This is a genomic window from Paenibacillus sp. 23TSA30-6 (assembly GCF_014858585.1).
In the GTDB taxonomy this organism is placed as follows: Bacteria; Bacillota; Bacilli; order Paenibacillales; family Paenibacillaceae; genus Paenibacillus.
The window spans coordinates 1-51,144 of the sequence record NZ_SLTL01000035.1; the positions used below are offsets into that span (position 1 = coordinate 1).

Genomic DNA, 51,144 nt, shown 5'->3' on the forward strand with positions numbered 1-51,144 from the left:
GACTGCATTCCAGACCCAGCATACAGGAGGCGCTTTTTTGTTTCAAACCTCAAATTAATTCATTACAGGAATGGCTCCTAAAATAAAATTATGTCGTTCAGAGAGGTTCCTCAAACCCATTCGTCGTTAAAACTCCTCACAGAATCGCTCAGACACGTTCTTAAACAACATCTATTTCCAACTATATATATTTTAACAACTTAGATAGTCAAAATGGCTTAAAACGCAAATTAGAGGTTTTAAAAAGTATCTGACTTGTATCGCCAGCGATAACTGGTCTGTCTAAAAGTATCTAACTACATGTCATCTATAGCTACATATCATAAATCCTATTTTTAATTTTCAACTTTGCAACAGAACCCACAAATATTTATAAAGCATTAGAAACAACAGATAAAAAAACAACAAAACAAAACAATTGCCCCATTTAATCAAGATAAGAAAAAACACGCTCAAACCCCTGTAATGTTGTAAGTCCCCACAAACAACAAAAGGAATAAACTGATGCAGACTAAATATATCAATGAAATGCTCGACTTACCAGAGCTACAGGTTCACCAAATTTTGTCCATTGATACCAAAGAACTTCACATTAGAGGCGTACCGATAGGGTATAAACAGCGCTGCGCCATTTGTAAGTCCAATCAAAACGTCATTCGCAAAGGAAGTAGTACTGGTATTAGGTGTTGATGACTTTGCATAAAGAAAGGTCATACGTACAACACGGGCATTCACAATCTCAAAGGCGAAGCGATGCTAGACCTGCTACCGGGCCAAAAGTTGGAAGACTTGCGGACGTATGCGAGCAACCATTCAGACTTTCTTCTGTTGAAGCCCAAAGCGGTGGTCATGGATTTAGCTAAGGCGTACCATACTTGGATCAGTGAATGCCTTCCGAGTGCGATTCGTATTGCCGATCGGTTTCATGTGCACAGTTATGTGATTGAAAGCGTGCAGGAAGTTCGAAAAACCGTCCAGAACACGTTAACTCCACGGGCGAAGACCTATTTGAAAACCCATCATCGCTTGCTAAATCCGCCTATGGAATCGTTGGATGAAGAAAGTAGAAAACGGCTGGAACTGCTGCTGAACTACTCTGTGCTGCTCCGCAGCGTATGGGCGTGGAAAGAAGCGTTCACGACTTGGTATGACTGCTCACCGAGCTTTGTCGTTGCCAAACTGGGATTTGAGCGTTGGTGTGAGCGCGAGGCGATCAACTTGACCATGCTGCTGTCCGAAGTGTGCTTAAGACGATGCGTAATTGGAAAGTGGAAATCGTGAACTATCATCAATGCCGATGGACCAATGGGACCGTAGAAGGTCGCCATAATCGTATTAAAGCCTTTCAACGTCGCCATTACTTCACACGAAATTGCAGCCGCTATAAAGCAGGCATTCTCATCGAATGTAACCGTTATCGGATGCTCGGGTAGCTGTCAAGCACTGATTATAAGGTTGAGCCGCTTTTCCAATTCCACTTTTTTCATTACATCAAATTCGTTGAGTTGTTTTTTACGCTCACGGAAAGGAAACCCGAAAAATCAGGTATATAAAAAGGATGAATTCATGGAACATTCATCCTTTGATTTCTACATATAGTCTGGCTTTATGTTATTTAAGAAATTCATTCTTCGTCATGAAGTTTTTGCTTTCTTAAGGTCTTTATCTTTGATTTTATCTTTGACCGGGACGATGATTTTCTTCTTTTCATTGGCAAGTTGCCAATACCTTAACACTTTCCGATACATAGACTTATCTTTTAATTGGTTAAAAATATACGGGTCCGGCTTCGTATTCACCTCAATAATCCACGGGGTAAAGCCGCGATCCAGCCCGATGTCCACTCCAATTTGCCGGAAATTTGGATATGTTTTTTGTAGATGTGTCGCAATGGTGATGCCCAGTTCATTCAATTTTTTTACCAGTTCAGCCTGCTTGCTTTTGGTTAAATGGGATTCCAGCAGTTGCTCCAGTGCCATCGGCTTGCCGCCGCTATGATAGTTGGTTACAATTTTGCGGGGATGACCGAGCCGACCAATAATTCCGGTAGATTCCCATGGCCCTTTTGCATTGCGCTGCACCATGACCCGGATATCAAAATAACGCTTCTGATGCCGCAGTAAATGGATGCCTTTTTGAATGAGATAGCTTTGCTTGCCCGTTTTCTTCGACAGACTGGTAAACAGGCCCTCCAAACTTTTGAACTCCAGACGCTTTTCCTCATACTGATAGGCAAAACGTTGTCCTTCCTCCTGCTCTACTCTCATCACACCTTTGCCAAACGTGCCTCGCTCAGGTTTTACATAAACCATGCCGTATTGCTCCAGCATCGACTTCAGATTTGCTTTGTTGTATTTTTGAGTATTCGGTATAAAAGGCTTGATGCCGCGATGCTGGAGCAGCAATTTGGTTTTGTGCCACTTGCTGCGCAAGGCCTGCGCTTGTGAAAATTTCACTTGCCCCTCTCCTCTCTGCTGTCAGGGTAGAACGCTCCTGTATGAAAAGAACAATCCATCGTATGCACCAAATCCCCATCCGAAAGCGCCATCAGCCCTATTCCGCATATAAATGGACGACTGGCCTTGCCCGGTCGAAAGCGCCTGTCCGTACATACAATAATATAAGACGCCGAACGCGTACATTTTGCATAAATAGGGAGTGAATAACATGTCAGCGCAATCGGATGGGCAACGGAAAGGTTCCCTAACGATAGATGTTCTGATTCCTGCAATTGATAAGGATATCGCCACGCTTCCACTGGTGATTGACAGCCTGCGCCGTCACGTGCAGCACCGGATTGGAACCATTTATATCATTTCACCGCAAAGTGCCGGACTCCGCCGTCTGTGCGCACACAAGAAGTGTACGTTTGTAGACGAAAAGACCGTTCTGCCCATCACGAAAAAGGATATTCGCTACGGAACAACGCGTTGGGATCGCTCAGGCTGGCTGTATCAGCAATTGCTTAAAATGAACGGTGACAAAATCAGCAAAGCCTCTTTTTTTCTGGTCATTGACGCAGATACCGTCCTGATTCGTCCACATGTGTTCCGCAAAGACGGCAAGACAATATTTTACTATCGCACCTGGAGCCAGCCGGAGTATTTCCGCACCTACCACAAGCTGATGGGCGTTAAGGCCCCTTCACCAAAGTCCTTTGTTACCCACTATATGCTGTTTGAAAAAGCACGGCTCACCCGGCTCAAGCAAGTCATTGAAGCCCGCCACGGGATTCCCTGGTACAAAGCGATTATCCGCAGTATAGACCGGACGAAGCAGTTTGGATTTTCTGAATATGAAACATATGCCAACCACCTCTACAGCAGTGATCCCTCCCGAATGATTTTACGCAAGTCACTCAATAAAGGGCTTCATAGTCGAGCGGACTCCCTGTCACAAAAACAACTGGATACATGCGCTAAAAGCCACCGTTCCTTATCTTTTCATCAACGCAAGGTGTATCAGCTGGCAGCTAAAAGGAAAACGGAAGCATCTGTGAAAACGAAAGCGCTCAACATGGTTTCAACTCATGATCCAAAATAGATCTGAAATCGAAGGAGGAAGCGCCTGTGCGCATTGTTCTGTTATGCGGCGGTGCTGGAAAACGGCTGTGGCCGTTGTCCAACGATATCCGCTCGAAGCTGTTTCTCCGGCTCTTGCCTGCCCCGGACGGGCAGAAAGAATCCATGCTTGGCCGGGTGTATCGTCAGCTTACTGTGGCCGGACTGGATGCCTCTGCCCTGCTGCTGGCTCACCGGAATCAGGTAAATCTAGCCTTTCGCCATACGGAAAGTCGTCTGCCTGTTCTGGGTGAGCCTGCCAAGCGGGGCACCTTCACCGCTGCTGCGCTCGCGGCTGCTTATTTGCACACCAGAGGTACAGGATTGAACGAAATCCTCTGTATCGCTCCGGCCGATATGTTTGCAGGAGAGGATTTCTTTCACAGTGTGGCAGCGCTCCCCGACCTGCTGCTCGATAGTGGAGCTGATCTGGCCATGCTTGGGACAAGGCCCAGCCATCCCTCTGACCAATACGGCTATATCGTGCCGGATCAGGAGATAACACGGGCGCATAAGGCTTCTTATGCGTTGGTTGCCCGCTTCACAGAGAAGCCGGCTCGCATCGGGGCACAGCAGCTCATTAGCCAAGGTGCATTGTGGAACTGCGGCATCTACGCTTTTACGCTGAGATATATGCTGTCCTGTATGAAGCGCTGCGATTTGCCGCTGAATGATAAGGAGCTGTGCGCAATGTATGACGACCTCCCTGTTCGCAGCTTCGACGAGGAGGTCGCGGGGCGTGCCAAACATGCCGTTGTCCTGCCTTACGATGGTGAATGGTGTGATATCGGAAGTTGGCAGGCGTTAACGGAACAGCTCGGCAGCCGGGTGATCGGGCGCGGACAGATCTGCGGTCCCGCTCAAGGAACGCATATCGTCAATGAACTGCCCTATCCGCTTCATGTCATTGGCGTCGAGAATATTATCGCTGCTGCCAGTCCTGACGGCATCCTCATTGCCGCCAAGAGCTATGCCCATGCGATCAAGGAGCAGCTAGGGGCGCTTCCGCTATATCCTATGCATGGTGAAACCGCTTGGGGCAGCTATCGTGTGCTGGACGAGTTCGATCACCGTAGCCTGAACGATATCCTGGCTATACGCTTGACGGTACTGCCAGATCAACGCCTGAATGGCCGTATCCACGGCAGCGGGCTTAAAGTGTGGACGATTGTTTCCGGCCGGGGAGAGGTCATGCTGAATGGGGAACGGTTTTCGGCGGCAAGCGGCTCCGTGTTCAGCATCCCAACGGATACGTATCATACCATCAAGGCCAGTCTGGATACGTCGCTGGAACTGATCGAGGTACGTTTGGGCAACAGTTTGGTGAGTGCCTTCTATAAATCTGACTCCTGACGACATTACAGTAGGACTTACTAACGTAACTACTCCTTCATGAAACCACCAAACAAATAATCGCTTCTGTAGTCAGGGGAATAAACTTCCCTTGCTTCAGGAGCGATTTTGCGTTGTAATGTTTTGCCTGGCTAGGTTACACCTACACCTCTGACCTGAGCGGATAAATATACTCCGTTAGTCTTCATCATCCCTGCTTCTCTCAAAAAATGCTGTACGATCTGCATATGATAATTTATGCGCACTTTCTTGGGCAGACTCCAGCCTGTTTCCACGGTAACCGAGCGCGCTCCTAAAATACGGGCTGCCGCCGTTCGAGAGGAACCTGGAAGCTCGCGCAGCCGAATGTTGAAATATTGGTCTTTCACCTTGATGGAACAATTCATTCGCTTTATAATCCGGTGCACCGTAGGGACCGCCGGATTGCCGCTATTGGTAATCAACGTCTGACCAAGCACCTTGGCATCCTTTTGAGATAATCCGTTGGCTTCGTGCAGATCCAGGTACCATTCGGGTCGATGCTTTCGTGCCAGTTCGAACACAGCCGCTGCCAACGGTTGCGTGGCCGCTTTCTTTTTCGTACGCGGAAAGGTCCTGTTCAGATCAGGCACACCTCTGATCCGCTTGCGGTAGGCCACCTGGTTCACAATGGGTATGATCATGAGCTTGCCTTGGCTGAGCCGCAGCTTCTGTTGATTCAACAGCTCCACCAGCTTCTCAGCGGCCCGAATGCTTGCCATTTCCTTGCCGTGTATGCCCGCAACCACCATCACATGCGGCCCTCCCTGTCCCTCAGTCGCTATATAATAAGGAGTAGCCCAGGGGGAACCCTTCCCAAGCATATGCTTTTTGACCCTCATTCCCTCCACCTCCGTTTAGGCTCTCGATGCCCCGTTCCTCTTTCCTTCCCGGCGAATGATTTCACGGTACAGCTTCAAATATTTATCGGTCATCTGCTTGTTGGTAAATCTTTGCATGACATACAAGCGAAGCTTGGCTGGAGACGGATAGTTTTTTTGCCGCACCTTTAGTACCATCTGGCCAACCGACTTGCAAATCAGCTGCGGAAAGCCTGCCAGCACCTCGGGAACCGAACCGTTTTTCAAAGCCAGCACAGGTGTCCCGCAAGCCATCGCCTCCACCATCACAAGTCCAAACGGCTCTTCCCACAATGTCGGAAACAACAGACACTCCGCGTGCTTGAGTAGCTTTTGCTTCTGTTGGCCCCCCACTGCTCCTATATAACGGATATTGGGATTGCGCTGAATCCGTTTTTGAATCTCCTGGCGAAAAAAAACCGGAGCTTTGATCGGTCCGGCAATCAGCAGCCTTTTTCCTGTTTGTTCTGCAACCTGAATGGCCTGCAAAACGCCTTTATTCCGTATTATTCTGCCCATGAACAGTAAATAGCCGTGCTTTTTGTCGCTAAACTCGTAATCATGTGTGTTGATGCCGTTATATACATAATAGCCTTTTCCCTCGCCCATCAACTGCCGTGCCCGCTTGCTAACATATACCGGATTGTTGCCATGCTTCTTCACAGGAAGATGAACCGTGGATACTGCCGGACAAGGAAGCTTTCTGTTTCCCATAGCCGAACGAAAGGTATGATCATGAATCATTTGCGTTCCGGGAGGCATATGCTTTAATACGAATTGGGGGATTTGACCATGCTTCAAGCCCTTGGGATAGGTAATCAACCGGGCGCTGCTCTTACTCCCACGGGCGGCAAAAAGAGATACATGATGCCCCCGTTTTACCAGTTCCTCTGTTAATTCATACACAATCTTTTCCGTTCCGCCCTTAATGGAGGGCACCGGCTGTGCATTTGGAAAGTTAGAAATGACCTGAACAATGGTCAGACGTTGGCTTTTGATCGTTTTATCCTGCTTTGGAGCCATGTGAATTCCCCTTCCTGACCGGAAATACAGTGTGACTATTACAATAAGACGGGAGCTTGAGCCTACTCCCGTACAAGTTATAAATGTAGTATATAGGTATGTATATTTTGCATCATTGCTTGTGCGAATCGTCTTCAAGTCGGTTTTTGTCATACAGGCCCAGTGATAAGGGGAAGCTGTACATTTTGTCAATCCAGAATTAAGGAGAAAATTCTCATCGTTTTCTAATAAATCAGGGCAAAGCGTTGGGGTAACAGGATTGTAACCTTGAGTGGTAAATTCCGGATATTTTATTTATGTTATTGTCATTTCAGGACATCAACAAAATACGAGATAACGGAGGAACATCATGAAAAAACATACTACTAAAAAATTATGGATGGGCATTTGCGTTACGATGACATTGGCTTTCAGTGCAGGCAGCTTCGTTGTAGGACCAGATACCATTCATGCGGCTTCCGCGAACAAAGCTAATCGGGTTATTGCTACGGGTTCCGAGTTCATGGGCGTACGTTATCAGCATGGAGCGCCGGCAGGCAACACAAATTCTTTTGATTGCTCTTCTTTCACTCAATATGTTTTTGGACAAAATGGCATCAAGCTTCCACGCTCGTCCAGACAACAATCGACCGTTGGTACCTTTGTGCCACGCAGCCAGCTTCAAAAAGGCGATCTGGTCTTTTTCTATTCACCAATTCACCATGTAGCGATTTATATGGGAAATGGCAAGCTGCTGCACACGTTTGGTAAAGGCGGCGTAACGATTACCGATCTGAACTCAGGATGGTGGAATTCCCATTACACTACAGCACGCCGTGTTCTTTAGGACAAGCACCCGAGGGGCTGTTCAACCATTCACTCACACTATACTGGAATCAACAAAAGGGCTGTTCCGCGAGTAGATATGTCTACTGGAGGGACAGCCTTTCCTGTTGATTCTGCGGCAGTATTACGATGACCTCGCTTCCTTTTCCCTCCACACTCTCCATCCGGATCGTCCCCTGATGGGCATCTGTAATAGCCTTGGCAATGGGCAACCCCAGCCCGGTTCCTCCCGTTTTACGGTGTCGGGAGCTGTCTACCCGGTAAAATCGTTCGAACACTCGCTTGACCTCTCCCTCAGGTATCCCGATTCCAGCATCCTTGACTCGAATTTGGACATGCTTTGCCTCTGTGGACAAAATGATTTCAATCTCATCCGAGCTGTATTTTAGAGCATTGTCGAGCAAGATAACCAGTAACTGCTTCATTTTGGCCAGATTGGCATCCAACCAGATTTCTGGTTCATCCCTAAAAATAGTAATTTGCCGATCATGTACTGTCTTGAGATGAGCCACTACCTGCTGACAGCAGCCAACTAGCTCCATTCGTTCATGTGGTTCGGGATTTCCCTGCTGTGAGGAAGCCAAGGCCAGCAATTGCTGTGTCATGGTGCGCATCCGCTGTGTTTCTTCATAGATGGATTGAATGGATTCTTTATAAATGTCCTCGTCACGCGTGCCCCACCGCCGCAGCATGTTGGCATAGCCCTCGATAATCATAAGTGTCGTATTCAGCTCATGCGAGGCATCCGAGACGAATTGTTGCTGGCTTTGGAAGCTTTCCTCCAGCCTGCCCATCATTCGGTTGAAGGTGGCTGTCATTTGGGACAATTCGTCATGATTATGACTGCCAACGGGGATCTTTTTAAACTTCAGACTTCTTTCAATCTCCTGCATCGTCTCGATGCTGCTCGAAATAGGCAGCAATATGACGTTCGCCAAAATCGTGCTGCCTACCAGACTAAGTAACATTGCCCCTACGGTTGATGTGATTAGGATTGTATTCAGAATATCGAGATTGGTTTCGAGCGCATCCCATTTTTCCACGATTTCCAGCGTTCCCTCCTGATTGCCCTCCGGGGAGAGAACCGGGAGATGGATGACCAAAATTTTATGTCCTTGTACATCCGTCAGCTCCGAGCTTTGAGAAGGGTTAAAACGTATATTACCCAGCTTGAAGCGGGGCTGGCGGCTGACTTCATACAATAAGCGGGATTTCTGATCAAAAACTCTCAGGATCGTATCCCCTGAAAGCTCGTCCTTTAGCTTGGGGCTCCACGCATTTTTCAGGATCATGGTCGGACCGGCCTCGGCAATGATTTCAGTCCATTTATTTTGCAGCACTTCTCTTTCATTCCGGGTCGCAATTTTGACAAACAGTAAATGCACCGTTACGTCTACAAACAGGAGAATGGAGAGGACTAAAATAGAAGCAAGCAAAGTAATTTTCGTCCGCAGCTTCAATACTCTTCCTCCCTGATGCAATATCCTACACCGCGTACGGTTTTGATCAGCTTCTTTTTGTAGCCATGGTCGATTTTTTTGCGGACATAGCGGATATACACATCAACGACATTCGTATCGCCGACAAAATCAAATCCCCATACATCCTGAATAATCTGATCCCGCTGCAAAACCTGATTTTGATGCTCCATGAGGTAGAGAAGCAGGTCAAATTCTTTGGGTGTTAACTCCATATGCTTCCCTTCACGCACCACAGACCGTGTCTTGCGGTCTAACACCAAACCATCGACCTGAAGCCGGGACGAGGGCTTGCTCTCTTCATGTGGAGGGATCGTCGCAGACTCCGGTTGATGTCTCATGCTCGCCCGCATCCGTGCCAACAGCTCCTCAATTTCAAAGGGCTTCGTAATATAATCATTTGCTCCCTCGTCCAAACCGGAAACCTTATCAGTTGTTGTGTTACGCGCGGTCACCATAATGACAGGTGTAAGTCTGTCGATTTTCCGTATCTCCCTTAACACCTCAACCCCGTTCATCTCAGGCAGCATTACATCCAGAATAATAATGTCCCAAGTGCGCGTCAAAGCCTTATCCAGTCCTTCTCTGCCGTTTTGGGCGATTTCGACCATATAGCCTTCATGGGATAGCTCCAATTGAAGCAGTCTGGAAATTTTCTCTTCATCATCGATCACCAGCACCGACTTCTTCACCACAAAATCACCTTTTTTCATAGAAAAAATAAATGATAAATGGAAATGACATTCATTTTTTATTTAATTTTAAGCTTTTAGTTGTCCGATCCCTATATAATATAACTTTGTAATTCAATTTTTTGATATTAAGGAGTATTTTATTCATGCTAATTAATGTAGACTATGCCTTGTTTCACTGGATCAATGGGTTGGCTGAACACCTTGCCTTTTTGAATGGATTGATGCGTTTTATGGCGCAATATGCACCGTATTTGTTTGGAGTGGCATTACTTGTATACTGGTTCAGCTTTAAAATGCCGGGTGATAGTGTTAGAAGCTGTTGTAACTGTATGTATCAGCTTTATGATCAGTTGGGGAGGCGCACTCATTGGAGCAGGCTGCGCCATCGGCGTGCATACATTCATTCGAAGCCGTAAGCTTCCTGCTATCTTCATACAGGCGGCTATTATTTTTTATGAGAATTGGGAGCATAAACTGGGGCTCAAACCTGCCAAGCAGGTCAAAGGCTGATCGTTCTCAAACATATTTCTCGACTACAAAACAGACGCTGTTCGCGTCTGTTTTTCTCTTTTTAGAGTTTGATTCAAGCATTTTTTGAAGTAACTTCATTCTTGTTCAACCCGTTTGTTTTTTATTCCTGTTCGTACGCTTGCCCTTTCCAGCTATGCTGTCGATTTGGAGCGGAGAGGTGGCATACGTTCTTCATAACGCTGATAAAACCAGATACAAGCCGTCATCCAGCTTCCGCTCATAAAATAACCCCCCAGTACGTCGCTCGGGTAGTGCACTCCCAGATAAATACGACTTGTCCCAATGGTTACAATCAGTATCGCGCTGACCGCAACAAGCAGGATACGGCCCAGCCTGGATGGGACATGCTTCCATATGAGAAAAGTGAGCGCTACGTACATCGTAAAGGCAGTCATGGAGTGTCCGCTGGGAAAGCTGTAGCCATTGGCTTCAATAATACGATTAATCTCGGGGCGTTCGCGCCGAAATAACATTTTTAGTACCATATTCAGCAGCACCGAGCCCAACACAGTAATGGCTAAAAATAGCAGCTCTCTACGATGCCCCAATACTCTGTACAACACAAACATGGCGATCAGCAGAATGATAAAAACCGGAACCTCACTCCCTATGGTGGTGAAAAATTCCATGAAGCGAGTCATAGCAGGCGATTCCAGCTGTTGCACAACCGTAATAATTCTAAGGTCAAAATACCGCACTTGTTGATCGCTGACCCACAATGCGATTAAACCGAAAACGAGCGCACATACTGCGCAGGTAAGTAATGCCAAGGAAACAGGCAACTTCGTTTGCGTTTGCTTCATGATGTTATTTGTCCTCTCCGTAATATTCGTTTCGTGGTAAAACGGGTGTATTTCGTGCTGCTTCGCTTGTACAGTACCATTCCGCCTACACCGTTTTAAATGTGCATTTTCAGCTTATATAGTGTTTTATTTACTGTATCCATATTTCGTTTATCCCTATCATGAAGGGGATTATGTTTTAGAGTAAAGTAATTTCAGCTTTTTAGCAAAAGAGCGTGGAGTCAGCCTGTGATACGAAATCAGTTCTCCGTTAAAAATTACATGGAATACACCGTAAGGTGTCGGAGACAGTTCCATCAGTTGTGGACGGTTATCCATAAGAATGATTTGAGGCTGTATTCCCAAAAGTTCGGCCGCTTCGATCACATTCTGTGTGGCAATCTCGAGATACGGGCATTGACGGGTTCGCAAGATGGTCAATCCTTGAGCAAAACGCTCCAAGCGTTGGGTCCAGTTATCAGGAAAATACGGATCAACGAATGTTGGATCAAGCTTGTACGTATATAACTGAAAAGAATGAGGTGCTTTGTCTGCAAGCTGAAATCCATTTTTAAGAAAAACATCAGGACTTGGCGCCCACGATGTATCCGAGTTGGTTACAACAGCCACTCCTTTTTTGCCCAGTTTCACTGCGTCCTCAATACAACGCTGAATGAGCTGAGAGCCTATACCCGCTCCCGTCACGCCAGCCCATAAGCAATGAATCACAAGGTAGCCATCCGCATGTACAGCTCTCCACGCCTGTTCTCCCGGCGTATATTCGACAAACCCTACCGACTTGTTATCTTTTCTTAGTTGTATGTAAGTCAGACCACGACTGAGTTCCTGTTCTGTCCAATTCAACTTTTGAATATATCCTGGTGCTTTTTGCATACTTCTCATGCAGTAGCAGCCGCTCTCTCTAATTTGGTTCTCCTGCCATTCAAGGGTTGAAATGTTCATATAACCTCTCCCGACTTTAAAAATCTATACTATAAAAAACGGATGATTGTTATATAAGCTGAACTTAGAAGTTACTTTTCAGCTTATATACCATATAACCCCCTAATTTCCCAGGTGGCCTGACTCAAGGGAGATGGAACTGATTAGTTCAAAAAGAAGAGGACCGAAAATGAATAAATGCCTCCAACCTTAACGGTTCAAGAGGCATCTATTCATGATGTGACTAAATACGTGTAGGCTAAAGCCACTATACTCGTTCTAAGTTGTTGGGGTTACTTCGCCGAGCTTGACCTTATCCTCTGCTTCCTCCGTTGGATAGCGTCTACGGAACCATAGCGACTGGAGCAGCAAAAAGGTACCACTTACCGTCCAGTATAACGGCATGGCAGCAGGCGCGTTAAAAGAAAAAACAGCCATCATGATGGGCGAAAGATATCCCATGATCGCAAACTGCTTGCGTTGCTCAGCCGTCATTTGAAGCTGGGATAGCTTGGCCTGTGCCAAGTAAACGACTGCGACGAAGATTGCCAAAATCCAGTCCGGCTGCCCGAGTCGGAACCATAGGAACGAATGAGACGCCAATTCCGGGGTAAGCCGGATGGCAGTGTACATACCGCTCAATATGGGTAGCTGAATGAGAATAGGCAGACAGCCGATATTCAGCGGATTAAATTGATGCTCTTTGTAAAGTGACATCATTTCCTGCTGCATACTCTGCTGACTGGCAGCATCCTTCTTATTTTCGTACTTCTTCTTAACTCGGTCTAAGTCGGGCTGCATAGCGCTCATTTTGCGCTTCATCCCCTGTTGAGCACGTGTTTGGCGCATCATAAGCGGCAGTAACGCCAGACGGACGATTAACGTCAATGACATGATCGCCAGTCCAAAGCTTCCGCCAAACCATTGCGCTAGTTGCTGAATGAGCCAGGATAGTGGGAACACCACATAATGATTAAAAAATCCGGGTGTATGTGCATTAATCTCCGCAGCATTCGCGCCGCAGCCGGAAAGCAGCATAACCACCGCCAGCGCTACCATAATTCCGAATATCCGTTCTTTTTTACCCCAAAAGATGAATCCCTTGAATCGTTTCATATGTTCCTCCTCGTTGATTGGCTGTGCCATCGTTCAACGAGGGGGAACAATCTGACGCGTCTTCATCCGGCGCTTCCTTCCGCCGGATATGACGTGCCAGCCGGATAGGCATGTCCTGCCCGCGGGCAGTTAACGGCATCAGCGGAGAAGCATGCGACCGCACGGCCCCGCCTTCTATCCAGCACTCGGGCACACTGCCGTGCAAATGAGCGAGATATGCGTAGGTTACCGTACACAGCAAGCCGATCGTAAATAAGTAGGGGAGCAGGTCCTGAAGCTCAAACAAGGGATTCACCTCCTTCGATTCGTTGCTACGATTATAGCACGAAACCAGGCAAGCGACTAATCTTTAAATAGAGATACAGGCTGGAAAAACCCTTAACGGATAGCAAGCATACGGTTCAGGGCCAGCACAGCATCCTGTCTAACCTGATCGTTGACACGAATCACACCCACAGGCTCTCCACGGTCAATCTGCTCCATCGCCCACAGCAGATGTGGAAGATCAATCCGGTTCATCGTCAGGCAGGGACACATATCGGGATTGAGCGATTCAATCTGCTGTTCGGGGTACTGCTGCCGGATACGCTGCACGAGATTCATTTCCGTGCCAACGGCCCATTTTGTCCCCGGCTCTGCCGCATGGATCGTGTCGATGATGAATTTCGTGGAGCCTGCGCAATCTGCAAGCTGAACAACCTCATGTGAACATTCAGGGTGAACGATGACCCGGATGCTCTCGTCGCGCTCACGGATACGATGGATATTCTCGACTGTAAATTTTTCATGAACAGAGCAATGCCCTTTCCATAAAATAATTTTTACGGCTGCCGGGTCACGGTCCGTCTCCAGTTGATCGGTCATTGGATTCCACACCGCCATTTCATTCAGCGGAATGCCAAGATCATAAGCTGTGTTGCGGCCCAAGTGCTGATCCGGCAAAAACAAAATGCGTTCCTTCTGCTTCAGCGCCCAGTCCAGCACTTGCTTGGCATTCGAAGAGGTCACCGTAGCCCCGCCATGTCTCCCCACAAAAGCTTTAATTTCTGCCGTGGAATTCACATAGGTCAGTGGGATGATCGTGTCGCCCACCATCTCCTGCAAATGCTTCCAGGCCCGCTCTGTCTGCTCCATATTCGCCATATCTGCCATCGAGCAGCCTGCGCGCATATCCGGCAGCACGACCGTTTGCCGATCCGTAGTCAGCATATCCGCTGTTTCTGCCATAAAATGTACTCCACAAAACACAATAAATTCTGCTTCCTGATTTTGTGCTGCCATTTGGGCAAGCTGAAGGGAATCCCCTGTTATATCTGCAAACTGAATAACTTCATCCTTCTGATAGTGATGGCCCGGAATAAGCAGCTTTTGTCCCCATTTTTGCTTCAAATGGGCGACACGCTGCTCCATATCAGCAACCGTCAGTGTCTTATAATGCTCTGGCATGAGTCCACGATTTCCTTGTAAAACGTCAAGCATAGACATTTGAATCCCTCCATTATCTCTGCGACTGTCTGACCCGTCTTCCCACGAACAGACAAGCGCTGTGTGTACCAATATGTTTACAAGTGTCTTGACACTTATATTTACACATGCCTACAATAATCTCAAGGCTTTTTGGATGGAATTATTTTTAGGAGGGGGAGATTGGCCATGATTTATCTGGACTATGCCGCTTCTACACCGATGTGTGACGAAGCTTTGAATATGTATAACACATTAAATAAGGAAATGTTCGGAAATGCCAGCAGCCTCCATGATGCAGGCGGTCAAGCAGCTTATGCACTGGATTATAGCAGACAACGGATCGCAGACATGATTGGAGGTCAAAAGGAAGGAGTTTATTTTACAACAGGGGGAACGGAGTCTAACATGCTGGCTGTACAGTCCATCCTGAACGGACTGCCACAGCATAAAAAGCACTGGATCATGAGCGCCCTGGAGCACCATTCGATGTACAATCTGGCTGCTTTGCTGGAGCGGCAGGGCTATGAGCTGACCATTGTACAGCCGGACAAGGAAGGTCGAATCACCCGTGATAATCTCTTACCTTATCTCAGAGAAGACACCGGGCTTGTATCCGTACAGCACGCCAACTCGGAAACTGGGCTTATTCAGGATCTTGCGACCTTGTCTCCCCTGCTGCGAGATCGTGGTATTTTCCTGCACAGCGACGCAGTACAAACCTTTGGGAATATTCCCATTGATGTAGCAGCCTTGGGGGTGGACGCTATCTCTATATCAAGCCATAAAGTGTATGGTCCCAAGGGTGTGGGGGCGGTATATCTCAGGCCGGGAACGCCGTGGCGCCCTGTGTATCCTGATACACTGCATGAAAACGGATTTCGCCCCGGAACGGTCAACGTTCCCGGGATTGCGGCGTTTGTTGCGGCAGCGGAAATGATGACAGAACAAATGGAACTGCATCAGGAACGATATGCCGCGCTGAGAGAGTATTTTTTTACCAAAATTCAGGAAAGATCAATCCCATTGCGTTTGGCCATACAGGAAAACAATAGGATTGCCAGTCTCAGTCATATTCTGGGATGTTTTTTTCACGGTTATGAGGGACAATATGTTATGCTGGAATGTAACCGTAGCGGTGTCTGTATATCCACCGGAAGCGCCTGTGCCGCCGGACATCACGAGCCTTCACCTGCTTTACAGGCGCTTGGAGCATCCGGTCGGGAGGCATTGCAATTTATCCGTATTTCCTTCGGAAGAACAACAACCACCAGAGATCTGGATGTGTTGGTGGATATTTTAACAGACCTGACAAGCAGACAAGAAAGGAGCTTATCCCGTTGACTGAATCTTTAAAACGGATGGGCACGGAACGCCGCGAACAGCTATTACTGTGGCTTAAGAGCGAATCCCCGCTGACCGGGAGCGAACTCGCACGCAGGGCTTCCGTCTCCAGACAAGTAATCGTACAGGATATTTCGCTGTTAAAAGCAAGCCAAGAGCCTATTCTTGCGACAAGTCAAGGATACATTTATATGGAGCCAGCAGGTCAGGCTGCCCCTCCAGCCTCACGTATTATCGTGTGCAAGCACCGACCTGAACAGACAGAAGAGGAACTAAAGCTGATCGTCGACTATGGCGTAAGTGTACAGGACGTTATTGTAGAGCATCCGGTATATGGTGATCTGACTGCTCCGATTCGGGTTGGAACCCGCAAGGAGGTGGACGATTTTATCCGCAAAATCAGCTCCACCCAAGCGACTTATCTGTCACAACTGACCGGAGGTATTCACCTTCATACCTTGCACGCCCCGGATGAAACCAAAATTAATGAAGCCTGTGCTGCATTGGAGAAAGCAGGCTTTCTAATAGCGGACTAGCTTGCAGTGTTATAGCAGCAGATAGTAAATACTATATAGTCCCTGTCTCGCATGTGGAGCGCACTCTGCGCTCCGATAAAGGGGCTTACAGGATGAAAAATAATCTCCTGAAAAGGTAAAAATCCCGGCCCCCTCATACAAGGGAATCGGGAACGGATTACGTTAACTTAATTTCGAGCAACTCGTATTTGATGACAGCCATAGGTGCATTTACATGAACGATACTGCCCACTTCTTTACCCAAAAGCTCCTTGCCTAGAGGGCTTTCATAGGAAATTTTGTTATCCAGCACGTCCGCCTCAGCAGGACTTACAATTTTGTACTCCATCTTCTCAGAAAATTCGAGGTCATTCAGAATGACTGTCGATCCGATACTAACGGTTCTAAGGTCCAAATTACTCTCATCCACGACCCGGGCTTTGGTCAGCATCTTCTCCAATATGAGAATCCGGGTTTCCATAAACGCTTGGTCGTCCTTGGCTGAGTGATACTCACTATTTTCTTTCAAATCGCCGTAGCTGATAGCCAGCTTAAGCCGTTCGGCGAGTTCCTTGCGTTTTACGGTCTTCAGTTCCTTAAGCTCATCCTCCAGCTTGGCCAATCCCTCTTTAGTCAACAAAACTTCTTCATTCGACATATTTTATCTACAACTCCTATTTGGCTTGCTTTATAGTAGTTTAACCTATATTGGAGCAACATGCGAAAAGAAATTACAGGGTGATAGGAGTCGGGTTCACCCAGACAGGGTTATTCTTACAGTAACCAACGCTTTCTGGTTCGCATATCATATGAATATAACGGCATTTTGAATGAGCACGCGCAGTTCCGTTGTCCTTATACCTCACTGGCATAAAAGACGGGCAAGGACAGCACATGGCGGGAGGAAGATTCAATGACTTCCTTAGGAAAGAATGGAAACCGTAATCGCAATCAAAAATCCAAATCATCCCCTAACCCCAACGGACAAAAGAAAAATGGGTTAAATAGTAACTCGTCTATCTTCTCCGCCCTGCATGGAAAAAATGTGGAGGTCATCGTAGCAGCCCTGTTATTAACAGGAAAGCTGCATGTCGATTCCGTTACTTTATACAGACAAGCAACGCTGCTTGTGGGATTAACGGGAAAATACAAAACATTAGCAGCAGACCCTTCCAACGTCGATAACATGGTGAAATTTTTAAATGATAACGGGAATATGACGCTGGATCAAGTGATACAAGCCTTTCAAAAGAAAATGCAAAAGTAATATGCCGATTACGAAAGGGGTTATTTGTGGTGAGTGAGCTTGCGCCAAGTGAGTTTGATGGAGAGCATTTTGCAGAGTTTCTTATTATTACAATTCTGATTGTTTTATTCTTCTTTGGCTCCACCAATATAGATAATCTCTCGGCTCAACCAACTCAATCTTAAATATGCAGGTCCCCGTTCCCGGGGGCTTTTTTTGTAATAATACCGATATCCGGGATGAGAACCGATAGACAGACATATGAAACGACCGAATAAGTAAAAAGAGCATCTAGCGACTCTCAAAAAGTCAGTAGATGCTCTTACATTTAGCGTTCTTTCACTTCGACGATTATCGTTTTGCCAAAAGTTTCTCCTGAGGCATTGACGAGCTCGGCCCGATACTCATAGGTGCCCGATTTGCGGCCTTGGATATCTGTGACTGCGCTTTGAGCCTGCGGCGTTTGGTTTGGCAGCTCTTGCGTGTCGATCAGCTCGCCATTTTCATATAAATGGTATTGGGTCGCATTCGTGCCCCACCACATGTTCATAGCAACAGTGTAATTGCCGTCACCATCCCAGTTGTTGTGAGATAGCACCGGAATGCCGGGCGAAGCATCGGTCACTTCGACGGTTAACGGGTCACTCACCATTTTACCGGAAGCGTTGATCAGCTCAGCGGTGTACGTATAAGTGCCCTTTGCCTTGCCCGTTAACGGGATGACTGCGTTCTGTGCCCCGGGGGAGGCGGATTTCAACGGTTGAGTCCCGATCAACTCGCCGTTTTCATACAGCTTGAGTTCGTCACCGTTCGTACCCCACCATAGATTCATGGTGATATTATAATCGCCGTCCTTCAATCCGGTATTCTGCCCGTTATCATGGGACAGTACAGGTTTGCCCGGCACTTCGCCTGCAACGGCTTTCCGGACTGTAACGGTTACTGGATTGGATACGATGGTTTTACCGTCCAGGGTTACGCTAGCCGTAATTTCGGCGCTCCCCTCTTTTTCTGCATTAATTTGTCCATACGTATCAAGGGTAACAGACTCATGACTGCTGGCATACTGAACGGAAGCATGACTTAAATCCGCCTGGCTACCATCCGTGAGCGTACCACTGAGATGTGTTACTGCTGTATCCCCAACGTTGAGGGTTGTTTGATCCAGCGAAAGCTTCACTTCTTGCAATGCCGCCCCTGCCTGAGCTGTAAAATCATCGAGACCACGAGGTTTTAATTGGTAACTCCCTTTGAAAATCGCTGAAATTCCCTTGATCTTCACTTGCTGTCCTTCTTGATACGGAAAAGAGGTCCGTGTTACGCCTGTACGCGCATCCACGCGTACATGTTGGCTTACCTCGCCGGACACCGCATCAAATTCGAACGAACCAACGGGAGTCGCGTCTACTACATTACGAATGATAGCATGTGGAAGTTCGACCAACTGCCCTTGGTTAGCATCGCTTAGTTCGGTGATCTGTAGAGCTTCCGGAAGCTGTCCTTCTCCTGTTTTTTCAATGGCCACCGGATCGGTCAGCTCCAGCTCGCTGTTATACAGCGCCAGGGTTGCCGTAACCTTCACCTGATCGCCTTGGTGAAAACCGCTTTGGTTTTGATATACGTAAATACCGCCGCTTTCATCCTGCATATAAAAGGCTTGACCGCCATATGCACCCGGTTCGGTCGTCACCGTACCTTCCAGTGTAACCACTTTGCCAGCCGGGAGACTCCGCGCTTCTGCAACACGGATACGAGCCGGGACGGTATTCCCTTCCTCGGGCAACGGCTGGGCCGGAACATTCGCCAGTACAACCGATTGCGTCAACAGGTTGCTGCCGTTTTGTCTCAGCCTGAGACTGGCCGAACCGCTGGTTCCCGGCTTGATCCGAACTGTGAGGTCTATGTAGGCATGCCCCTTGCCGTCGGACTTCAGGCTGAATGTTCCGCTATAGCCGTAAGAGGTCGGCCAGCTTCCATCCGGGTTTTGAATCTGGGCTACCTGATTGCCGCCCGCTACATAAATACCTGTGCTGAATCCGCTAACCGTGGTATTCGGTGCAAGTTGATCGGCTGCAATCCGAATTTGAAAAGGCTCTGCATTCGGCAGCTGTTCCTGACGAACGATACTGTACACGGGCTGCGCACTGGCAGTAGATCCACCATAGGCTCCAGCCTTAAAAGTCTGCTGATCCCACCACTTGTAACCGGCTGCGGGAGCGGACCAAGGCTCGGCTTGTGGCTCCGTCGAAGCCTGCGGCTCTTCAAAAGGCAGCAGTGCTGTCGGCTGGTCGAGCTGCAAGCTTTTCACATCCGTCAGACTGGTGTAGTTCTCCTGCTTGGATAACCAATCAACGATATTAACCAGCAACACGGCATCATCCTGCTCCTTAAAGCCGTCATACGTCGTCTTCTTGGTTCCTGTCTCTTCGCGCAGATATTTCGGTGTCGCATCTTCAACAGGAGATGAATCTCCGATGAAAGCAGCTTTGCCCAGTCCTACTTTGGATACGGCTGCATAGGGTCCTTCCGGTATTCCGCCTCCGTTATAGACGCCCTGATCTACCGCATTCCCCCAAGCCTGATTCGTTTCAGGCAGGTATACAATGCCCTTGGCTTTAGCCGGGTCGATAATCGCCAGCGTTGATCCTGCATGCATTGCCACATTACTCACTCCAGCTGTAATGCCGAACGCCTGCGCTGGCTCGACAATCTGATTAGCGGTAATATCGCCTAATGCATTGTAGCGAAAACGCACACCAAACTGGCTGCCCAGCCAATCTGAGCTGACTACGTCCTGCATCGCTGCCGAGCTTCTTTCTTCCGCGCTCATTCCCTTGGCAGGATCTTCCCATGCTCCGCGACGGTAGCCGTTAATACTCTCTGATCCGTCCCAACGGTTCTTGTTGCGGTCCGCATTATAATGATCTCCAATGAAGAAAATGCTGTTGCCTGCTTTGGCATACTGCTCCATCGCAGCCTGTTCGCTTTGTTTGAAAGGAATATTCGGCTCTGCCGTCACAAATACATCATAATCCTTCAGATCATTGTAAGTAATCGGCGTAGATTTGCGAAGCTCATGCACATCATAGCCGTTGCTTGCAAGGGCTTGGCCAAAGTCTGAAAATCCGCCATCAATCACCCAGTCTGCCGCACCGGCTGTCTGTCCGTGTGTATTATCGAACAACACTTTTTTGCCAGCGTTTTCATTGACCACTTTGGCTGCAATGAAAGGGGCCGGATCAGCCGGGCCTTCTGCCCATGCCGGTTGTATGCTGCTCACAGCACCAGCGTACAATGACAAAGTGAATACCATAGCGGTTGCATATTTGAAGCCACGGGATGTAAAACTGCGAAAGATTCCCATTCTATTCCTCCTGTTTGTTGGTTATGGCCCCCGATGAGGGGGATCAAATACAAATTCTAGCATTCATTTATGTTCGGACATGCGATGTTTTGTAAATGTTTAGGAGTAATGAACAGGAAGGAAGTTCCAGTAAAAAAGATATACCGTGTGCAATAACGTGATGATCGCAAACAGGACTTTTCCGGTGGCTCTGGCCTTCCTCTCTCCTGTAATCAGCCTTGCGCTGTTCACGATCAATACCCATACGGCAATTAGGGCTGAAATCAACGGAAGCGTGCAAATCCCCCAGATATACCAGGTGGGATAGCCATATACAATCTGACTGTTACCATAATTAAACTGCACGCCGAGAAAAATCGTATTAAGTAACGCGATGAATGCAAGGGTGGAAGAAATGTGAGCTTTATTTTTGCGGATAGCTCTTATCACATACCTTACGATCCAAATCAGCAGGGTTGTGATGAAAAACAAGGAGGCGGCAGCGTAGCTGACAAGTAATGTCCAGGTACGGTGCCAAAGTGTCGTCTGCTTCATGGTCTTGCTATCCGGGGCGATCATCATCCATGTACCGTTTTGCTGATACAGCAAAATTTTAAGCTGTCCTCCCTTTTCCGCAAACAGCCCATCGCCTGCCGCTTGAAAGATTTTGTCCGTTGTTTCATTTTCATTTGGGTACTCTCCGTTGACGATCAACGTGTGATCATCCTGAATGCTAACGGTGTATTTAATGCTTCCCAGCATCCGAATCCATTTGCCCCAACCATGAACGGGGTTCAGACTTACCTGATATACTCCCTCAACCTCTGGCGAAAGCTTCACTTCCGTGGCAGAACGAGCCAATGATCGAGGAGCAGCCTGCGACTCTGCGGGCAGCAATTTGGCTATCGAATTTATGACTTCTCCATGAAGCAGGGTGCCCGAGTCAGCCGCATTGATGGTCACAAAAATACCTATTTTTCGGGATGGAATCAGTACCATTTCGGAAATAAAATCATCAATTTCCCCTGTAGCCCACAGCATGGGTACTCCCGTCTCCAGTTGACCGCGAAAAAATCCGTAGCCCACGCCATCCAGACGCGCATCAGCTGCAAATTGCAGTGCATGCATGGCTTCTGCGGTTTGTGGCTGGAGCACCACCTGTTCCCCATACTTTCCTTCATTCAAATGAGTGATCAGATAATGTGAAAATTCATTTGGCGTGACGTTTAGCGCCCCCGCTCCAGGCAGATTGATATAAGAAAAAGGTTGCTTCTGGTATACTCCATCGTTCCACTGATACGATTGAGCCAATGCCGGATTGTTTAGCGGCAAATCCAGTGTCGCGCTAGGCATATCCATCGTCTGGAACAGATGTGTACGGAGGTAATCATCCAGTCCTTGACCGCTCACTTGCTCCACCAGATTACCAACCAGCCCGTAGGCCACATTACTGTAGTCATACTGAACGCCGGGCTTACGAATGGGAGGCTGATTTTGAAAATAGGTACTGAGATACTGATCTGTGGGCAAAGAGCCTGCTTTGGTCGGACTGTTAATGCCATACACCGCTTCGTCCAATCCAGATGTGTGTGTCAAAAGCTGATGCAGATTGAAAGGCTGATTTTGAAATTGCGAAGCTTTATAGCTTTTGAGATAGTTGTTCACGTCCTGGTTTAGATCAAGCTTGTTCTGCTCTACCAGTTGCATAGCGGCAGTTGCACTGAACGACTTGGTCAGCGAGCCGACGGGTACAATCGTCTTGGTCGGGTCGAAAGCCGTCTTCTGCTCCAGGTCCGCATATCCGTACCCTTTGCTGAAGTAAATCTGATCACCTTGGGTCACAACGACAGCGGCCCCCGGAATATGCAATTTTTCCAGCTCCGTACTCATGATTTGTTCCACTGTCTCTTCCAATTGATCTGGCGTTATGCTGCCTGCTGCCCATGCCGTATCAATGAGCAGGTTCCAGAAAAACAACGATGCTATGAATGCTGATAGGCAAAAAATGCCTTTTTTCTTCATGTGAAGTACCATCCTTACGTGTGAAGTGGTCTATACAAGCCTAGTCAAAAATTCACATGGTGTGCCACTGCGCAGGCGGATGGTGCTTCCCATCGCTGTTGCCCACAGATTTCTTGAATGAACTCACAATGGTCGAAATCTGGGGGCAAAGGCGACCGCTATCGCTTGTACAGCACCATTCCGACCACTCCGTTTTTGATGTGAATTTTTTAAGTTCAGCTTGTATAGCCATTTTTGATGAAATAGTTGATTCATTAACGGTGCGGTGATTGCATAGCGGAGCAGGTCATTCCGGTCGGTCTTGGAGCAACCAGCATGGCGCTATGGAATCATCGCACTTCCCATAGGGGCGGGCAGATGATAAAGGAGAATCCTGATCGAGTCGCGCAAGCAATAGGCTTTCGTACGTGTTCGACCAGGATTCATGGAGTTGCAGATTTTTGTTACAGATCTTGGTTACAGATCATAATTAACGAATTCCAGACAAATCATCGACTGTAGGTTGGGATTGGGGCGGGCTATGCAGTGCTATGTTTTGTATTGCGGCACGTATACTTTTTACATTTTCCTCGATAAACCCGGGTTCCAGCACCTCATAGTGACCGCCAATCAAGGTGTACTCTGCATAGCTGCCTTGTGTAGCGTTTTTCCATAAAAGTCGGTTGTCTCCTGTTCCCTTAACCGTTTCTGATCCAGCCGCGACAAAGCCGTGAATATTCGCCTGAACGGTCTCAGTATTCAGAAGCTGGTTGCCATACACAGCGTAAGCAATCATTTTACGTTGGTACGTGTCATTTAACAGCTCACGGTAGGATTCGGGAACCTGCTCCAGCATAGCATGAATCTCCTGCTCTGTTTCTTCCGCTGTGAAGGACAGGGCTTCTGTGCTTTTGACCGAGTCGATCATAAAAATGTCAGATACAGCATGGCCTTGACGCTCCAACGCATCGGCAACTTTATGCGCTAGATTACCGCCCATGGAATAACCAAGCAGCACATAAGGACCTTGCGCTTGCGTGCTGACGATCAAATCAACATACCGTGCCAACATTTCCTGCTCATCCGCAGCATCATCTATGAACTCCAATCCATAGACGACTGCGTCCTGATCCAGTTGTTTCGCAAGCTCCGCGAACGACAGCCCGTATCCGAGCATTGGCGGAAAGCAGAAGATGGAGACAGGACCATGTTCATTCAATTGAATGATTGGACTATCTGCCTTGGATTCCAAATCTGATTTCAATAATGCGAGTGCCTGTTCTTCTATGGTTGGGAACTCCAGAACACTACGAATAGGTAGCTCGATGTCTGAGGCAAGGTGAACTTTACGAATGAGCTCTAGCACCTTCAAGGAATGCCCTCCCAACGTGAAGAAGTCATCGTGGACACCCACTTGCGGGATTTCGAGCACTTCCTGCCAAATTGTTGCTAGCAACTGCTCCACATCTGTTCGCGGCGCCACATATTCTGTACCTGTGTGCAGCGTTGTTTCTGGCGCAGGTAACGCTTTGCGGTCGATCTTACCGTTAGTCGTCAGCGGAATACGATCCAGCTGAACAAATGCGGATGGAATCATATAGCCCGGCAGAGTGGCTGATAACACACCTCGAATCTCACGGACGGTCAGCTGCTCATCGGCTGTAAAATATCCGCATAATTGCTGTTGGCCTGCTCCATCCCGCAAGGCGATGACCACACTATCCCTCACAGATGGTACGTTTGCCAGTTGCGCTTCCACTTCGCCCAGTTCAATGCGATAGCCGCGAATTTTGACCTGATCGTCGATCCGTCCGACGAACTCGACGTTGCCGTCTGGAAGCCAGCGGGCCAAGTCGCCTGTAGCATACATTTTTTGCCCGGGTGCATACGGATGGTCTATAAATTTCTCGGCAGTCAGCTCTGGACGGTTCAGATAGCCTTCGGCCAAACCTGCACCTGAAATGAACAATTCTCCGATCACCCCGACAGGCTGGAGTTGTTTATCGCTATTCAGGATATATGCTCCCGTATGACGGATCGGCCTGCCCAGATGTACCGCTGTTCCCGGCTCGCAAACGGCAGCCAGCGCATCAATGGTCGTTTCTGTCGGTCCATAATGGTTATGCAAATTATACCCTTTTATAACGATTTTTTCCTTCAATGAATCTTCCAGCCGCTCACCTCCGCAAATTAACGTATTCAGGCAAGGGATTTTCGGCTCATCGGCTAAAAACTCTCTCATGAGCACGGGAGGGATGTCCAACAGTCCAATTTCTTGGCCCGTGATATATTCCAGCAACTGCTGCTTACTCAATAGCGTTTCACGCCGGATGCAATGCAGCTCACCCCCATGAAGCAAAGCTCCGAAGATTTGCTCCACGCTTGGGTCAAACGTATATTCTGCCGTTAAAATCAGTCGGTGTGTGACATACGCCGCATAACGCTCAGCAAACCAGCTCACCGTGTTGGCTACACTCCGATGAGCGACCATGACCCCTTTGGGCTGTCCTGTCGTTCCTGAGGTGTACAATACATACATGAGCTGCTCCGGCCCGGTAACGGCTACTAGGTTGGAGCCGTCTTGTGCGTAGGCCTGAGGATCATCCAGCGCTACGATAACTCCACCAAAGGAAATGCGATCTGCCAGTGCCTGTTGCAGTAATATGATGGGTGCGCCCGAATCCTCCAGCATATAACGAATACGATCGGCTGGATATTCCGGATCGATTGGCACATAAGCGCCGCCTGCCTTAAGAATCGCCAGCAGGCCGACAATCATTTCAATGGAACGCTCTGCTAGCAGCCCGACACGCTGATCAGGCTTCACCCCCTGACTACGCAGTGTTCTCGCCAGCTGATTGGCCCGTTCGTTTAACTCACGGTAGGTGAGTTTCGCATCCTCGAATACAACAGCGATGTGATCCGGTGTACGTGCAGCCTGTTGCTCAAACAACCGGTGCAAGGTATACCTCGTCGTATCATCCGATATCGTATTTGGTGAAGCACCTCTGTTAAACACGTTCAGGATTTCAGACTCTTCCTGCGGTGTTGTCAGTTTTATTTCGCTTACAGCGATGTTCGGGTTGACTGTAACTTGCTCCAGCAGATGAATAAAGTGCCCGGCGATTCGGCGAATATCAGCTACATCATAAACCTGTGTGTTATAGCCGAAGCTGAGACGCAGCGCCTCACCCGGCATCACTGCGAGATTAAAATCGTAGTTCGTCTGTTCAAAAACCGTCACGTTGTCAATCTCGAAAGGAGCCTCGTCATTTTGGCCCAATTGCTCGACCTGCTCATCCACCGGATAATTTTCAAACACCATAATATGCTGAATTAAATTCTGCTTCTGGTCAGTCAATGCCTGAATTTCAAACAGTGGATACGTATCGTATGCATGAGAGGCCAACGCCTGTTCCTGCATTTTCTTCATGACTTCTGCAAAAGATTCCCCTGCCTCGCTACGGATGCGAACTGGAATGGTATTAATGAACAAACCGATAATATTCTCCGCCCCGCTAATATCCGATGGACGGCCTGAGACAACACTGCCAAATACGGCATCATTGTGATCGTTATATTTTTGCAGCACAATCCCCCATGCAGTTTGTAATAACGTATTCATGGTCACCTGATACCGCTTAGCCGTCTCCTCCACCCGGGTGGTCAGCTCACGCTCCAAATCCGTCACCCAATCGCTGGCAGTGTAGCCTTCACTCTTGCGACCGGATTTTACAGCAGGTAGTGCTGTTTGCTGCTCATACCCGGACAAATAGCTGCTCCAGTAGTCTGCTGCCACCTCGCGATCCTGCGCTTCCAGCCATTCAATAAAGCTGCTGTATGGCACTGCCGGCGCCAGCACTGGCACTCTGCCTTCTTGAAGTGCAGCATAGCTCTCAAACACTTCTTTGTTCACAAGGGACAGGCACCAGCCGTCCATGACGATATGATGGAAGCTCCATACAAAATGGTAGCTGTCTTCTCCGGTGCGCAAAATCGCCACACGCAGCAGAACATCCTGACGCAGATCAAAGCCCCGTGCTTTATTTTCCAGCTTGAAGCTTTTCAGCCAGGTATCCCTTTGATCCACATCCAGCTTGCGTAAATCTTTATATTGAAAGCCGCAATCCCGGCTTCGATACACAACCTGCAACGGTTCTGTATCCCGGCCAAAGTAAAAGTGTGTACGCAGCGCCTCATGCCGCCGAACCAGTATATTCATGCTTTCTGCAAAAGCCTGGATGTCCAACTGACCTCGCAAATCGTAAGAGAACTGCTCAAAATATGCATCATTCGCGGCTGCTTGACTATCGAGCTGGCTATGAAATAGCATCCCCTTTTGCATCGGGGTCAGTGCATATACATTGTCTACTTCACCCGCAGCACCCATTTCGGATAACAGGCTGTCCAAGCCTTCCACACTCAGTCCTTTATAGGAAATGTCGCTTGGGGTCAGCTCCGAATGTTCTTTATTTACGCAATGCATCAGAATTTCACGCAGGCTTGATTCCAGTAATTTCGCCAATCGCTCTATCGTCTCCGGTCGATAGCTGGTACGGCTATAGCTGATCGTCAAACCCAGCTGGCCACCCGAAATCATGCCGCTAAAATCCAGCGTATACGTCCGTGCCATGGTTGGGCTAAGCGGCATGCCCCCACCGAAAGAGGATGACTGCAGGTCGTTCCCCTTCATATCCTGATCGAACTGTCCCAAATAGTTAAAGCTGATTTCAGGATCTGCTGTAAAAATGGCTGGAGATGCTGCCTGTCCCTGGCGATCGGCTAAGTATTTCAGTACGCCATAGCCGATCCCTTTTTGCGGGATGCTGCGCAGTCCTTCCTTCACATGCTTAATCCGTTGCGAAAGAGCAACTTCTTCCGGCATATCGAGCAAAATAGGATATTGGCTTGTAAACCATCCTACCGTCCGGGTAATGTCCACCTCAGGTAAAATGGCTTCGCGCCCATGCCCCTCCAGATGAATCAGGAAACGCTCATTTCCGCTCCACGCTTGCAATGCCATCCCTACAGCCGTCAGCAACAGGTCGTTAACCTCCGTGCGGAAGGCACGATTTGCCTGCTTGAGCAGCTGCTCTGTCTCCGCACTTGTCCATACAGCCGTAACCGACTCACTGTCGCCAATCAACGGCTTTTCGTGCTCGTTATGCCTGTAATCCTGCGGCAAAGGAGACAGTTCCGCTTGCCCAAGCTCCTCCCAATACGCCCGCTCACGTTCAATGACTGGACTGTCGGCATAAGCGTACAGTTGCTCGGCCCACGTTTGGAACGAATCCGTTTTATGAGGCAACTGAATCACCTGTTCACCCTTGGAGGCTTGCTCATAAGCAGTCGCCAAATCCTCGAATAAAATGCGCCAGGATACCCCGTCCACTGCCAAATGATGAATCACTACCAGCAGATGATCTCCATCTGGACAACGGAACAGCCCCAGCCTCATGAGAGGCCCTTCACTTAGAGAAATGCCGGATTGAATTTCATTGCATTTCGCTTCAATAACCTTCGCCAAATCTCCCTCGTTTACGTGGCTATCCCTATAATCAAAGCTCTCCAGATGATATGTTTCGCCTTCCTCTACACTGCGGTTCCATGCCGTACACCCGTTCTCCGACGAACGAAAAACGATACGCAATGCATCATGGTGAGCCGTAAGATGATTGAGCGCCTGCCGAAGTGCCTGTTCAGCATAGCCTTCCTGTCGATAGAGCATGACAGATTGGTTAAAGTAGTGCGGCTCTGCCGTTGGCTGTTCAAAAAACCAGCGCTGAATCGGTGTAAGCAAAACACGTCCTGTAACTTCGCCCTGCTCCGCTATCCGGTTAACAGGCTGAATATGTGTGCTTAACCCCGCGATCGTCGGGTATTTGAACAAGTCCTTCATTTCCAGCTTGTATCCAGCCTGGAACAATCGGGACGACACTTGAATGGCTTTGATGGAGTCACCACCCAGATGGAAAAAGTTATCCTGTATGCCAACTCGCTGGATACCAAGAATTGCCCCCCAAGCCGCAGCCAGCGCTTGCTGGACATCGGTTTTGGGTGCCACATAATCCATGCCTGTATCCACATTGTGCTCAGGTGCAAGCAATGCCTTGCGGTCTACTTTACCGTTCGGCGTCAAAGGCAACTCGGAAAGCTGCACAAAGTAGGAAGGCACCATATAGCCAGGCAGATCCTGTGACAAAACGTTACGTAAGTCGCTGGCGCTCAATTCGCTGTCTGTTACGAAATATGCACACAGCTGTTTTTGCCCGTTATCGTCCTGCCGTACTGTAACAATGGATTCCTTCACACCTGCAATGGTGGATAATCGGGTCTCAATTTCACCCAACTCGATACGGTAGCCACGAATTTTGACCTGCTCATCCATTCGTCCCTTGTACTCCAATACGCCATCTGCACGCCAACGCGCCAAATCCCCTGTACGATAGCAGTACTCTCCGGGCCGGAATGGACTTTCTATAAACTTTTCCGCCGTTAGCTCCGGCCGATTCAGATATCCCCGCGCCACGCCGTCACCACCGACGATCAGCTCCCCCCATGCCCCGACAGGCTGCAGCTTCAACGAACGATTTACCACATAAGTGGTCGAATGATGAATTGGACGTCCAATGGGAACCGCCTGGGTTTGCGGTTCTGTAATGTCATAGGTGGTGGAGAAGGTGGCGTTCTCCGTTGGACCGTAAGCATTGATCACACGAAGCTGCGGGTACTCCTTCAGCACACGGTTGATATGTGGTACGGATAACACATCACCGCCCACGATCAATTCCTTCAGGGACGCAAACAATCCAATATCTTGCTGTGAATGCTGATTGAATAAAGGCGTGGTCAGGAACAACGTATTAATGTTGTGCTTGTCAATTGCCTGTTTGAGCTTGGCAGTGTCCAAAATGGTGTCATAGCTCACCAGATACAGTTGACCCCCGTTCAGCAGCGTTCCCCAGATTTCAAACGTGGAGGCATCGAACACCACTGCACCCGTTTGCAGCAAACGCGTATTTTCGTCGAGTGTGGCATGGCTTTTATTTTTTACCAAACGCACGATATTACGGTGCTCGATCATAACGCCCTTCGGTTTTCCTGTTGTACCAGAGGTGTACATGACATGCGCAAGATCTGAGGAAGATCCCTCAATGGGAGTAACAGCAGCTTCATCCGTAGGATCGTAAAATACATTTTCGCTGCTCCATAGTTGTTCATCACTCAAATCTATGACCGGAATACCTGGTTCAAAAAGAACCTGCTCACGTCGCTGTGACAGTAACAGCCCCGCACCGGAATCCTCCAGTAAATAACGGATACGCTCCTCAGGATAATCGGGATCAATGGGAACGTAAGCCCCTCCAGCCTTCAAAATCGCCAGCATACCCACAATCAATTCAATAGAACGTTCAGCCATAATCCCCACCCGCTGTATCTCCGGTTCGGAGCCGCGCCGTATTCCATGGGAAACCAATGTGTGTGCCAGACGAGTGGAACGTTCATTCAGCTCGCGGTAGGTGAGCTGTGTGTCCGCAAAGGTAACTGCCAGCCGATCCGGTGATTGTGCTGCATGTTCCTCGAACAACACATGCAGCGCTTTATTCCGTGGATATGGATAATCTGCTACGGTATCGTTGAATTGCTGCACAATCTGTTCTTTTTCACGGGACGAAACCATTTCTATAGCCGAAAGAACGATATCCGGCTGGTCTATAACTGCATGGATAAGCTGCTGCAAATGTATCGCAAGTCGTTCGATAGTTTCCCGTTTGTACAACCGGGTTCCATATTGGAGACCGCAAGCAATTTGCTCCCCATCCTCCAGCGCGAACAGACTCAAATCAAATTTCGCCGCCGTTTGTTCACTCGGATAGGGTGTCAATTGCAATCCTTCCAGCTGCTGCTCCTTTTGCTCCAGATTTTGCAGAGCAAACATGGTATCAAATAGCGGATTACGGCTTAAATCTCGATCCACGCCCAGCTTGTCCACCAGCTCTTCAAACGGGTAATCCTGATGCTCAAAAGCTTTCAACGCGTTTTCCTTGACCTCCAGCACATAATCGCGGAAGGTTTTCCCGCCTTCCGGGTAATTGCGGATCGCCAGTGTATTCACGAACATCCCGATCAGACTGCCAAGATCAGCATGGGGCCGCCCCGCAATCGGCGAACCGACGATAATATCCTCTTGCCCGCTGTAGTGGCTAAGCAAAGCCGTATAAGCAGCCAATAGCACCATATATAATGTCGATTCCGTCTGTACCGCAATGCTTTTTAAACCTTCGCTCTGCCGTTGATTGAGCGTAAATTCCAGCACATCTCCTTCAAAGCTTCTCACCGCCGGACGTGGATAATCGGTCGGTATATCCAGCACGGGCAGCTCTCCCACGAAGGTATTCAGCCAGTAGCTTTCCTGCTGCCGGTAGCGTTCACTTTGCTGCTGATCCTGTTGCCAGGCGGCGTAGTCCTTATACTGAATGCGCAGCGGTGGCAGCGTGTCACCTGCATATAAACGGATGAAGTCCTGAATCAGCACATTTATAGAGGTACCGTCCGAAATGATGTGATGCATATCCAGCAGCAAAATATGATGCTCTGGATCTGTTTCAATCATACCGACTCGGAATAGCGGAGCCTGTCCAAGATCGAACGGCTGGACAAAGTCGCGTACCAGCTCGTCCGTCTCCTTAGGGTCAGCGCCGTGAGCATGAATCAACTCCATGCGAAAAGGAACCTCGTCATGTACTCGCTGGACAGGTTCACCGTTCATGGTCTCAAAGCTTGTACGCAGTGTTTCATGGCGGTCAATAAGCTGGCGGAACGCATTACCCAGTGTCTTATGATCAAGTGAACCTGTCAGTGTCAGAGCACCAGGGATGTTATAGCTAATTCCCGCTCCATCAAGCTGATTGAGGATATACATCCGTTTTTGTGCCGAGGATACCGCATAAAATGGCTTATTCTCCGAAACAGGTATGGATTCATAGGTGGTTTGCTCCAGCGCTTCAATAACATGTGCAAGCTGTTCAATCGTCGGGTGCTGAAACAGGTCCTTTAGCTGCACATTTTTATGCAGTTCCTTATGAATAAGCGATATGACATGTGTCGCCCGCAGGGAGTGCCCTCCTGCTTCAAAAAAGTTATCCTTAATCCCGATGCGCTCAAGCTCCAGCACATCTTTCCAGATACTCACCAGTTGTACTTGTAATTGATTTTGAGGAGGTACATATTCTGCGCCTGAGCTTACACTTCCCTCCGGCTGCGGCAACGCCCGGCGATCCACCTTGCCATTGGGCGTGAGTGGCAATTGCTCCAACTGTACAAAATACGACGGCACCATGTAGCCCGGCAGCTCCTGGCTCAAAGCGCTTCGCAGCTCACTTGCCACTACATCCCCATGGGTCACCACATAAGCACAGAGCTGCTTTTGCCCCTGCTCATCCTCTCGTGCTATCACGACGGCTTCTCGCACCGCCTCCAGCTTCAACATCTGTGCCTCCACCTCGCCCAGCTCGATCCGGTACCCCCGGATTTTCACCTGTGCGTCGATCCGTCCCTTGTATTCCAGCGTCCCGTTCGCACTCCACCGCACCAAGTCGCCTGTACGGTAGCAGCGTTCTCCACTGCGGAACGGACTATCTATGAACTTTTCGGCTGTCAGGTCCGGGCGGTTGCGGTATCCACGTGCCACCCCGTCGCCGCCGACGATCAGCTCTCCCCATGCCCCGATAGGCTGGAGCTGCATCGAACGGTCCACGACATACGCCGTCGAGTTATGGATCGGGCTGCCAATCGGCACTGATTCTGATTGCACGCCGGTAATCGCATGTGTTGTGGAAAAGGTCGTGTTTTCTGTCGGCCCATAGCCGTTGATGATCCGCAGGGAAGGATGGGCCTCCAGCACCCGATTAATAGGCGGGACGGACAGCACATCACCGCCGACCAGCAGCTCCCGTATCCCCTCAAACAGTTCCAGGTCCTGCTGCGACAGCTGGTTAAAGAGCGGCGCTGTCAGCCACATCGTGGTAATGCCATGGCTGCGAACAGCTTCCTTGAGCTTCGGCGCGTCCAATATGACATCCTGACTCACCAGTACCAGCTGTCCACCATTCAATAGCGCACCCCAAATTTCGAAGGTGGACGCGTCGAAGACAACAGCCCCGGTCTGCAAAATGCGCGTATCAGTATCCAATTGCGCATAGTTTGTATTTTTCACCAGACGCACGACATTGCGGTGCTCCACCATAACGCCTTTCGGCTGGCCTGTTGTCCCTGAGGTGTACATGATGTATGCCAAGCGATCAGCAGCGGTTGCCTTCGCTTGTTCTGATTGCGTGGTTGTAGTAGAAGCAAGCTCAGAATTAGCGAAAATGGAATAGAGCGGGTTTAAGCAATCCACGTATCCTATGTCAGCTGTGTCAGTATACGTCCCGTTATCGTTCAGCAAAACAGGATCGATACGATGAGCATCATCCGTTCCATAGATTGCGGAATCGCTCAGGTCGAGCACAGTTCCTGTAAAATCAGCGGGCCGATGTTCCATTCGCTGTACCAGCAGTATTTTGGCATCGGAATCCTCCAGCAAATAGCGCACGCGTTCGTCCGGGTAATCGGAGTCAATCGGCACATACGCTCCGCCTGCTTTGAGGATCGCGAGCATACCGACGATCATCTCAATCGAGCGTTCAGCCACAATGCCGACAGTCTGCTCGGTGCAGATCCCCTGCTTACGTAGTGTATGAGCCAGACGATTGGCCTTTTCGTTCAACTCTCCATAGGTCAGGCTGTCTCTTCCGAACACTACCGCCACCTGCTGCGGTGTCTGCTTTGCCTGTTTCTCGAACAACTCATGAATGGACGCATGACGTGGATAATCCGCAGCTGTATCGTTGAAAGTATGAACCAGTTGCTCCACTTCTTGCTCTGACAGCACTTGTGCTGCGGAAATCGCCAGCTCTGGCTGATGCAAAACAATGGTGTACAACCGCAACAGCTGCTCAACAAAGCGTTCAATCGTCGTCTCGTTATAACGGTCGCTATTATACTTCACGTTCAGAGAAACAGCTGCATTTTCCCATTGAAATTGAAAATCCAGCTCAGACTGTACATGATTCAAATAATCAGCAATATGGATATTTTGCAGGGACGCCGTGGTGTGAATAAGAGGCTTTTCGTCCTCGTTACGTGGAATTTCAAGCCCCTCGGTATAGTTCCAAAAAGGAATATTTTGGTGCTCAATAGCTTCGCTGACGGAGGTTTTGATTTGAGACAGCACGGCTTTGAAGGTCGTTGTGGAATCCAGCGTGTTTTTCAGTAAAAGTAGATGGTTCATCGGCTTTGTAGCACCGTTGCCAGACTTGGCTACCGGAATGCCCAGCAGCACACGTTCCTCACCTGTGTATTTATGTAATAGGCTTTCTACTCCAGCAAGCAGAATCATAAACACAGCCCATGGAGCGCCACCTGTTATAGACGATATTCGCCCGGAAATTTCAGATGGAAATGTGAGCGTGTACGTATGGGAATTTGAGCTCGTTGCAGTTGTATCCTTGGACACGTCGTTGGTGTATGGCAGGCAGATGATATGATCCTCAGATTCCAGCTTATGACTCCAGTAATTTTTTTCCTTCTCAAATAAGGCTTTCAATGACATCCCTCCTGCTTTATGGGGCCTGTGCCCCGGTTGGAATAGTGCGTTGTTGATACGTAAATGACCGTTGTGTCGGAAAAATAATACTTTGCAGGCAAGGGCAGTCGGACAAGCCGCCGCCCTCTGCACACGCAAAGTGAAATCATTGCATTTTAGAAAACTGATTTAGAAAACAAAGTCGATGGAATCCGGTGAGAAACCTTCCGGCTTGTCGTCGGAGGTCACCTGAATATCGCTTAACAGCAGATCTGGGTTTTCCCCAACCTGTGACAGAATCGCTATCAAATCTTCGGTTAATCGTTCAATAGCGTCTGTTCCAAACAGCTTTGTGCAATATTCAAAGGAACCCTTGATTACCCCGTCTTCATCGCTCATGGACAAGGTCAAATCAAATTTGGAGATGCTATGCTCCTGAACATATGGACTGAAGGACAGGGTCTCAAGCTTCGCTTCCTGCGACTCTGTATTTTGCAGTACAAACATGGTGTCAAACAACGGATTACGGCTTGCATCCCGTGCTACATCCAGCTTTTCCACCAACTCTTCAAGTGGATAATCCTGATGCTCGAAGGCTTGCAGCGTACGATCTCTGACTTCCAGCAAGTAGCTGTGGAATGTTTGGCTGCCCTTCGGCTGATGCCGGATGGCTAGCGTATTGACGAACATTCCGATAAGTGGCTCCAGCTCAGGCAGCAGGCGGCCTGCTACCGGAGTACCGATAATCAAATCGTCCTGACCACTGTATTTGGATAATAGAACGGTGTAAGCACTCAAAAGTACCATGTACAGCGTACTTCCGGTCTGAGCCACAATTCGGTGCAGCTGCTCGGATACATTCGGGTCAACTGTAAATTCATACAGTGCTCCCTCGAAGCTGCGAACAGCAGGTCTTGGATAAGCAATCGGCAGATCCAGTACTGGTAATTCTCCGGCTAAATGCTCCAGCCAGAAATGTTCCCGGCGTTGGTATGACTCACGCTGCATTTCCTGCTGCTGCCACACGGCAAAGTCCTTGTACTGAATTTGCAACGGCTCCAATTCTTGCTCCTCGTACAGCTGTACCAGTTCCTGCACGATATTGTCAGACGATGCACCATCCGAAATAATATGGTGCATGTCGTACATCAAAAGGTGGCGCCCTGGTCCGGTTTGAATGAGACGAACACGCAGCAGCGGTGCATGTCGAAGATCAAAGCTGCGTACAAATGACTCGATATACGCTTCGGCTTCGGATTCACTGACCTGCAGACGTTCTACTGCAAATTCAACCTGATCGTAAACCCGCTGAACGACCTCGCCTTCCACCATTTCAAAGGAAGTCCGCAACGTTTCATGACGGTCAATTAACTGACGGAACGCAGCCTCCAGTCGATCTGCCTGGAGCGGACCTTCCACCGTTAACACACCCGGCATGTTGTAGCTGACATCCCCACCTTCCAGATGGCTCAAAATATACAGCCGTTTTTGAGCCGAGGAAACCGGGTAGTAGGCCTGTTTCGCCACTGCAGGGATCACCGTATAGGTGTCTGTGCCGTGCGTAGCTATGAGCTGGGCTTGCTGCTCAATCGTAATGTGTTGGAACACCTCACGAAGTGTAATCCGGCTGTCCAGTTCCTGATGGATTTTGGCCACCAGCGTTGTTGCCCGCAGGGAGTGTCCACCCATGTCGAAGAATGAGTCGGTGACTCCTACGCTGGACAGCTTCAATACATCCTGCCAGATTTGAGCAAGCTTGGCTTCCAGCGGCGTCCGCGGCGCAACGTACTCCAGGCCTCCTTCGAGGCGTGCTTCCGGCGCAGGCAACGCCTTGCGGTCGATTTTTCCGCTTGGGGTCAGCTGGAAGCGATCCAGTTGTACAACATACGTCGGAATCATGTAGTCCGGCAGCTTCGGCTGCAGCGCGTTGCGCAGCTCCGGCAGACTCAGCGGTGCTGTGGCTACGATGTAGGCACATAGATCCTTGTGTCCATCTTCGTTTTCCCATGCAGTGACCACAGCTTTCTGAATGCCGTCCACAGTCAGCAGCTGTGCTTCCACCTCGCCCAGCTCGATCCGATACCCCCGAATTTTTACCTGGTGGTCGATCCGACCCAAATACTCGATGCTGCCATCCGGCAGCCACCGTGCCAGGTCGCCCGTCCGGTACATGCGGTTTGCGTGAGTGCTGTCCGCTTGATCGGCTGCTGCCGCATCAGCGAACGGATTCGAGATGAACTTCTCTGCCGTCAGTTCCGGCAGATTCAGATACCCTCGTCCTACACCTGCACCCCCGATATAGAGCTCTCCTGCGATACCGATCGGCACCAACTGTTGTCGGGTGTTCAAGATGTACACGGACTGGTTCGCTATCGGCGTTCCGATGGATACCGTGTGCTCACCTTTTTCCAGCAGCACGTTCAAGGCTTCCACATCTTCGATCGTATAAGTTGTCGCATCTACCGTCGTTTCGGTCGGACCATACACGTTGGTAATCACCGGGCGGTACCCGGCCCACTTGTGCAGGAACACGTTTACCAGCTGCACAGGTAATGCTTCGCCGCCGATCAGGTAGTGCTTCACTTCCGGCGCTTCCGTCACGTTGACGCTTTCGTTCAAAATATGCAGATGCGCAGGTGTGCCGTCCGTCAGGTCGATCCGGTGCATGCGGTAGTAAGCGATCAAATGCTCCCCGCTCAGGCTTACGTCCCGGGATACCACATGCAAGGTGTGGCCTAATAACAAGCTGGCAAAGATTTGCTTCACCGAAGCGTCAAATACAAACGCCGACAGCCATGCAACGTGAAGCGGCTGCTCATAGTGGCTGTATACCCGCTCGGATAAAGCATCTACCAGATTGCTGACACTGCCCTGCTCGATCATGACGCCTTTCGGCTGGCCGGTTGTACCTGACGTGTAAATCATATAGGCCAGGTTATGCGGGCCGGCGACAGGCATCAGATTGCTCGCATCCTGTCCGTTCAGCTGAGCCTGAACGTCCTCGTCATCAAGGACCACAGTCTGTACTGTGGATGGCAGGCTGAGCGAGAGATTCGCGACTCTGCTTGTAATCACGACCTTTGCCCCACTGTCTTGAAGCATGTAGTCAATGCGTTCCTGCGGATACATGATATCCATCGGCACATACGCGCCTCCGGCCTTAAGTACCCCCATAATGCACACCAGGATATCCGCAGAACGTTCCAGTAATACGCCTACCGGTTGATCTGCTTCGACCCCTTTCACCCGTAACACACGGGCCAATCGGTTTGCTTGCTCGTTCAGCTCAGCGTAGGTCAGCGCCGTGTCCCCAGACACGACTGCTACCCGCTCAGGGCTACGCTTCGCTTGCTCTTCAAAGCGTTCGCTGAGCGCACGACCTTGTCCTCCTACACGCACGCTATGCGCGTTCGGATCGTTGAACACCTTCAGAATCCGCTCGGTTTCTTCCGCCGTTATCAGCTCCAGCTCACCCAGCTTCGCATCCGGATTCGCTGCCACGGCTTCGGCCAAACGAATGAAGTGACGTGTCATCCGTTCTACGGTTTCCCGTTGATACAGCGCGGTTGCATACTGCAATCCGAACTGAATGCCTGTCTCTTCCTCTCTGGCTTCCAGCGTCAAATCAAACTTGGCTGGCGTTTGTTCCAAACCGTATGGATGGAAGCTCAGGTCTGCCAGCTGCAGTTCGCCTTCCTCAGTAGTTTGCAGCGTAAACATCGTATCGAACAGTGGATTGCGGCTCATATCCCGCTTTACATTCAGCTTTTCCACCAGTTCTTCAAACGGATAGTCCTGATGTTCGTAGGCTTGCAGGGCACGAACTTTCACTTCTTCCACGTAGCTGCGGAAGGTATGCTCCGAAGTCGGATAGTTCCGCAGGGCCAACGTGCCGACGAACATTCCGAGGATCGGTTCCAGATCCGCATGTGGTCTTCCCGCAATCGGCGTGCCGACTACAATGTCCTCTTGGCCGCTGTATTGATGTAAGAGCGAGGTATACGCCGCCAGCAGCACCATATACAGTGTGGAGCCTGTTTGCGCCGCCAGTTCTTTCAGGCGTTCGCTGACTTCACGCTTCAATCCGAATACGACCGTATCCCCTGCCGTACTTCGTACCGCCGGACGGGCAAAGTCCGTGGGTAGATCCAGCACAGGCAGCTCACCCCGGAAGGTGTCGAGCCAGTACGCTTCCTGACGCTGCATCCACTCCTGATGGGCTTCGCTTTGCTGCCATACCGCATAGTCTTTGTACTGAATCCGCAATGGTGATAGCTCTTCACCACCATACAAGCGGACAAATTCATCGGTCAGTACCCCCATGGACACGCCATCCGAGACGATGTGGTGCATGTCGAGCATGAGCAAATGCTGGGATTCTTGCTCGTGTCCTTGTACGCCCAGGTCCACCAAGCCTACCCGCAGCAGCGGCGCAGCTTGCAGATCGAACGGACGGACAAAGCGCCGCACCAGCTCTTGCGTTTCCTTGCTGACCATCGTGTCCGTATCCGTAATAGTCGACCCCTCTGCCTGTACCTTCGCATATTCTACCTTGAACGGCACGATGTCCTCAATCCATTGCATCGGCTCACTGTCGACCAGTTCAAAGCGGGTACGTAGGGTCGCATGGCGGGCAATCAGTTGACGGAACACGTCTTCCACTCGTTTCACGTCCAGCGGGCCGCTCACTTGCAGCACCGACGGCATGTTGTAGTTCACATCATTCACATCGAACTGATGCAGCACATACAGTCGCTTTTGCGCTGAGGACAGTGGGTAGAAGCCGCGTTCTTCCGTCACCGGAATGGACGCGTACGCCACTTGATCCAGATTTTCGATGACCGCCGCCAACTGTTCAATCGTTGGCGCTTCAAAAATACTGCGCAGTGGGAGCGGCTTGTTTAGCTCCTTGTGAATCTTCGAGGCCAGCGTCGTCGCCCGCAGCGAATGTCCGCCAATCTCGAAGAAGTTTTCCTTCACGCCCACCTGTGCCAAACCCAGCACGTCCTGCCAAATTTGCGCCAGCTTCGCTTCCACCCACGTCCGCGGTGCGACATAGTCCGCTCCGCTTTGCAGGCTGCCTTCCGGTGCTGGCAGTGCCTTACGGTCGATTTTACCGTTTGGTGTCAGTGGCATGTGCTCCAGCTGTACCAAATATGTGGGTACCATATAGTTTGGAAGCTCCTCGCCCAGGAAGCTGCGCAGCTCACCTGCGCTCACTTCCCGTTCAGCAACATAGTAGGCGACCAGTTGATTTTGCCCCTGCTCGTCCGCTTGTGCCAGTACGATGACCTCTTGCACGTCTTCTACTTTCAGCATTTGTGCCTCAACCTCGCCCAGCTCAATCCGGTACCCCCGGATTTTCACCTGATGGTCGATCCGGCCCAAATATTCGATGTTGCCATCCGGCATCCATCTCGCCAAGTCACCTGTACGGTACATCCGTTCATAGCCTGCTTCGCCACCTGCAAACGGATTCGGTACAAATTTCTCAGCCGTCATTTCTGGACGATCCAGATAGCCACGTGCCAGACCCGGACCAGATACGCACAACTCACCCGCTACGCCCACAGGCGCCAGATGTCCATGCACATCCACCATGTATATCCGGTGATTCGGCATAGGACGTCCGATCGAAATCATCTGTCCTGCTCTTTCATCCTCGGATACCGACCATGCCGACGTCGCTACCGAGTTTTCCGTTGGACCGTAAGCATTGTAGTATGCTACCCGATTCTTCCACTTGTAGATCAGCTCTATTGAAGTGGCTGAACCCGCAGTGACCAGAATGCGCAGGTTTGGCATCCGTTCCGGCTCCAGATATACCGCATAGGTCGGTGGTAACGTCGCCGCCGTAATCTGATACTCTGTCATGTAATGCTCGAATCTCTCATAGTCCAAAATCGTCTCTGACGTTGGCACATACAACGTGGCTCCGCAGAACAGCGCCTGGAAAATTTCCCAGCAAGCCGCATCAAACGAATAGCTGGCGAACAGCAACGCATGATCCGACGTGCTGATCCGGAGCACCTGATCAAAATACGTTTTCAGATTGCACAGCCCCTGATGCTCCAGCATAACTCCCTTCGGTTGACCCGTGGTTCCTGACGTATAAATGACATAGGCCAGATCGTTCGGACCGGACAACGGCTCCAGATTGGAACCATCCTCGTGATACACACCCTGTGCCCCATCCAGCACCAGCACATGGCCCTCGAAAGCTGCTTTGTCCACCAGATGGCTTTGCGTTAACAGCAGCTTCGTACCCGAGTCGTCCAGCATGTAGCGAATACGCTCTTCTGGATACGTCGGGTCAATTGGCACATATGCGCCCCCGGCTTTCAAAATCCCGAAGATGCCCACGATCATGTCCACCGAACGCTCGGTCATCAGACCCACCAAACGATCCTTCGTCACGCCTTGACTGCGCAAGGTACGAGCTAATCGATTCGCACGTTCATTCAGCTCGCGATAGGTCAACTGCTCTCCTTCGAAGAACAACGCTGCCTGGTCCGGCGTCTGCGCTGTTTGCGTCTCGAACAAGCCATGAATGGTCTGCTCGCTTGGATACTCGGCCGCTGTATCTCCCCATACGCCCAGAATTTGCTCGCGCTCCTGCTCGCTTAAAATATCCAGCTCTTGCACCCGTATGTTCGGATTCGCCGCCACTTGCTCCAGCAGCTGCACCAGATGGCCCTGAGTCCGTTCAACAGCTTTACGATCATATAGCTTCGCATTGTATTCAAATCGGATTTTCATCGCTTCCTGCGGAATGACGACCAGATTGAAGTCATAGTTGGTTTGTTCAACCATACCTGCATTGCTTATTTCAAAATCCGACTCTGCACCTTCGCCAAGCTGCTCGACCTGTTGTTCCACCGGATAGTTTTCGAACACCATAATGTGGTTGATCAGGTCTTGCTTCTGCTCGGTCAAGGCTTGAATTTCATATAGCGGATACGTTTCATAAGCTTGAGAAGCCAGCGCTTGCTTCTGATTCACTCTTATCATGTCGGCAACTGTTTCCCCAGCTCCACTGCGGATACGTACCGGAATGGTGTTAATGAACAAGCCCACCATATTTTCGATGCCCGGAATATCAGCCGGACGACCAGACACTACGCTGCCAAAAACAGCGTCGTCACTGCCGTTGTACTTGTGAAGCAGCAAGCCCCATACCGTTTGCAGCAATGTATTCGTGGTCACGTGGTGCTGCTTGGCAATGATTTCGATGCGGCCCGTCAAGTCTTTGCCCAGATCGCACAGCACATGCTCGAATTGCGCACCTTCGGCTTTGGCCCCTACTACTTTTCCGGTCGGAATCGAAGTTTGTTGATCATAGCCGAACAAATAACGGTTCCAGTATTCCGTCGCAGCCCCTAAATCCTGTGCTTCAAGCCACTCGATATACTGACTGTATGGTGAAACCGGGGCAAGCTGTGGGTCTCTATGCTCCACGGCTGCAAAATAAGCCTCAAAAACCTCATCCGTCACCAGTGCCACACACCAGCCGTCCATCAAAATGTGATGAGAGCTCCATACGAAATGGTAGTCCTCGTCACCTGTCCGCAAAATCGCCACGCGCATCAACGCATCCCGAGATAAATCGAAGCCGGTTGCCTTGTCTTTGCGAATAAATTCCTTCACATATGCGCTTCGCTCCACATCATCCAAATGACGCAGGTCTTCACATCTGAAACCAATATCCTTCTGGCGGAAAATGACCTGCACGGGCTCATCTTGCCAACCGCTGTAGAAATTAGCTCTAAAAATCTCATGCCGCTGCGCCAAATGATTCAAACTGTCTTGGAAAACATCCACTTGGAAGTGTCCACGCAGATCAAATGTCGTTTGTTCAAAATAAGCTCCTGACTCTGTATCCATCAGACTATGGAACAGCATACCTTTTTGCATCGGCGTCAACGCATATACATTTTCCAGCTCGCCAATGTTACGGGTTTGTTCTACCAATTGATCCAGTTCAGCCATGGTTACATTTTTAAGCATTACATCGCTTGGAGTCAGTTCCTGCTGTTTGCGTCCTGTGCAATGCGTAATGATTTCCTGCAAGCTGGTTCTGAATCCTTTGGCTAGTTGCTCCATCGTTTCACGGCGGTATTCCTTGTTGCTGTAGCTGATCGTCAATTGCAGTTCGCCTTCTGAAATCAGCCCGTTAATGTCCAGCGCATACGATCTTGCCGCATGTGCGCTAAGCTCTGCACCGCTTGAGTAAGGAGATACGCCAATCGATTGATTTTGCAAATCTTGATCAAATTGCCCCAAATAGTTAAAGCTGATTTCCGGTTCGGTTACAAAGCGTTCCTGCTCACGTGCTGCGGACAGGTATCTTAAAATACCGTAGCCGATGCCCTTTTGCGGAATGCGACGCAGCCCTTCTTTCACATTTTTGATTCGATGTGAAAGGTCTTGCCCCACGCTCATATCCAGCACAACCGGGAATTGAGTCGTAAACCAGCCAACGGTGCGAGTAATATCCAACTCTGGCAAGATGGACTCTCGTCCATGACCTTCCAGGTTGACAAGCACTCGTTCGATGCCCGCCCAGCGATGAATAGCCATTCCTAATGCGGTAAGCAGCAAATCGTTCATATCCGTGTTGTAGGCACGGTGCGCCTGTTTTAACAGCTGCTCCGTTTCCTGACCTGTCCACGTGGCAGTAATGATCTCGCTGTCCCTATTCAAGGAATAGGGCTGTGGCTGGTCTTTTGGAAGCGACTCATAAATTCCCTGTTCAATTTCCTGCCAGAACGCGAGTTCTGCTGCTACTGACGCACCGTTCGCATATTGAGACTGTTCACCAGCCCAAGTGCGGAACGAATCCGTTTTGTGCGGAAGACGAATCGCTTGTCCGTTCAATGCTTGCTCATAGGCTGTCGTAATATCTTCGAACAAGATGCGCCAGGATACTCCGTCCACCACTAAGTGATGAATAGCAATCAGCAAATGATCTCCGTCACTGCTGCTGAACAGCCCCAGCTTCACCAGCGGTCCTTCGCTTAGATCAACCCCCGCTTGAATTTCATTCGCTTTGGCTTCGATAGCCGCAGACACCTCAGCCTCATTTCTGAAGTCCGTCCGTTCCAGCGTATACAGCTCACCCTCACCAATCGCGCGGTTCCATGCTTCGTATCCGTGATCGGTATGACGGAAAATAGTGCGTAGCGCATCGTGATGGCTGACAATCTGATCCATCGCCTTACGCAATGCCGCTTCATCGAAACCATCCTTGCTGTACAGCATGATGGACTGGTTATGATGATGAGCTTCCGTCAGATTTTGCTCAAAGAACCATTGTTGAACGGGTGTCAGCTTCACATCGCCGACTACTTCGCTCTGATCCGCCAATCTTGTAACAGATTGGACTCTCAGCGCCAATGCCGATACCGTTGGATGACTGAACAGGTCCTTCATATCCAATCGGTAGCCTGCTTGCAGCAATCGGGACGATACTTGCAAGGCCTTGATCGAATCGCCGCCCAGTTCAAAGAAGTTATCCTGCGTTCCTACCGCTTCGACTCCCAGCACCCCGGCCCATACCGAAGCCAATACCTGCTCGACCGTGGTACGCGGTGCCACATAGGCTGCACCTGTATGGATGCTTCCTTCCGGCTCCGGCAGCGCTTTGCGGTCGATTTTGCCGTTGCTGGTCAGTGGTAATGTGTCCAAACGCATCAAGCGTGCAGGTACCATATGTGCTGGCAGCCCTGCTTCCAGCTGGGCCTGTACCTCCTCGATCCGCAGCTCTGATTCTCCGGTGATGTATCCACACAAATACTTGTGTCCACGCTCATCCGTCCGGTCGATCACTACGGCTTGACGCACACCCGCCACCCGCTGGATCGCCGTTTCAATCTCGCCCAGCTCGATCCGATATCCCCGGATTTTGACCTGATAGTCCATCCGGCCGATAAAGTCCACATTGCCGTCCGGCATCCACCGCGCCAAGTCACCTGTGCGATACAGTCGTTCACCCGGTACATACGGATTCGCTACGAATTTTTCGGCCGTCAAGTCTTCACGGTTCAGGTATCCCCGTGCCACCCCGGCACCGCCGATGCATAGCTCGCCCAGTACGCCGATAGGCACCGGATTCAGCTGGCTGTCCACGATGTAAAACCGTGCGTTCAGCCACGCCTGACCAATCGGCACACTGCCGCTGCTTGGCAGCTTTGACAGCTCTTCGTCGTAGAAGCTGGAGTCAATCGCCGCTTCCGTCACGCCGTAGCTGTTAATGATGCGAATGTCTGCACCAAACCGTTCTTGCAGCACCCGGTAATCCGTCACGCTGCAGCTGTCCGAGCTGGTGATCAGCAATTCCAGACTGCTCATATCCAGTCCATGCTCATGCACATGCTGCATAAACGGTACGATCAGGGCCGGAGTCGATTCGAACACCGTAATTTGATAATTGCGAATCCAACCATACAGACGACTTGGATCAATCCGGTCGTCCTTCGGACAGATGACCATCGTTCCGCCGTTATAGAGCGCCCGTGCCATATCGCCGACGAATACGTCGAAGGAGAAGCTCGCCAGTTGCAGCAAGCGTACCGGGAACTGGTTCAGACGGTAATCCCGGCGATACGCCGCAGCCGTATTCACCAGACTGCGATGCTCGATCATGACACCCTTCGGACGTCCTGTTGTACCGGACGTGTAGATCACATACGCCAAATCCTGCGGCTCGTTGATGTGTTCGACATCCGTGGTATCCCCGGTGTACAGCGACTCATCGTCCAGCGCCAGTACAGTCTGCAAACGCATTCCAGTTGCTATTTCGGATGTGACCTTGCTTTCATCCAGCCATACCTGCGCACGCTCCTGCAAGCCTGTTTGGGTCAGCAGTACCGTCGCGCCGCTATCCTCCAGCATGAAACGAATACGCTCAGACGGATAGTCCGCATCCAGCGGCACATACGCGCCTCCAGCCTTCCATACCGCCAGCACACCCACCAGCATGTCCACCGAGCGTTCGCTTAAGATGCCGACAGTCGACTCGCGTCCAATGCCCTCACTCCGTAATTTACGAGCCAGCTGGTTCGCACGCTCGTTCAGTTTGCGGTACGTAAGTTGTTGCTCCTCGTACACAACCGCCACGTGATCCGGTACAAGCTGTGCCTGTTCTTCCACAAAGGCATGGAACAGGGCTCCTGCTTCAACAGCAGCAACATCCGATACTCCCACATCTCCAAAACCGTAGATGATTTGTGCTTTTTCCTCGACGGTTACCATTTCCAAAGCTGCCAGTGGCTGCTGCGGATGAAGTGTAATGGCACGAACAAGTTCGGTAAAATGCTTTGCCAATCGTGCGATGGTCTCTGGCTTGTACAGCGCCGTGCTGTATTCCAGACTGCACAGAATACCTTCCGGCTGCTCCACTGCATCCAGGGTCAGATCAAATTTGGCAGTATTATTGTCCGTCGGATACGGCTTAAAGGTCAGACCTTCCAGTTGGAACTCCTGCTGCTCAAATGTTTTCAACTCAAACATCGTGTCAAACAGTGCATTCCGGCTCGTATCCCGCGTTAAATTCAGCTTTTCAACCAGCTCTTCAAAAGGATAGTCCTGATGCTCATAAGCACTGAGCGCGTGCTCTTTGACCTCTTGCAGGTAATCAAGGAACGTTTTGTCGCCAGACGGATAATTACGGATTGCCAGCGTGTTGAGGAATACGCCTACCAGGCTCCCCAGTTCCGCATGTGGTCTTCCGGCAATTGGCGTTCCGACGATCATGTCTTCCTGCCCTGAATATTTATGCAAGAGCGTGCTATACGCTGCCAGCATCACCATGTACAAGGTGGAGCCAGTTTGCGCGGCCAGCTGTTTCAACTGCTCGCTGTCCTCCAGGCTGATCGCAAAATCCAATCGAGCTCCTTCCAGACGCTGTACGGCTGGTCTTGCAAAATCCGTTGGCATATCCAGCGCCGGAATTTCACCAGCCATTGTTTTCAGCCAGTAATTTTCTTGCTCACGAAGACGGTCACTTTGCATATCTGCGTGCTGCCAAACGGCATAGTCCTTGTACTGGATGCGAAGTGGCGGCAGTTCCTTACCTTCATACAATTGAGAGAACTCCTGCACGATAATTCCTGCAGTCACGCCGTCCGAAATAATATGGTGCATGTCATAGAGCATAACGTACCGTTGCGGTCCGTTTTCCACCAACTGAACCCGCAGCAACGGCGCTTGTGCGAGATCAAAAGCGCGTACAAAATCCAGTACGTACTGCTGTGTCTCTTCTTCGCTTGCCTGCACATGCTCGACGTGGAATTCGACGTTTTTATCAATCCGTTGAACAACCTCGCCATCCACCATTTCGAATCTGGTTCGCAGGGTTTCATGACGGGCAATCAGCTGGCGGAAGGCTTGCTCCAGTCGCGTTTTATCCAGGGACCCTTCAATAATCAAAGCTCCCGGCATGTTGTAGCTAACTTCTCCACCTTCCAGATGACTTAGCACATACATCCGTTTTTGCGCCGAGGAAACTGGATAATATGCGCGCTCCTCCACAACAGGTATGGATGCATACGTTTGCTGTGTCTGTTCACCCATCACCTGTACCAATTGCTCAATCGTCGGATATTGGAAAATATCTCGTAGCGCCAGCTTGTGATGCAGCTCCTGATGGATTTTCGCCACCAGTGTTGTAGCGCGCAGAGAGTGTCCCCCCACTTCAAAGAAGTTATCCGTAATTCCAATCTGCGGATGATTCAGCACGCTTTGCCAGATACGCACAAGCTGTTCTTCCAACGGCGTCCGCGGCGCAACGTACTCCATGCCTCCTTCGAGGCGTGCTTCCGGCACAGGCAACGCTTTGCGGTCGATTTTTCCACTTGGCGTCAGCGGGAAACGATCCAGTTGTACAACATACGTCGGGATCATGTAGCCCGGCAGCTTCGGCTGCAATGCGTTCCGCAGCTCCGGCAGACTCAGCGGCGCTGAGGCTACGAGATAGGCACACAGGTCCTTGTGCCCGTCTTCGTTTTCCCATGCGGTGACCACGGCTTCCTGAATGCCGTCCACGGTCAGCAGCTGCGCTTCCACCTCGCCCAGCTCGATCCGGTACCCCCGGATTTTCACCTGATGGTCGATCCGGCCCAGATACTCGATACTGCCGTCCGGTAACCATCTCGCCAGATCACCCGTCCGATACATCCGGTTGGCGTGAGGTTTTGCTGCTTGTTCCGCTTCCGGTTGGGCAAACGGATTCGGGATGAACTTCTCTGCCGTCAGTTCCGGCAGATTTAGATAACCGCGTCCCACACCTGCACCACCGATATATAACTCGCCCGCGATACCGATCGGCACCAGCTGTTGTTGTGTGTTCAAGATGTACACGGACTGGTTCGCCAGCGGCGTTCCAATGGATACCGTATGTGCACCTTTTTCCAGCAGCACGTTCAAATCTTCCACGTCTTCCATCGTATAGGCGGTCGCATCTACCGTCGTTTCGGTCGGGCCATACACGTTGGTAATCACTGGGCGGTACCCGGACCACCTGTGCAGGAACCCGTGAACCAGTGGTACAGGTAACGCTTCGCCACCGATCAGGTAGTGCTTCACTTCCGGCGCTTCGGTCACATTGACGCTCTCGTTCAAGATATGCAGATGCGCTGGTGTGCCATCCGACAGGTCAATCCGGTGCGTACGATAGTAGGCGATCAATTGCTCCCCGTTCAGGCTTACGTCACGGGATACCACATGCAAAGTATGGCCTAACAGCAGGCTGGCAAAGATTTGCTGCACCGAAGCGTCAAATACATACGCCGACAGCCATGCGACGTGAAGCGGCTGCCCATAGCGGCTGTATACCCGCTCGGATAAAGCATCCACCAGATTACTGACGCTATGTTGCTCGATCATGACCCCTTTCGGCTGGCCAGTTGTACCTGACGTGTAAATCATATAGGCCAGGTTGTGCGGGCCGGCTACAGGGATCAGATTGCTCGCATCCTGCCCGTCCAGTTGTGCTTGGACAACCTCGTCATCCAGAGCTACAGCACGTACGGTGGCTGGCAAGATGAGCGCCGGATTGGCGATTGTATCTTCTGCACCTGTGATGGTCGCTGGTGAAGCATTCACCGTTACACCAGCATTTTCGGTTACTGGCGTTTGCAGGCTGTTGCTTTGGCCCACGGCAGCTTTGGACGTAATCACGACCTTCGCTCCGCTGTCTTGGAGCATGTAGTGAATGCGTTCCTGCGGATACAGCGAGTCCATCGGCACATACGCGCCTCCGGCTTTCAGTATCCCGAGGATGCTCACCAGGATATCCGCAGAACGCTCCAGCAATATGCCTACCGGTTGATCCGCTTCTACCCCTTCCGCCCGTAACACACGGGCCAATCGGTTCGCCTGCTCGTTTAGCTCGGCGTAGGTCAGCACCGTGTCCTCGAACACCACTGCTACCCGCTCAGGGTTGCGCTTCGCTTGCTCTTCAAACCGTTCGCTGAGCGAACGACCTTGCACCTGTCCGTGTTCAGCATCACGCACGCTATGCGCATTCGGATCGTTGAACACCTTCAGAATCCGCTCGGTTTCTTCCGCCGTAATCAGTTCCAGTTCACCCAGCTTCGCATCCGGGTTCGTCGCCACTGCTTCGGCCAAACGAATGAAATGTCGTGTCATCCGTTCCACGGTTTCCCGTTGGTACAGCGCTGTCGCATACTGCAATCCGAACTGAATGCCTGCTTCTTCCTCGCTGGCTTCCAGCGTCAGGTCGAACTTCGCCGGGGTCTGCTCCATGCCATATGGACGGAAGCTCAGGTCTGCCAGTTTCAGCTCGCCTTCCTCGGTGTTCTGCAGCGTAAACATCGTATCGAACAGTGGATTGCGGCTCATATCCCGCTTCACATTCAGCTTTTCCACCAGTTCTTCAAACGGATAGTCCTGATGTTCGTAGGCTTGCAGCGCACGGGCTTTCACATCTTCCACGTAGCTGCGGAACGTTTGCTCCGAAGTCGGATAGTTACGCAGGGCCAAGGTGCCAACGAACATTCCGAGGATCGGTTCCAGATCGGCATGTGGTCTTCCCGCAATCGGTGTCCCGACCACGATGTCCTCTTGCCCGGTGTATTGATGCAGCAGCGCTGTGTAAGCCGCGAGCAGCACCATATACAGCGTCGAGCCTGTGTGCGCCGCCAGTTCTTTCAGGCGTTCGCTGACTTCATGCTCCAATCCGAATACCACGGTATCCCCTGTCGTACTCCGCACGGCCGGACGGGCAAAGTCGGTTGGCAGATCCAGTACAGGCAGTTCACCCCGGAAGGTGTCAAGCCAGTACGCTTCCTGACGCTGCATCCACTCCTGATGGGCTTCGCTTTGCTGCCATACCGCATAGTCTTTGTACTGAATCCGCAATGGTGATAGCTCTTCACCACCATACAAGCGAACAAATTCATCGGTCAGCACACCCATGGACACACCATCCGAGACGATATGGTGCATGTCGAGCATCAGCAGATGCTGGGATTCTTGCTCGTGTCCTTGTACGCCCAGGTCCACCAAGCCTACCCGCAGCAGCGGCGCAGATTGCAGATCGAACGGACGGACAAAGCTCCGCACCCATTCCTGTAATTCCTTGCTAGCCATCGTGTCCGTATCCGTAGCTGCACCTTCTGCCTGTACCTTCGTATAATCCACCTCGAATGGTACAGTGTCCTCAATCCATTGCATCGGCTCACTGTCCACCAGTTCAAAGCGGGTACGCAAGGTCGCATGGCGGGCGATCAGTTGACGGAACACGTCTTCCACTCGTTTCACGTCCAGCGGACCACTCACTTGCAGCACCGACGGCATGTTGTAGCTCACATCGTTCGGATCGAACTGATGCAGTACATACAGTCGTTTTTGCGCCGAGGATAACGGATAGAAGGCACGGACTTCTGTCACCGGAATGGACGCGTACGCCACTTGATCCAGACCTTCCAGAACGGCTGCCAGTTGTTCAATTGTTGGTGCTTCAAAAATACTGCGCAGTGGGAGCGGCTTGTTTAGCTCCTTGTGAATCTTCGAGGCCAGCGTCGTCGCCCGCAGCGAATGTCCGCCAATCTCGAAGAAGTTTTCCTTCACGCCCACCTGTGCCAAACCCAGCACGTCCTGCCAAATTTGCGCCAGCTTCGCTTCCACCCACGTCCGCGGTGCGACATAGTCCGCTCCGCTTTGCAGGCTGCCTTCCGGTGCTGGCAGTGCCTTGCGATCGATTTTACCGTTTGGACTCAGAGGCATCTGCTCCAGCTGTACAAAGTACGATGGCACCATATAGCTTGGCAGCTCCCGGCCCAACTCACTTCTCAGCTCGCTGGCTCCGAGCTCTTGCCCGGCAACGTAGTACGCCACCATTTGTTTTTGGCCTGTTTCATCCGCACGGGCCATGACTACGGCTTCTCGTACAGACTCCAC

At 50.3% G+C, this 51,144-nt stretch carries 23 protein-coding genes and 1 pseudogene; 9 read left to right on the top strand and 15 right to left on the bottom strand.

All coding sequences use genetic code 11. The features are described 5' to 3' along the window. Positions 1-504: 504 nt before the first annotated feature. Positions 505-1,433: pseudogene (locus E0698_RS27735) on the top strand (ISL3 family transposase). 201 nt (positions 1,434-1,634) lie between these two features. Here E0698_RS27735 and E0698_RS22945 read toward each other — a convergent pair. Next, entirely contained in the window at positions 1,635-2,456 is an 822-nt protein-coding gene (locus tag E0698_RS22945; protein ID WP_192513010.1) for a YheC/YheD family protein, read from the bottom strand. A 211-nt stretch (positions 2,457-2,667) separates the two neighbouring features. Here E0698_RS22945 and E0698_RS22950 point away from each other — a divergent pair, with 211 nt between their 5' ends. Then, positions 2,668-3,543 carry a DUF6492 family protein gene (locus E0698_RS22950; protein ID WP_192513011.1) on the top strand — a complete coding sequence of 292 codons (876 nt, stop codon included), beginning with the start codon at positions 2,668-2,670 and terminating at the stop codon, positions 3,541-3,543. 26 nt (positions 3,544-3,569) lie between these two features. After that, on the top strand, positions 3,570-4,913 hold the full coding sequence (locus E0698_RS22955; protein ID WP_192513012.1) for a sugar phosphate nucleotidyltransferase: 1,344 nt from the start codon (positions 3,570-3,572) through the stop codon (positions 4,911-4,913). A 131-nt stretch (positions 4,914-5,044) separates the two neighbouring features. On the opposite strand, the gene E0698_RS22960 is transcribed toward E0698_RS22955, so the two are convergent. Next, positions 5,045-5,773: a succinylglutamate desuccinylase/aspartoacylase family protein gene (locus E0698_RS22960; RefSeq protein WP_192513013.1), complete on the bottom strand. Its 729-nt coding sequence runs from the start codon at positions 5,771-5,773 to the stop codon at positions 5,045-5,047. A 15-nt stretch (positions 5,774-5,788) separates the two neighbouring features. Beyond that, the gene (locus tag E0698_RS22965) at positions 5,789-6,814 is read right to left on the bottom strand and encodes a glycosyltransferase (RefSeq protein ID WP_192513014.1); all 1,026 of its coding nucleotides are present in this window, start codon (positions 6,812-6,814) and stop codon (positions 5,789-5,791) included. A 349-nt stretch (positions 6,815-7,163) separates the two neighbouring features. Here E0698_RS22965 and E0698_RS22970 point away from each other — a divergent pair, with 349 nt between their 5' ends. Continuing rightward, complete coding sequence (locus tag E0698_RS22970) at positions 7,164-7,640, top strand: C40 family peptidase (protein WP_149094038.1); 477 nt, start codon at positions 7,164-7,166, stop codon at positions 7,638-7,640. A gap of 82 nt (positions 7,641-7,722) precedes the next feature. Here the strand turns inward: E0698_RS22970 and E0698_RS22975 are convergent, their stop codons facing one another. Both E0698_RS22975 and E0698_RS22980 read right to left on the bottom strand, forming a co-directional pair. Then, positions 7,723-9,099 carry a sensor histidine kinase gene (locus E0698_RS22975; protein WP_192513015.1) on the bottom strand — a complete coding sequence of 459 codons (1,377 nt, stop codon included), beginning with the start codon at positions 9,097-9,099 and terminating at the stop codon, positions 7,723-7,725. Next, positions 9,096-9,809 carry a response regulator transcription factor gene (locus E0698_RS22980; RefSeq protein WP_337916443.1) on the bottom strand — a complete coding sequence of 238 codons (714 nt, stop codon included), beginning with the start codon at positions 9,807-9,809 and terminating at the stop codon, positions 9,096-9,098. The genes E0698_RS22975 and E0698_RS22980 overlap by 4 nt, the downstream gene beginning before the upstream one ends. Positions 9,810-10,112: 303 nt before the next feature. Here E0698_RS22980 and E0698_RS27140 point away from each other — a divergent pair, with 303 nt between their 5' ends. Then, entirely contained in the window at positions 10,113-10,322 is a 210-nt protein-coding gene (locus tag E0698_RS27140) for a hypothetical protein (protein WP_238354110.1), read from the top strand. Positions 10,323-10,474: 152 nt separating this feature from the next. On the opposite strand, the gene E0698_RS22990 is transcribed toward E0698_RS27140, so the two are convergent. The 5 genes from E0698_RS22990 to nadA form a co-directional block, all read right to left on the bottom strand. Continuing rightward, positions 10,475-11,146, bottom strand: coding sequence for a phosphatase PAP2 family protein (locus E0698_RS22990; RefSeq protein WP_192513017.1), 672 nt, complete (start codon positions 11,144-11,146; stop codon positions 10,475-10,477). A 171-nt stretch (positions 11,147-11,317) separates the two neighbouring features. Continuing rightward, a complete protein-coding gene (locus E0698_RS22995; RefSeq protein WP_192513018.1) occupies positions 11,318-12,088 on the bottom strand; it encodes a GNAT family N-acetyltransferase in 771 nt (256 codons plus the stop codon). A gap of 258 nt (positions 12,089-12,346) precedes the next feature. Beyond that, positions 12,347-13,183, bottom strand: a complete 837-nt coding sequence (gene yidC, locus E0698_RS23000; protein WP_192513019.1) for a membrane protein insertase YidC — start codon at positions 13,181-13,183, stop codon at positions 12,347-12,349. Then, positions 13,149-13,469, bottom strand: a complete 321-nt coding sequence (locus E0698_RS23005) for a hypothetical protein (protein ID WP_192513020.1) — start codon at positions 13,467-13,469, stop codon at positions 13,149-13,151. Before E0698_RS23005 ends, yidC begins: the two co-directional genes overlap by 35 nt. A gap of 92 nt (positions 13,470-13,561) precedes the next feature. Then, positions 13,562-14,668 (bottom strand): quinolinate synthase NadA, encoded by a 1,107-nt coding sequence (gene nadA / locus E0698_RS23010; RefSeq protein WP_192513021.1) that lies wholly within the window; start codon positions 14,666-14,668, stop codon positions 13,562-13,564. A 168-nt stretch (positions 14,669-14,836) separates the two neighbouring features. Between nadA and E0698_RS23015 the strand changes: the two genes are divergently transcribed. Both E0698_RS23015 and E0698_RS23020 read left to right on the top strand, forming a co-directional pair. Next, positions 14,837-15,991: an IscS subfamily cysteine desulfurase gene (locus E0698_RS23015; protein WP_192513028.1), complete on the top strand. Its 1,155-nt coding sequence runs from the start codon at positions 14,837-14,839 to the stop codon at positions 15,989-15,991. After that, positions 15,988-16,527: a transcription repressor NadR gene (locus E0698_RS23020; RefSeq protein WP_149094045.1), complete on the top strand. Its 540-nt coding sequence runs from the start codon at positions 15,988-15,990 to the stop codon at positions 16,525-16,527. Before E0698_RS23015 ends, E0698_RS23020 begins: the two co-directional genes overlap by 4 nt. A 157-nt stretch (positions 16,528-16,684) precedes the next feature. On the opposite strand, the gene greA is transcribed toward E0698_RS23020, so the two are convergent. Continuing rightward, positions 16,685-17,164: a transcription elongation factor GreA gene (greA, locus tag E0698_RS23025; RefSeq protein WP_192513022.1), complete on the bottom strand. Its 480-nt coding sequence runs from the start codon at positions 17,162-17,164 to the stop codon at positions 16,685-16,687. Positions 17,165-17,419: 255 nt separating this feature from the next. On the opposite strand from greA, the gene E0698_RS23030 reads away from it, so the two are divergent. Beyond that, a complete protein-coding gene (locus E0698_RS23030) occupies positions 17,420-17,773 on the top strand; it encodes a hypothetical protein (protein WP_192513023.1) in 354 nt (117 codons plus the stop codon). A 29-nt stretch (positions 17,774-17,802) separates the two neighbouring features. Beyond that, positions 17,803-17,937: a hypothetical protein gene (locus E0698_RS27370; protein ID WP_262384646.1), complete on the top strand. Its 135-nt coding sequence runs from the start codon at positions 17,803-17,805 to the stop codon at positions 17,935-17,937. A gap of 143 nt (positions 17,938-18,080) precedes the next feature. On the opposite strand, the gene E0698_RS23035 is transcribed toward E0698_RS27370, so the two are convergent. The 4 genes from E0698_RS23035 to E0698_RS23050 all read right to left on the bottom strand — a co-directional run. After that, complete coding sequence (locus E0698_RS23035; protein ID WP_192513024.1) at positions 18,081-21,116, bottom strand: endonuclease; 3,036 nt, start codon at positions 21,114-21,116, stop codon at positions 18,081-18,083. A gap of 99 nt (positions 21,117-21,215) precedes the next feature. Then, entirely contained in the window at positions 21,216-23,117 is a 1,902-nt protein-coding gene (locus tag E0698_RS23040) for a serine hydrolase domain-containing protein (protein ID WP_192513025.1), read from the bottom strand. A gap of 469 nt (positions 23,118-23,586) precedes the next feature. After that, a complete protein-coding gene (locus E0698_RS23045; protein WP_192513026.1) occupies positions 23,587-34,743 on the bottom strand; it encodes a non-ribosomal peptide synthetase in 11,157 nt (3,718 codons plus the stop codon). A gap of 168 nt (positions 34,744-34,911) precedes the next feature. Further along, a partial coding sequence (locus E0698_RS23050; RefSeq protein ID WP_192513027.1) for an amino acid adenylation domain-containing protein occupies positions 34,912-51,144 on the bottom strand: 16,233 nt, incomplete at its 5' end.

Coding starts and splice junctions, on each gene's coding strand:
- E0698_RS23015 (WP_192513028.1), top strand. CDS start 14,837: ATGATTTATCTGGACTATGCCGCTTCTACACCGATGTGTGACGAAGCT.
- E0698_RS22950 (WP_192513011.1), top strand. CDS start 2,668: ATGTCAGCGCAATCGGATGGGCAACGGAAAGGTTCCCTAACGATAGAT.
- E0698_RS22995 (WP_192513018.1), bottom strand. CDS start 12,088: ATGAACATTTCAACCCTTGAATGGCAGGAGAACCAAATTAGAGAGAGC.
- greA (WP_192513022.1), bottom strand. CDS start 17,164: ATGTCGAATGAAGAAGTTTTGTTGACTAAAGAGGGATTGGCCAAGCTG.
- E0698_RS22960 (WP_192513013.1), bottom strand. CDS start 5,773: ATGAGGGTCAAAAAGCATATGCTTGGGAAGGGTTCCCCCTGGGCTACT.
- E0698_RS23030 (WP_192513023.1), top strand. CDS start 17,420: ATGACTTCCTTAGGAAAGAATGGAAACCGTAATCGCAATCAAAAATCC.
- E0698_RS22990 (WP_192513017.1), bottom strand. CDS start 11,146: ATGAAGCAAACGCAAACGAAGTTGCCTGTTTCCTTGGCATTACTTACC.
- nadA (WP_192513021.1), bottom strand. CDS start 14,668: ATGTCTATGCTTGACGTTTTACAAGGAAATCGTGGACTCATGCCAGAG.
- E0698_RS23040 (WP_192513025.1), bottom strand. CDS start 23,117: ATGAAGAAAAAAGGCATTTTTTGCCTATCAGCATTCATAGCATCGTTG.
- E0698_RS22965 (WP_192513014.1), bottom strand. CDS start 6,814: ATGGCTCCAAAGCAGGATAAAACGATCAAAAGCCAACGTCTGACCATT.
- E0698_RS22970 (WP_149094038.1), top strand. CDS start 7,164: ATGAAAAAACATACTACTAAAAAATTATGGATGGGCATTTGCGTTACG.
- E0698_RS23035 (WP_192513024.1), bottom strand. CDS start 21,116: ATGGGAATCTTTCGCAGTTTTACATCCCGTGGCTTCAAATATGCAACC.
- yidC (WP_192513019.1), bottom strand. CDS start 13,183: ATGAAACGATTCAAGGGATTCATCTTTTGGGGTAAAAAAGAACGGATA.